This is a genomic window from Trueperella sp. LYQ141 (genome assembly GCF_046599555.1).
Taxonomy (GTDB): domain Bacteria; phylum Actinomycetota; class Actinomycetes; order Actinomycetales; family Actinomycetaceae; genus Trueperella.
This window is the reverse complement of record NZ_JBKIWQ010000007.1, coordinates 1-57,671: the sequence shown is the minus strand read 5'-3', so window position 1 is coordinate 57,671 and position 57,671 is coordinate 1. Positions and strand designations below refer to the sequence as shown.

General features: G+C 54.0%; 43 protein-coding genes and 1 tRNA gene (1 of these 44 running past the window's edge). 22 read left to right on the top strand and 22 right to left on the bottom strand.

All coding sequences use genetic code 11. The features are described 5' to 3' along the window. Positions 1-626, top strand: the 3' portion of a protein-coding gene (locus ACLHIJ_RS06565; protein WP_411296911.1) for an App1 family protein. It extends 493 nt beyond the left edge of the window; the window shows 626 of its 1,119 coding nt (coding positions 494-1,119); its start codon lies beyond the left edge, outside the window; its stop codon occupies positions 624-626. A 491-nt stretch (positions 627-1,117) separates the two neighbouring features. Here the strand turns inward: ACLHIJ_RS06565 and ACLHIJ_RS06560 are convergent, their stop codons facing one another. The 3 genes from ACLHIJ_RS06560 to ACLHIJ_RS06550 form a co-directional block, all read right to left on the bottom strand. Then, positions 1,118-2,092 (bottom strand): ADP-ribosylglycohydrolase family protein, encoded by a 975-nt coding sequence (locus tag ACLHIJ_RS06560; protein ID WP_411296912.1) that lies wholly within the window; start codon positions 2,090-2,092, stop codon positions 1,118-1,120. Positions 2,093-2,323: 231 nt separating this feature from the next. Further along, positions 2,324-2,641 (bottom strand): hypothetical protein, encoded by a 318-nt coding sequence (locus ACLHIJ_RS06555; RefSeq protein WP_411296913.1) that lies wholly within the window; start codon positions 2,639-2,641, stop codon positions 2,324-2,326. A gap of 405 nt (positions 2,642-3,046) precedes the next feature. Further along, entirely contained in the window at positions 3,047-4,159 is a 1,113-nt protein-coding gene (locus tag ACLHIJ_RS06550; RefSeq protein ID WP_411298753.1) for an endonuclease/exonuclease/phosphatase family protein, read from the bottom strand. A 311-nt stretch (positions 4,160-4,470) separates the two neighbouring features. Between ACLHIJ_RS06550 and ACLHIJ_RS06545 the strand changes: the two genes are divergently transcribed. Continuing rightward, positions 4,471-10,419: a S8 family serine peptidase gene (locus tag ACLHIJ_RS06545; protein WP_411296915.1), complete on the top strand. Its 5,949-nt coding sequence runs from the start codon at positions 4,471-4,473 to the stop codon at positions 10,417-10,419. 334 nt (positions 10,420-10,753) lie between these two features. Here the strand turns inward: ACLHIJ_RS06545 and nrdG are convergent, their stop codons facing one another. Together nrdG and nrdD are read right to left on the bottom strand one after the other, a co-directional pair. Continuing rightward, positions 10,754-11,386, bottom strand: coding sequence for an anaerobic ribonucleoside-triphosphate reductase activating protein (gene nrdG, locus ACLHIJ_RS06540; protein WP_411298752.1), 633 nt, complete (start codon positions 11,384-11,386; stop codon positions 10,754-10,756). Positions 11,387-11,527: 141 nt separating this feature from the next. Continuing rightward, positions 11,528-13,696 (bottom strand): anaerobic ribonucleoside-triphosphate reductase, encoded by a 2,169-nt coding sequence (gene nrdD / locus ACLHIJ_RS06535; protein WP_411297442.1) that lies wholly within the window; start codon positions 13,694-13,696, stop codon positions 11,528-11,530. 804 nt (positions 13,697-14,500) lie between these two features. Between nrdD and ACLHIJ_RS06530 the strand changes: the two genes are divergently transcribed. Next, positions 14,501-14,854 carry a rhodanese-like domain-containing protein gene (locus ACLHIJ_RS06530; protein ID WP_411298750.1) on the top strand — a complete coding sequence of 118 codons (354 nt, stop codon included), beginning with the start codon at positions 14,501-14,503 and terminating at the stop codon, positions 14,852-14,854. A 196-nt stretch (positions 14,855-15,050) separates the two neighbouring features. Beyond that, positions 15,051-19,391, top strand: a complete 4,341-nt coding sequence (gene hrpA / locus ACLHIJ_RS06525) for an ATP-dependent RNA helicase HrpA (protein ID WP_411298749.1) — start codon at positions 15,051-15,053, stop codon at positions 19,389-19,391. 471 nt (positions 19,392-19,862) lie between these two features. Here hrpA and ACLHIJ_RS06520 read toward each other — a convergent pair whose 3' ends face one another. Next, positions 19,863-20,669: a hypothetical protein gene (locus ACLHIJ_RS06520; protein ID WP_411298748.1), complete on the bottom strand. Its 807-nt coding sequence runs from the start codon at positions 20,667-20,669 to the stop codon at positions 19,863-19,865. Continuing rightward, positions 20,666-21,367, bottom strand: coding sequence for a hypothetical protein (locus ACLHIJ_RS06515; RefSeq protein WP_411297446.1), 702 nt, complete (start codon positions 21,365-21,367; stop codon positions 20,666-20,668). Before ACLHIJ_RS06515 ends, ACLHIJ_RS06520 begins: the two co-directional genes overlap by 4 nt. Before the next feature lie 165 nt (positions 21,368-21,532). Here ACLHIJ_RS06515 and ACLHIJ_RS06510 point away from each other — a divergent pair, with 165 nt between their 5' ends. The 4 genes from ACLHIJ_RS06510 to ACLHIJ_RS06495 all read left to right on the top strand — a co-directional run bounded on the left by ACLHIJ_RS06510 (position 21,533) and on the right by ACLHIJ_RS06495 (position 26,737). Then, on the top strand, positions 21,533-22,558 hold the full coding sequence (locus ACLHIJ_RS06510; protein ID WP_411298747.1) for a carbohydrate ABC transporter permease: 1,026 nt from the start codon (positions 21,533-21,535) through the stop codon (positions 22,556-22,558). Between the two features lie 2 nt (positions 22,559-22,560). Next, positions 22,561-23,472: a carbohydrate ABC transporter permease gene (locus ACLHIJ_RS06505; RefSeq protein ID WP_411297448.1), complete on the top strand. Its 912-nt coding sequence runs from the start codon at positions 22,561-22,563 to the stop codon at positions 23,470-23,472. A gap of 158 nt (positions 23,473-23,630) precedes the next feature. Further along, positions 23,631-24,965, top strand: coding sequence for an ABC transporter substrate-binding protein (locus ACLHIJ_RS06500; RefSeq protein WP_411297449.1), 1,335 nt, complete (start codon positions 23,631-23,633; stop codon positions 24,963-24,965). Between the two features lie 812 nt (positions 24,966-25,777). Next, positions 25,778-26,737: a hypothetical protein gene (locus ACLHIJ_RS06495; protein WP_411298746.1), complete on the top strand. Its 960-nt coding sequence runs from the start codon at positions 25,778-25,780 to the stop codon at positions 26,735-26,737. Between the two features lie 318 nt (positions 26,738-27,055). Here ACLHIJ_RS06495 and ACLHIJ_RS06490 read toward each other — a convergent pair whose 3' ends face one another. The 3 genes from ACLHIJ_RS06490 to ACLHIJ_RS06480 are packed head-to-tail and all read right to left on the bottom strand — an operon-like array spanning position 27,056 to position 28,855. After that, positions 27,056-27,643, bottom strand: a complete 588-nt coding sequence (locus ACLHIJ_RS06490; protein WP_411297451.1) for a low molecular weight protein-tyrosine-phosphatase — start codon at positions 27,641-27,643, stop codon at positions 27,056-27,058. A 4-nt stretch (positions 27,644-27,647) separates the two neighbouring features. Then, on the bottom strand, positions 27,648-28,613 hold the full coding sequence (nrdF, locus tag ACLHIJ_RS06485; protein WP_411297452.1) for a class 1b ribonucleoside-diphosphate reductase subunit beta: 966 nt from the start codon (positions 28,611-28,613) through the stop codon (positions 27,648-27,650). Between the two features lie 56 nt (positions 28,614-28,669). Further along, a complete protein-coding gene (locus tag ACLHIJ_RS06480) occupies positions 28,670-28,855 on the bottom strand; it encodes a hypothetical protein (protein WP_411298745.1) in 186 nt (61 codons plus the stop codon). On the opposite strand from ACLHIJ_RS06480, the gene ACLHIJ_RS06475 reads away from it, so the two are divergent. After that, the gene (locus tag ACLHIJ_RS06475; RefSeq protein ID WP_411298744.1) at positions 28,841-30,343 is read left to right on the top strand and encodes a heparan-alpha-glucosaminide N-acetyltransferase domain-containing protein; all 1,503 of its coding nucleotides are present in this window, start codon (positions 28,841-28,843) and stop codon (positions 30,341-30,343) included. The two genes, ACLHIJ_RS06480 and ACLHIJ_RS06475, sit on opposite strands and share 15 nt — an antisense overlap. A 179-nt stretch (positions 30,344-30,522) precedes the next feature. Here ACLHIJ_RS06475 and ACLHIJ_RS06470 read toward each other — a convergent pair whose 3' ends face one another. The 4 genes from ACLHIJ_RS06470 to nrdH all read right to left on the bottom strand — a co-directional run bounded on the left by ACLHIJ_RS06470 (position 30,523) and on the right by nrdH (position 34,184). Next, positions 30,523-31,218, bottom strand: coding sequence for a DUF308 domain-containing protein (locus ACLHIJ_RS06470; protein WP_411297455.1), 696 nt, complete (start codon positions 31,216-31,218; stop codon positions 30,523-30,525). A gap of 78 nt (positions 31,219-31,296) precedes the next feature. Beyond that, on the bottom strand, positions 31,297-33,444 hold the full coding sequence (gene nrdE / locus ACLHIJ_RS06465) for a class 1b ribonucleoside-diphosphate reductase subunit alpha (RefSeq protein WP_411298742.1): 2,148 nt from the start codon (positions 33,442-33,444) through the stop codon (positions 31,297-31,299). Then, entirely contained in the window at positions 33,429-33,830 is a 402-nt protein-coding gene (nrdI, locus tag ACLHIJ_RS06460; protein ID WP_411297466.1) for a class Ib ribonucleoside-diphosphate reductase assembly flavoprotein NrdI, read from the bottom strand. Before nrdI ends, nrdE begins: the two co-directional genes overlap by 16 nt. Before the next feature lie 105 nt (positions 33,831-33,935). Then, a complete protein-coding gene (gene nrdH, locus ACLHIJ_RS06455; RefSeq protein WP_411298741.1) occupies positions 33,936-34,184 on the bottom strand; it encodes a glutaredoxin-like protein NrdH in 249 nt (82 codons plus the stop codon). Between the two features lie 1,155 nt (positions 34,185-35,339). On the opposite strand from nrdH, the gene ACLHIJ_RS06450 reads away from it, so the two are divergent. From ACLHIJ_RS06450 to mtnN, 3 genes are all read left to right on the top strand, one after another. Next, positions 35,340-35,780 (top strand): Fur family transcriptional regulator, encoded by a 441-nt coding sequence (locus tag ACLHIJ_RS06450; protein WP_411298740.1) that lies wholly within the window; start codon positions 35,340-35,342, stop codon positions 35,778-35,780. Between the two features lie 107 nt (positions 35,781-35,887). Beyond that, positions 35,888-36,349 carry an S-ribosylhomocysteine lyase gene (locus ACLHIJ_RS06445; protein WP_411297459.1) on the top strand — a complete coding sequence of 154 codons (462 nt, stop codon included), beginning with the start codon at positions 35,888-35,890 and terminating at the stop codon, positions 36,347-36,349. Continuing rightward, complete coding sequence (gene mtnN / locus ACLHIJ_RS06440) at positions 36,346-37,698, top strand: 5'-methylthioadenosine/S-adenosylhomocysteine nucleosidase (RefSeq protein ID WP_411298738.1); 1,353 nt, start codon at positions 36,346-36,348, stop codon at positions 37,696-37,698. Before ACLHIJ_RS06445 ends, mtnN begins: the two co-directional genes overlap by 4 nt. A 649-nt stretch (positions 37,699-38,347) precedes the next feature. Here mtnN and ACLHIJ_RS06435 read toward each other — a convergent pair. Continuing rightward, positions 38,348-40,462, bottom strand: a complete 2,115-nt coding sequence (locus tag ACLHIJ_RS06435) for a S9 family peptidase (RefSeq protein ID WP_411297461.1) — start codon at positions 40,460-40,462, stop codon at positions 38,348-38,350. Between the two features lie 71 nt (positions 40,463-40,533). Between ACLHIJ_RS06435 and ACLHIJ_RS06430 the strand changes: the two genes are divergently transcribed. Continuing rightward, positions 40,534-41,250 (top strand): DsbA family protein, encoded by a 717-nt coding sequence (locus ACLHIJ_RS06430; RefSeq protein WP_411297462.1) that lies wholly within the window; start codon positions 40,534-40,536, stop codon positions 41,248-41,250. A 344-nt stretch (positions 41,251-41,594) separates the two neighbouring features. Here ACLHIJ_RS06430 and ACLHIJ_RS06425 read toward each other — a convergent pair whose 3' ends face one another. Next, entirely contained in the window at positions 41,595-42,065 is a 471-nt protein-coding gene (locus ACLHIJ_RS06425) for a ribonuclease H (protein WP_411297463.1), read from the bottom strand. Positions 42,066-42,172: 107 nt separating this feature from the next. Between ACLHIJ_RS06425 and ACLHIJ_RS06420 the strand changes: the two genes are divergently transcribed. Continuing rightward, on the top strand, positions 42,173-43,078 hold the full coding sequence (locus ACLHIJ_RS06420; RefSeq protein WP_411297464.1) for a macro domain-containing protein: 906 nt from the start codon (positions 42,173-42,175) through the stop codon (positions 43,076-43,078). 24 nt (positions 43,079-43,102) lie between these two features. Here the strand turns inward: ACLHIJ_RS06420 and ACLHIJ_RS06415 are convergent, their stop codons facing one another. Both ACLHIJ_RS06415 and ACLHIJ_RS06410 read right to left on the bottom strand, forming a co-directional pair. Next, positions 43,103-43,375 carry an NgoBV family restriction endonuclease gene (locus ACLHIJ_RS06415; protein WP_411297465.1) on the bottom strand — a complete coding sequence of 91 codons (273 nt, stop codon included), beginning with the start codon at positions 43,373-43,375 and terminating at the stop codon, positions 43,103-43,105. 747 nt (positions 43,376-44,122) lie between these two features. Further along, positions 44,123-44,209: transfer RNA gene (locus ACLHIJ_RS06410), tRNA-Leu, on the bottom strand. Positions 44,210-44,384: 175 nt separating this feature from the next. On the opposite strand from ACLHIJ_RS06410, the gene ACLHIJ_RS06405 reads away from it, so the two are divergent. The 6 genes from ACLHIJ_RS06405 (at position 44,385) to pknB (ending at position 51,986) form a co-directional block, all read left to right on the top strand. Beyond that, positions 44,385-45,083, top strand: coding sequence for an FhaA domain-containing protein (locus ACLHIJ_RS06405; RefSeq protein ID WP_411297571.1), 699 nt, complete (start codon positions 44,385-44,387; stop codon positions 45,081-45,083). Continuing rightward, positions 45,080-45,571: an FHA domain-containing protein gene (locus tag ACLHIJ_RS06400; RefSeq protein ID WP_411297572.1), complete on the top strand. Its 492-nt coding sequence runs from the start codon at positions 45,080-45,082 to the stop codon at positions 45,569-45,571. The genes ACLHIJ_RS06405 and ACLHIJ_RS06400 overlap by 4 nt, the downstream gene beginning before the upstream one ends. Further along, positions 45,568-47,031 carry a protein phosphatase 2C domain-containing protein gene (locus ACLHIJ_RS06395; RefSeq protein WP_411297573.1) on the top strand — a complete coding sequence of 488 codons (1,464 nt, stop codon included), beginning with the start codon at positions 45,568-45,570 and terminating at the stop codon, positions 47,029-47,031. Before ACLHIJ_RS06400 ends, ACLHIJ_RS06395 begins: the two co-directional genes overlap by 4 nt. Next, positions 47,028-48,488: an FtsW/RodA/SpoVE family cell cycle protein gene (locus tag ACLHIJ_RS06390; RefSeq protein WP_411297574.1), complete on the top strand. Its 1,461-nt coding sequence runs from the start codon at positions 47,028-47,030 to the stop codon at positions 48,486-48,488. Before ACLHIJ_RS06395 ends, ACLHIJ_RS06390 begins: the two co-directional genes overlap by 4 nt. Next, a complete protein-coding gene (locus ACLHIJ_RS06385; RefSeq protein WP_411297575.1) occupies positions 48,485-49,924 on the top strand; it encodes a peptidoglycan D,D-transpeptidase FtsI family protein in 1,440 nt (479 codons plus the stop codon). Before ACLHIJ_RS06390 ends, ACLHIJ_RS06385 begins: the two co-directional genes overlap by 4 nt. Before the next feature lie 211 nt (positions 49,925-50,135). Continuing rightward, positions 50,136-51,986, top strand: coding sequence for a Stk1 family PASTA domain-containing Ser/Thr kinase (gene pknB, locus ACLHIJ_RS06380; RefSeq protein ID WP_411297576.1), 1,851 nt, complete (start codon positions 50,136-50,138; stop codon positions 51,984-51,986). Positions 51,987-52,364: 378 nt separating this feature from the next. Here the strand turns inward: pknB and ACLHIJ_RS06375 are convergent, their stop codons facing one another. Beyond that, entirely contained in the window at positions 52,365-52,523 is a 159-nt protein-coding gene (locus ACLHIJ_RS06375) for a hypothetical protein (RefSeq protein WP_411297577.1), read from the bottom strand. Beyond that, positions 52,524-53,438, bottom strand: coding sequence for a class E sortase (locus ACLHIJ_RS06370; protein ID WP_411298736.1), 915 nt, complete (start codon positions 53,436-53,438; stop codon positions 52,524-52,526). Between the two features lie 213 nt (positions 53,439-53,651). Between ACLHIJ_RS06370 and ACLHIJ_RS06365 the strand changes: the two genes are divergently transcribed. Further along, on the top strand, positions 53,652-53,927 hold the full coding sequence (locus ACLHIJ_RS06365) for a cell division protein CrgA (RefSeq protein ID WP_411297579.1): 276 nt from the start codon (positions 53,652-53,654) through the stop codon (positions 53,925-53,927). A 614-nt stretch (positions 53,928-54,541) separates the two neighbouring features. Here the strand turns inward: ACLHIJ_RS06365 and ACLHIJ_RS06360 are convergent. Together ACLHIJ_RS06360 and ACLHIJ_RS06355 are read right to left on the bottom strand one after the other, a co-directional pair. After that, positions 54,542-55,264, bottom strand: a complete 723-nt coding sequence (locus ACLHIJ_RS06360) for a rhomboid family intramembrane serine protease (RefSeq protein WP_411297580.1) — start codon at positions 55,262-55,264, stop codon at positions 54,542-54,544. Positions 55,265-55,317: 53 nt separating this feature from the next. Further along, positions 55,318-55,839, bottom strand: coding sequence for a peptidylprolyl isomerase (locus ACLHIJ_RS06355; protein ID WP_411297581.1), 522 nt, complete (start codon positions 55,837-55,839; stop codon positions 55,318-55,320). Between the two features lie 165 nt (positions 55,840-56,004). Between ACLHIJ_RS06355 and ACLHIJ_RS06350 the strand changes: the two genes are divergently transcribed. Further along, positions 56,005-56,916 (top strand): hypothetical protein, encoded by a 912-nt coding sequence (locus tag ACLHIJ_RS06350; protein ID WP_411298734.1) that lies wholly within the window; start codon positions 56,005-56,007, stop codon positions 56,914-56,916. The last annotated feature ends 755 nt before the right edge of the window (positions 56,917-57,671 follow it).

Sequence of the window (57,671 nt, the reverse complement as noted above, 5' to 3'; positions counted from 1 at the left end):
CTCACACCGGCCTTGTCTCCGATGTGGATGATACGATCGTCGTTACCTGGCTTCCCCGCGCCATGCTCGCGGCCTGGAATTCTTTTGTGTTGCACACCAATACGCGCCAGCCCGTACCTGGAATGGCAGAATTTTATGGAGATTTGCTCGCTCCTACGCCAGATGCTCCCGTGTTTTATCTATCAACGGGCGCCTGGAACACCTACTCAACCATGTTGCACTTTATTCAACGCAATGCCCTCCCTATCGGGCCAATGTTGATGACGGATTGGGGGCCGACCCCCACCAGCTTGTTCCGTTCCGGTCAAGAACACAAAAAGACGCAGCTACGGAACTTACTGATTATGTTCCCCGATATTAAGTGGTATCTCGTCGGGGATGACGGCCAGCACGATCCTCTTATTTATGACGATTTAGCTCGCGAATATCCGCATCGGGTGCGCGGAATTGCCTTGCGAACACTCAACCCGGTCGAACAGGTCCTTTCGCATGGGACGATGGACGCCACCTCCAGCTTCCGGCAAGATCGAGATATTGAGCAAGGCGGAGTGCCGATTATTCGCGGCGCCACAGGTTTTGATCTGCGCACCCAGATCGACCATATCCGCAGTTCATACGCCGATTAGATCCTGCTGATAGCTAGATCCTGCTGGCGCACTGCGTGCCTCGCTATTGATTGGTAATAACTGATGACCTATTAAGCCAATGATTTGTTACGCCGCGATACGGCTTCTATTGATGCCAATTCGCCGGCTCTTACCCTCTCCGGCAAACACCAATAACTCGTATTCGCCACTCTAACCTGCGATTGTTAGCACTATTGAGCAGAATTAACCGGCTCCCCATCAAGGAAATCTCGCAATCTTACGAGGTTCTCCTCGTTCGGATCATATATACGCGCCGCCACAATCGACCCATCCGTATTTTTATGGAAAGTGGATAATAAAGCGCTAGCCGCCCAGCAGACACCTGCTATCCTGCTGCATTTGCGCGCTCCCCGTCGCACATCTCCCTTGGGAAATTCTCTCCTTTGGAAATCCCCTGGGAATAACATGAATCAGCACGTGAGCAAGCAGAGATTTTCTCTGATTATCTCCACCTGCCTGGCATCGGGTATTTAGAATCCGCGCGGCTTAGATTTGCGCACAATCCGCTCTGCCATATTCGCCAGATCTGCTCCCGTCATCCCAGGCCAGCCGTGTACGTCTGCTTTCCACTGCTCCGGGATTGCTTTTTCTCCCCAACGAGCACCCAAGAGCGCCCCCGCAATAGCCGCAATCGTATCGGTATCCCCTCCGAGCTTAACCGCAGTGCGAATTCCGCTATATACCGCCGCCTCTCCGAGGTATTCCCGAGTGGAGTGAACGGCATACCAGGCACATTGTAAAGCTGAAACGGTATATCCATTCGTATGCGGATCCACTAAGCCGTGTTCCGCATCGGCGATAGCTGTACGCCACAGTGACCGCGACTCATGCAAGAGAAGATCCAATCCCGCCTGAATATCCAACACCTCATCGGTGATGGCGAGTCGGATCGCTTCGCTCCACAATATGCAGGACTCGGCTACAAGGCGATCAGCATGAGTCAATTCAGCCATGAGGCGGGCAGCGTGAGCGGTCTGCTCGCGATCCCACAGGAAACACAGCCCGACGGGTGCCGTGCGCATCAAGGCACCGTTGCCAGCGGCCCGCTGCGTTCGCTCAAGATATTCGCGGGCCGCCGTAGTGAGGCGATCCGAGACGTCTCCCGTCATTCGCGTCGCCGCTGAAATAACCGCGCGCGTTTGCGTGCCAATATCCGTCGCCCCGTTGCGCATCCAGTCAATAAAATTCTGCCCCACTGCGTCACAGGCCGCCGCCGACGTCAAGCGAAGTCCTGAATCAGCAACCCGTGCGATACAGACCATCATCTGCGTATCGTCTGACCATTCGCCTGGCTCATACGGGCCTAAACCACCGCCAATCATCTGAGGATCGCGCGGGGCATCGTCGAATTCATAGGGAACACCTAGCGCATCGCCGCAGGCACTGGCTAACAAAGCGCCGCGAGCGCGATCTACTACGCCTTCTGTCACTTCCGTATCACACATCGTGCTCCTCCTTGAGCTTCCTAGCTAAACGTATCCTGCTTGTACCCGTGCGAGCGCCGAATTCCTGCCATGTAATGCGCCCTGCTTGACTGTCTTGCCAGGCAGTTCTTCGTTTCAGCCATACTGATAAGGAGATTCATCCTGACGGGGCAAGCAGGTAGTGACGCATAAGCAAAACCTAGCTATCTTGCCGAGACGGCGAGATAGCTAGGGCACGCTATCCCACGAGAGCTAACGCAGATCTGGGCGGGCCTCCACTGGCACAGCCTCGACGCGAATCTCATCAACATCCGGCACTGCCGTACCGCGATCACGCACAGCCCCTTTGACGGAATCCTTTGCCTCGTGGAACTTTGATTTTGCCGCGTCTTGAGCGTTGTGCAGCGTCTGTGACGCCTGGGAACGGACCTTATCCCGCCCCTTTTGTGCCGGCTTGGAGTTCCACACCTTCTTCGAGATTTTCTTGATCTGCTCGTAGCGCTCACGCCCTGCGCGTGAACCGAGTACGTATCCCACGCCAAATGTTGCCAAGGTTCTGAACATTGCCATCGTTATCTCCTTTTGCGGGCAGATAGTCATTCTCTCAGCGATACTCGCCTGCCGAACCTGCCGCGTGTAGCCGACCTCAACAGGTACGCCAGACGCCGGAATCGCTAAGACCTGGGGCTAGTCTACCGACAGACGCAAGATATATGCGCCGTGTTTCACAGAATGCGCGCTCCGCTGAATCCCTATGTATTCAACGGTTAGGCGTGCGTACCCGCGCTGGCGCACTTTCCAATAATGGCCATACCGGCCTATCACATTCCTAGTTATCGCGTTCGCGCCTATCGCATGCCCAGTTAGGGCGAATCCAGCGATCTATATGGTGTTCACCTATCCACACCTGTCTTGAATGGCATATATAAACTCGCTATCTATACCTAATGCGCCGCCACCGCTATACCTGGCGCCTTACTGCGAGCGCGGTTCTAAGCGAACAATAATGCCACGATGATCGGATTCGCCGACTCCTATCAGGGTGGCTGCCACTCCCTGATAGGAGTCGTCATGTAACACGCGATCAATCGGCGCCCCCAATAGTGGAGGCAAGGTGCTCGGCCATGTCCCCAAACCCGCCGAACCGGCTTCCGCCATCGCGTCAAAGCAGTTCGCGCCAACCGCCAATTCATGATCTTTCGTCGAGTTAAAATCTCCGGCGATGATATATGGTCCAGGTTGATCGCATAGTGCATAGACCTGACGAATATGCGAGCGCCAAATATCAATTGTCGCTGGCGAGGGGGCAAAGGTGTGTACCGCATAAATCGTCGGCCCAGAACCATTTACTGGCACAATGCGAACCGCAGATTCTTGTGGCAAGCCCGAATCGACGTGGGTGTATTGCCCGAGCGCCGCAGAAACTAAGACAACCGTGGAGCGAAAATCTGGCTGATATTGATCGGTAGCGGTATCAAATTGTTGGAATTCCATTCCCGCCTCAGCCAGGGCAGCATTAATCTCTTTGCCACGTTTCGTTGAGGTTTCGGGCAAGACGAGGAGATCTACCCCATTTTCTTTGACGACCTCACGCAGCGCAGTGACGTCGATACGACCGCCTTGCGTATTGTAGGACAGCACAGTTATTGCCCCAGTTCCCTGACCGCTCGCTGTTATTCCGGTATCTAGGGGAAGCTGGCCAGGATTGGCGATACCGCGCGCCCCGATCAACACCCCGTGGGCGAGTGCGCAACCTCCCAAGATGACTGCTAGCCCCACAGCAATCCGCCCTTTTCGGCATACAGCCCACCGGATAGCTGCCAAAATTGCACACAATAATCCAAGAACACCGAAAACAATGACAAGCCATCCACGCAGTGCGATGATGTTTGCCCAGGGAGCGAGCACGACGATATGTGCCGTCAGAACGCACACGTCAGGACGTATGGTTACCGCCATCAGCGCGATAACACATACCGCTAGTATGCCCCACACATATTTCATCCCTCGCCGTTGTGAATATCGGCCGTTAGATCTGGTTGTGGGATTTATTGGATTTTCCTCGCCCTCGTGCGCCCGTCGGAGCATACTCACCACCTCTCTTGACTATCGCCGTCATTATCTCAAGCACATTCTGCCGTTCATTCTCTGCGGTTGACTCTACGAGATCTACCCGTCGATCCCTGATACCAACCTGCATTACTGCCAGTATCTGGCGGTTAAAAAGAGGGAGAACAATCACAATCGTGCGCCCAAATTGCGGCTTTGTTTATTATTTCCGATTTCGCACAGGGAATACCCTGCTTTTTGCCGCGTTTTACATCTCAGAAAATGAACGTTTCTTTCGTCAACCTGCCGATTCTGGCATTCTTACACCACTCTGGATAAATGGAGGAGCAATGAAAACGTTTAGAAGAGCACTCGTTGCGGGCGCGACAGGAGCACTCGTCCTGTCCGCTGGGATTTTGCCCGCCGCAGCAGAGCCCGTGCCGTTTTCCGATACGGCCGGTACTCCCGCAAAGCCGGGCGCAACAATTAGCGCCAGCGATGCGTTAACCCCGCACAACGAAAAAGTCGTTGTTATTTTGAAAGATCAGCCGACCACTCTGTCCGAATCGGCAGAGTCTTCTCGACTGAGCACCCAACAACAGCTTATTGACCAGTGGAAGAGCGAATACGGCTTGGTCGTTGACCGTCAGTTCGCATACCTCGTCAATGGCTTCTCCGCGACGATCCCCTCGGATAAGCTGCTCGCTTTCAGCCAGCTACCGGAGGTCGAATCCGTCCGTAAAGAACGGCTTTACTATCCCACTCAGACCTCCGCACGCGAGATGGAAGGCGTATCAAGTGCTTTCCACAAGTACGGCGTTGATGGTACGGGAACCGTAGTTGCCATTATTGATTCCGGTGTTGACATCACGCACCAGGATCTGCGACTCGATAACGGAGTCTGTGAAAAATCCAAGCTCAAGCCCGATGCCACCCACTCCATGACCTGTAAAGTTCCCTACGGCTACAACTACGCCGACGATAACTGGGAAATTCACGACACCACCGGCAGTGACCACGGTCAGCACGTCGCCGGTATCGTGGCAGCAAATGGCGCAGAAGGTCCGGAAACCCCGGATACGGCAAAGACGGGTCGCATCGATGGCGTTGCCCCGAATGCCCAGCTACTGGCCATGAAGGTCTTCTCCAACTCGGGTGAACGCGGCGCTTCCGATGCCGATATCGTTGCCGCTATTGAAGATTCGGTCAAACTCGGCGCCGATATTATGAACCTTTCACTCGGTTCGCCAAACGGTCACGCCAACGAATCTGACGGTGTTGCCCGCGCCATTGCTGCCGCACGCGACAATGGTGTTTTGGCTGTGATTTCAGCCGGTAACTCCGGTTTGAACTTCTCCCCCACGGGCGGAATCGATGACATGTTCGGGCAGCTCGACGACGGCACGCTCGGCGCCCCCTCAATCCAGGCAGACTCTTTCTCGGTTGCCTCGATTGATAATTCCCACCGCATCGTCCCCGTCGGTTACTGGAATGACAATGGAAGCCAGAAGGATATGCCGTATGCCTTGGCAACCGGCGAAGCTGACGGCAAGGAATGGCCGCTCTTCGACGCCGGCCTATCCCGCCCCGAGGATTACCCGGCTGGCACCGATCTGACCGGCAAGTTTGCCCTGATTGAACGCGGTGAGATTTCCTTCGCGGATAAGTACGCCAACGCGGTGAAGAACAAGGCCGCTGGTGTCATCGTCTTCAACTCGGAAGCTGGCGGCGATACCTTCCTGTCAATGGGTGGCCTCGATAAGTACACCTTCTTATCAGCCTCGGTTTACCGCTCCCACGGTTTAGCAATGCGGGAAGCCCTGAAGGCCGGCCACACCGTCACGGTGAAGCTGACCAAAGATCAGCAGGTCATCGTCAACGCTGAAGGCCTGCAGGCTTCGGACTTCACCTCATGGGGCCCCTCGCCGACGCTTGATTTCAAGCCAAATATCGCCGGTGTTGGCGGCTCGGTGTACTCGACGATCAACAACAACAAGTACACCACTATGTCCGGTACCTCTATGGCGGCACCGAATGTTTCCGGTCTGTCTGCGCTGGTCGTTGAGAAGTACAAGGATCAGTTCCAGGGGCTCTCCGGTCGGGCACTAACCGATCGCATCGAGATCGCCCTGCAGAACACGGCAATGATCCCGAAGAGTAAAGAAGGGGTCCCGCTTGCTCCACGCCAAGTTGGCGCTGGTTTGGCCAATATTGATCTCGCATTGAGCAATAGCGTCTTTGCTACGGTGAACGGCTCTGGCGATGTCTCCTTGCGCGAAGTCAAGGGGCCGGTGAACTTCACCGTTCAGCTAGAGAACACTGGCACTGCTCCGGTGACGTACAACATCCCCAAGCAAGAGGTCCTCAACGAATCCAACACCAAGGATGCCAAGACGACCACGTCAATCTCCAGCGAAACGCTGACCGCTTCGGCGTCCACCGTGACGGTTGAGCCGGGTGCAAAGGCGAACGTGACCTTCACGCTGACGCCGAACACCTCCACCAACCACTTCATTGAGGGCTGGGCACGCTTCGAATCCGCAACGAAAGACGCGCCAAATATCGCCGTTCCTTATCTGGGCTTCGTTGGCGATTGGAACGCCGAACGGATCATCCTCGAAGAAGGCAAGGTCTGGGCAAAGGACGTCAACGAGTCTGAATCCACTCTGGTCACCACCGTTTTGAGCATGACCGTTCCGGTTAAGGGTCTAGCCGCATTGAGCGGAAAGCCCGACGCGGAATTCTGGCTCTCCCCCAATGGCGATGGCGACGCTGACGTTGTGGCTCCAGCTCTGGTATTCATGCGCAATGCCAGCGAAGTCAAGTACGACGTATTGCACGCCGACGGCACTCCGGTACGCACCATTGGATACGAACAAGGTTTGAGCCGCGTCACCGCTGGCGACGCAATCCAGGCCGGCAAAGAAGGCAATATTGCCCACGTTGCGGAATCCCATGTATTCGATGGTTTAGAGTGGAACGCCGCTCAAGGTAAGTTCACTCCGGTTGCTGATGGTCGTTATATCTACCGCGTCTCCGCTCGCCTCGGTGAGGGATTCGATTGGCAGACCTACGACTTCTCCTTTGGCGTGGACGGAACCCCGCCGCAGATCGTCTTTGAGTCATACGAAAACAATGTCCTGACGGTCAAGATTGTCGAAGAAGGCTCTGGTCTGGCTGCCGCTCCGGATGTGGTTGACGCCGCCGGTAAGGCAATGGAATACACCGATCTGGGTAATAACCGCTACGCCATCAAGGTCAGCTCGCCGACGGATTCCGTCACGGTATCCGCTTTGGATCGTGGCTTCGCCCTGGGGGTTGGATCATACGTTTTCGCTAAGGACGCGATCATCGTTTCCTCTCGCGAGTTCTACAACGACGGTCTGGTTGGCCCATCCACCAATGGCGTTTCCGATGGCAAGCTGCGTATTCAGGGATTCGTCTCTGATTCCGTGAAAGAACTGACGGTCGCTGGTCAGCCAGTTGAAATTACTGCTGGTCGCTTCACCGCTTTCGTTCCGCTTACCGAAGGCCCGAACACCATTGAGCTGGTCGGCAAGAATGCTGAAGGAAAAGAAGTTGCTCACGACACCCTCAAGGTCACGTATGATTCCAAGCCACCGACGCTTGAGATCACTAACCTGACCGCTAAGGGCGGCGTCGCACTAGAAGGTGGCAAGGTCACCGTCCGCGGCAAGGTTGCTGACGAACGTCAAGGGGCAAAGCTGACGGTTAAGGTCAACGATCAGGACGTCACAGTAAATCCTGACGGCACATTCGAATACTCCTTCGCTCCTAAGGACGATCAGGTAGCCGTCCCCGTCGTTGCTGGTGATGGCGTCAATACGACGACTAAGTCCGTCGCCATTGACGATCGCGCTCCGGCAGATCCCAAGACGGCAATCCCGAATATCACCAATGCAAAGTGCTCGAACGGGTACTCCACCTGTCTCGTTCCGGGTGGCTCTCCAGATTACGCAGACGGAGTGTTCACCATGCGCGGCGAAGGTGCGGTTGGCGTTAAGAAGATCATCTTCACTCAGCGCCCACGGGTTGAAAACGGCGGCTTCGTTGCCGGTGATCCGATTGAGGTTACTCCGGATGCTGACGGAAAGATCACCGTCAAACTTCCGGCCAAGACGGGCATCAACCCATTCAAGGTTGAGGTAATTGGCACGGATGATAAGCCGATGTACACCGGCGTTCTGCGCCTGTTTGTCGATGCTGCTGTGCCGAGTATCCAGTTCGATAGCCCGAAGCTGATCGGTGGAACACTGTTCACCAACAAGCCAGACGTCCCCTTCACTGGTAAGGCCTCCGATGACGGCTGGGGTTACACGTTGAAGATCAACGATTCGACCCTAATCGAACTGTTCAACTACACCGGCCACGGGCCAGTATCTAACGAGCGTGCGTTCAACCAGGTTGTCAAGGTTGCCGATGGCAATATCTTGGAAATCCTGCTCACCGACACCCTCGGCAATGCCCTGTTGGCATTCGTTCCGGTGGTGCTGGATGAGGCAGCTCCGCAGATCACCCACTCCGTCGCTGAAGGCGCTGTCGTTCGCGATAAGGCTCCTGTTGTGACGAAGGCAAGCGATCCTAACTTGGCCTCCTTGAACGTCCGGTTGACCGGCAAGGACGGCGAAGTGCTCAACGAGACTCAGCAGACCAAGCTGGTCACGAAGGAAACCCCGGTTGAGGACGCGCTGAAGAACATCAGCGGCGGCAAGGTTCCCGAGAAGGCTGACGTTTCTGGAACGGTCACCAAGCCGGAAGAAACTGAGCTGACCCACACGATCGACACCTCGAAGTTGAAGGGTCAGTACACCCTGACGGCAACGAGCACCGATCTGGCTGGCAACGTCACCACCTCGGCGGTCACCTTCACGGTTAACGCTGATCCGGTTATCACCGCACCAGATCCGATGTCCTTCGAGATGTTCCGTGAGGAACTGGCCGATCAGGATGGCTTGCGCGCCAAGATCCTCGAACAGGTCAAGGTAGAGGACGACGATCCGATCGCTAAGGATTCGGCAAAGCCGGCCGCTGGCGAAACCACCGTGAAGCTCGCTGAGGGCACTGTGTTGGTTCCGGGGGCAAATACGGTGACGATCATCGCCACCCAGGCTGACGGATCCACCGTGGAGAAGAAGATCACGGTCAATATCGCGATCAAGAACGTCACCTTAACGGATAAGGGCGTATCAATCACTGGTCCGTTCCGCTCCGATGACGCTCTGACGGTGACCACCGAAAACAATGGCACCATCGTCAAGCTGTCGAATAAGGATCCCTACGCAACTGAGCGTGGCACGATCTCTATTCCGGCGGCTGAGGGCACGAAGGTTTACCTGGTAACACCAGATGGAAACCGTGTCTTGGTCAATGCCACCTGGGCAGATGGAAAGCTCACTTTCGAGGGCTACTCGCGCTCGACCTACGAGCTGGTTGCAGCTACTAAGCCGGATCCGGGGCCGAACCCGAATCCTGGAACGGATACCTGCACGCCTATTGCTCGCCCAGCTACCCCAGCCACCCCAACCGCTCTGTTGGGTGAAGCAACGGGTGATCGCACTGCCGATCTGTGGTCCGTCGATAACGCTGGTCGCCTCCACTTCTACGTGGGTAAGGCCGATGGTCAGTTGGCATACCGCGGTGTTGTCGGATGTGACATGTCGCAGGTGACGGCGTTGACGCCAATTTCCGACGTCAACGGTGATAACCGCGCCGACGTGCTCGTCCGGTACAAGGATGGTTCGTTGAACTACTACTACTCGGCAGGCGACGGCTTCTTGACCTATGGCAAGAAAGCTGGAAAGAACTGGAACGAGGTTGACAACATCACCTACGTTGGCCGCCTCGGTTCCGACGGCGCACAGTACGTGATCGCCCGCCATGTTGCCACTGGCGATCTGTACCGTTACCTCTTGTCACAAGACGGTCTGTTGAACGGTGTCAAGATCGGTCACGGCTGGTCAGGAATGCGGCAGATCCTCGGTGCCGGTCAACTTGTTGGCGATGGAAATGCTGACGTGATCGGTATTGGTGCTGATGGCGTCTTGTACGCATACAGCGGCACGGATGCACTGACGTTGAAGAATGCTGGCACAGTGGGTCACGGATGGGGAACCTTCCAGATCGCGTTCGTGCCGGGCGACGTCACAGGTGACGGTCTGATGGATCTGTACGGTATCCGAGAAGACGGAAACCTGTTCTTCTACAGCAACGTCGGATCGCAGTACGGCCCTGCCAAGCAGGTTGGTCATAACTGGTCGCCTATGGTTGCCGTTGGCTAATGAGTGACTGCTGGCTAATCGCCTAAGGTGCGCTAACTAGCGCAACAATGATTGTGGCGGCTGGAGCGTAATGTTCCAGCCGCCACAGTCGTTTCCGTGACGTTGCCTGATATATCTTCCCGAGGTATCTGCCCGCCCCGAGGACCCCTATCGCGGGGCGTAGCTATCCCTCTTCACAATTCACCTGCGTTGCCCCCCCCTGGCTAGCGCCGGCTGGGTGGGCGCGCTGACCAAGTATAGCGCGCCCACCCAGCCTCACCTGCCCCTCGCTATTCACCATAAGCTCAGTCCCGTGCCGCCACATTCTGCTCGCATCGGGGATCGCGCTGCTCGCTCACCTATCGGTAAGGTCAGTACGTTCCACAATATCCCCTCCCGCTCGCGTTGCGCGTAGGTCTATTATGCGTTGATTGGTTGACCCTCGGAACGGTAAATCTCGCTGATAGAGGCGCTGTATGAAAGGCCCATCAACGAGGACGTCACACATCTGCAAAAGCTGCTGTTTATCCTCGGTTTCCTGGCATAACTGCTCGTAGGTGTAGCCAGACCAAATCCATATTGTTTTCTCCAGCCCGTACCGCGCCCGACATTCCCTAACAAGTGGAAGAAGGATCGGCGTGGCCAAAAAGGGTTCACCACCAAGGAGCGATAAACCGTGAACGTATGGCTGCGCGAGGTCAGCAAGAATCTGACTATGCACCTGTTGGCTAAACGGCTCACCGTAGCGAAAGCTCTGCGCCGCCTGGTTGTAGCATCCTGGGCAGGCAAAAGGGCAACCGGAAACGTACAGCGCACAGCGCACGCCTTCCCCGTCAACGAAACTAAATGGCTTGTAGTCAGCAATATATCCAGCACATAAGCGCCGCCCGTCCCACTGTTGGGGCATTGGGAGGCGAATCCCGTCGGCATTGCGCACAACCGGATCACTCACCACGTTCCCTCTTTTCTTCGCCGGATCGTCTGCCATTACCCAGGTCGTCGCGACTTTTCATTCTCCAGTATTTCTGCTGATTCGCCGCTACTGCCTGCAGGTTTCGTTCCGTTTACAGGCATTGCCTCGACCCGCCGCTAAACATGCATTACCATCAGTTGCCCAACCAGCTATCCGTCAGTTCGCCGTCAAACATCCCAGATCGTTGACGTGTTTAACACGCGCGGAGATCTCCTGATGCCGACCATGAACCATTGGGCGTTTGACAGGATTGCCGAGATACCCGCATGTACGCTTGACGACGTCACAGCGTTCCGGATCACTATTGCCACACTCTGGGCAGGTGAAACCGGCGGCCGTCGGGAGAAATTCTCCGTCAAATCCGCACTCATAACAGCGATCAATCGGCGTATTCGTCCCTAAATATGCCACTTTGTCATAGGCGTAATCCCACACGGCTTCCAGCGCCGCCGGATTACACGTCAGCTTAGGATATTCGCAATAGTGGATGAATCCGCCCTTGGCATACCGCGGATAGACTGCCTCGAAATCAATCTTTTCAAAGGGCGTGATCTGCTTGCGCACATCGTAATGGTAGGAATTCGTGTAGTAATCCTTATCCGTCACGTCTGCAATAGCGCCAAATTTTTCCTTATCCATACGCGCGAAACGATCCGTCAAGGATTCAGAGGGAGTGGAATACACCGAAAACCAGTACGGGCTATCCGCACGCCACTGCCTCGCATATTCATCTAGCCGGCGCACGATCTCCACGGTAAAGGCTTTCGCCTGCGGATTATTCTCCCACGTCGGCCCATAGAACATCGTCGCCGCTTCATATAAACCGATATATCCGATGGAGGCCGTAGCGCGTTGCCCGCGGAAAAACTCTGCGACGCTCTGCGATCCTTCAGGTGCGCGCTTGCCGAACGCACCATGTAAGTACAGGATCGGGGCGTTGGCGGGGATTGCTTCTTCGCACCGACGAATCCGGTAGCACAGGGCGTCGTGAACAATTGCCATCCGCTGCGCAAAAAGATCCCAAAACTGTGCCATATCGCCGCGCGCTTCGATCGCTATGCGCGGGATATTGAGCGTGACAACTCCCAGGTTCAATCGCCCGGCATTCACCAGCTCGCCACTTTGCGGGTCACGCCATTTCGGCAAGAATGAGCGGCATCCCATCGGCACCTTGTAATCTCCTTCGATGTCAACCAAGGTGTCATAATTCAAAACGTCAGGATACATACGCTTGGTTGAACATTCTAAAGCGAGCTGTTTGATGTCGTAGTTCGGGGAATCCGGTTCGAGATTGACCCCTCGGCGCAAACCAAAAACAAGTTTCGGGAAGATGGCCGTATGGCGGTCTTTCCCAATACCGGCAATGCGCACATTCAAAATTGCCTTCTGGATCTCTCGTTCAAAAACCGACGTTCCCAGACCGAATCCCAAGGTCACGAACGGGGTCTGCCCATTTGAGGAATACAGCGTATTAATCTCGTACTCCAAGGACTGCATCGCGTCATAAATATCCTTGCGCGTTTTCGTCATGGCGTATTCCTCGCGACGATCGGCCGCCACCCACTCCTGCGCATCTTTCATATGTTTTGCGTAGTTGAGTTCCGCGTAGGGGGCAAGGACTTCGTCGGTGCGATCAACTGAGCATCCGCCATATTGCGAGGAGGCCACATTCGCGATGATCTGGGCGACTTGGGCGGTCGCAGTATTGATGGACTTCGGGGATTCGACGCGGGCGTTTCCAATCTGGAATCCCTCTTTCAACATGCCGGCGATGTCGATAATGCAGCAGTTCGTCATGGGCTGGAAAGGCTGATAATCCAGGTCGTGAACGTGAATATCGCCTTTGATGTGGGCGTTGGCGACGTGAGATGGCAAGAGGTACTTCAAGGCATAGGCTTTTGCCACAGAACCGGCGGTGAGATCCCGCTGCGTATTGAATACGGTTGCATCCTTGTTGGCATTTTCATTTACGACGGTTTCGTCGCGGTGAAGCAATTTACCAACGGAATGTTGAATATCCATGGCTTGTTCGCGGGCAATATCGCGGTCGTGGCGGTACTCAATATAGGCGCGCGCCACCTCAGGATATGGCGAGGTCATTAGATAGTTTTCCACGGCTGCCTGTATGCGCGGGATGTCGAGGGTGTCAGAACCCAAAGATTGTGTTATTGCCGTGGTTGCTCGGCTGAGGAATTCGTGGTCCTCAATTCCTTGAGCGTTGAGGGCGGCTTCCATCGCGCGATATATCTTTGCTGGATCGAAAGCGACTATCCGCCCGTCGCGTTTACGGACGAGTGTGGTACTACGGACTGTCTGCACGGACATGAAGAACCTCCTCGTATCGGATCTGGGTGTCAACGCGAAAAAGGCGCGGTCTGCTCCGCGCATTATTTTCTGTGACCACTCCAGATAACACTAAATGTTGTGCCTAAATTTTTTGTGGATACCAGATATAGTATTCCGTCACATCGAGGATGTGGTGGACCGCGCCCAAGCGTGTTCCGCCACCAAACCGTATTTATCCCCCTCAACACATCCGCATTACAAGCCCGTGCGCCACCTCATCACGCGTGCCCCCCCCTGACAGGCAGCCCGTCTCACCCACGAAAATCACCAAATGGCAAAGCGCTGAATACCCGTCGTTAAACACCGTGCTGCCGAGTATCGCATTGCCGAACACTCATTTTCGCAGCTCACACTCCAGCCAATAACCGCGCTGAACACAACTTGCGACCACGTACTACCACGCCACCTGTAATCGCTACCTGTAATCGCCAACCGCCCAGCCAAAAACTAGCTACTCAACCACGTGACTACCGCGCCACATTAAAACCAGCAGAAGCCAAATAGCTCCCCTGCCACCACCCACCCACTGAGAACAGCTCGCCGCCCCTCCTAGCGATACACCAAACTCAGCTAGACGGAACCCATCTAGCCATAAGCACATAAGAGGAATCCCCTCCCAGCATGAAACCCACGGCACACCACACGAACACACAAGGCTCATGAAAAACAGCTATCCTCATAAACACAGCTCACCGTCTGCCATGAGCACGGCAGACCTTCGGCGTCATGACCACGCCACAACCTTCACCCCATCAGGCTCACCACCCAACACGAGGAGCACCCATGCCAGATCTAAACACACACAACGGCGATTCACTCCCCCTGCGAATCACCCACACTCAAGCCCTTGCCCTTGCCAATGCCGGAGCACAACTCCTTGACGTGCGCGAATCCGAGGAACGCCTCAACGGGCATGCCGCCCACGACACCCACATTCCGTTGGGAAATCTCAACGCACACACCGCCGCAACTCTCAACACCGAACATCCCGTGATCGCCTACTGCGCCTCCGGGCGGCGCTCCCAATACGCCGCAGCCATCCTGCGCGAATTAGGATTTTCGGCGTATTCCCTCGATGGTGGATTCGCAAGCTGGGCCCAAGCTGGCGGGCAATGCCTAGACCCAGCCGCCCAATAACCACAAGCCGTATAACTTACCCGCTGATAGCTCGATAACTGTTTCTCAGGCAGCTATTGAGCAATCTGGGCAGCGAGTTTACGTATAGCTGATAACCACTGTTGCCCTGTGCCTCGCCGCGCCACCAGAGCACCCAGCGATCCCGCAAACAGCCTCGCCTCCTAGTCTGCCCACAGTTCATGGCACAATAGGGGCGATGGCAGAATCCTCTCATAACTCACAGCATTCCTCCTCGTCTCGGGCACATAACCGACGACGAGCTGCTCGGCGATCCCAACGCCCGGCTACCACGCTGCCTGCGGCATCCGCGCAGGCAAACTCCCCCACATCCGATGCCCCCACACCCACGCCATCAGAATCTTCCCCCACCATTTCCTCCACCACTTCCCCAGCTACCTCCACGGAAAAGCCACCTGTTACCGCTGCATCGCGAGCGCAATCTCAACGCTCCACCTCTCGCTCCCGCGCCTATTCGCGCCCGCGCCGCCTCACCAACGAACACATCGCTGCCCGCCGCGCCGCCGTCCCCTCCCCTATTACCTATCCAGCAGAATTACCTGTCAGCGCCCGCCGCGCAGACATTGCCGAGGCCATCAAAAACAACCAAGTCGTCATCATCGCCGGCGAAACCGGATCAGGAAAAACCACCCAACTCCCAAAAATCTGCCTAGAGCTCGGTCGAGGCATCACCGGCATGATCGGGCACACCCAACCACGCCGTATCGCCGCCCGTTCCGTTGCCGAACGCATCTGCGCAGAACTCGGCGTCACCCTCGGGGAAAGCATTGGCTATCACGTTCGCTTCACCCAAGACGTCAGCCCCACGACACTCGTCAAACTCATGACCGACGGGATTTTGCTCGCTGAAACCCAATCCGATCCACTACTGCGCGCCTATGACACCATCATCATTGACGAAGCCCACGAACGCTCCCTCAATATCGACTTCCTACTCGGATATTTAGCGCGGCTCCTCCCCCAACGCCCCGACCTGAAACTCATCATCACCTCAGCAACCATTGACGCTGAACGCTTCGCCGAACACTTTGGCCAACACTGTGCAGGCGGAAAACCAGGGCAGCGCGCACCCATCATTGAAGTCTCCGGGCGCACCTATCCAGTTGAGATTCGCTATCGCCCCTTACACGACCCAGATAGCGAAGAAGAACCCCGCGATCAAATCAGCGGCATTATTGCCGCCGCCGACGAACTCATGGCAGAAGGTCCCGGAGATATTCTCGTCTTTCTCTCCGGCGAAGGCGAAATCCACGACACCGACCAAGCCTTCTGCGAAGAACTAGGCCCGCGATACCTCACTGCCGGAACGCACTCACGCGACCCACAGGCCGTCGAAATCCTCCCACTGTTCGCACGGCTCTCCGGCGCAGAACAACGTCGAATTTTTGCCCCACATTCACATCGGCGAATCGTTTTGGCGACGAACATCGCCGAAACCTCCCTGACCGTGCCGGGAATTCGTTATGTTATCGACGCAGGAACCGCCAGAATTTCGCGCTATTCCCAGAAAACAAAGGTCCAACGGCTACCCATCGAACCCATCTCGCAAGCCAGCGCCAATCAACGTTCCGGACGCTGCGGGCGAGTTGCTGACGGGATCGCCATTCGGCTCTACTCTGAGGCCGACTACCAATCCCGCCCAGAATTCACCGAACCAGAAATCCTGCGAACCTCGCTGGCCTCAGTGATCCTCCAAATGCTCTCCATGCGTCTGGGATCAGTGAGCGAATTCCCCTTTATCGACCCGCCACAACTGCGCGCAGTGCGATCCGGCCTGCAACTACTAGAAGAAATCGGGGCGATTCGTGGCGAACACCGCCTGACCCGCATCGGGCGCACTCTCGCCCAACTCCCCATTGATCCGCGCCTGGGGCGTATGCTCCTCGCCGCCGTCGATAATGGATGCGCCAGCGAAGTTCTGGTGCTCGTAGCCGCGATGAGCGTCCAAGATGTGCGGGAACGCCCAGCAGAATTTCGTGCCCAAGCCGATCAACTCCATGCGCGTTTCACCGAAGGCAGCTCAGATTTTTTGGCGTATTTGAACCTATGGCGATATCTGCGCACCCAGCAACGCGATCTATCCGGTTCAGCTTTCCGACGGATGTGCCGTGCCGAATACATTAACTGGCTGCGCTTTAGGGAATGGCAAGACGTCGTTGACCAGCTTCGCCAACTCGCCCATCCACTCGGCATGAAACTGCGCCCGATCACCCTGCCAAGCCGCACCCAGATCACGCGCGCAGCACACGAACTCATCGACACCTCACACAACCGAGACGTCACCCATGCCGTTCACCAACTCGGGCAATCCCGGGATACCCCCGCTGCTGACGCCATCCATCAATCCCTCCTCGTCGGATTGCTCTCCAATCTAGGATCCTGGGATGACCGCGTGAAAGATTACGCGGGCGCGCGCGGCACACATTTCGTTATCTGGCCGGGCTCTGGGCTACACCGCTCACGTCCCGCCTGGGTGATGGCCGCTGAACTCGTGGAAACCTCCCGACTCTTCGCCCGAACCGTCGCCCGCATTGAACCAAAATGGATTGAGCAGGTGGCCGCCCATCTCATCAAACACCAATACTCTGAACCATTTTGGTCAACGAGATCTGGGGCGGCAATGGTTCACGAGAAAGCCACCATCTATGGGCTACCGATCGTGGCAGATCGCCACCGACTCCTATCCTCCGTCGGTACCGATGAAGCACGCCACCTCGCCCGCGATATGTTTATTCGGCACGGTCTGGTCGAAGGGCTGTGGCGCACCCACCACACATTCGCTGCCGATAACCTGCGAGCTTTAGAAAAAGCCCGCGATGTTGAGCAGCGGCTACGGCGTACCGGCCTTGTTGCCGACGAGCTTGCACAATTCACTTTTTTCGATGAGCGCCTGCCAGAACATATCGTCTCGGGTCAGCATTTTGATTCCTGGTGGAAAAAAGAACAGCGGCACTCCCCGGACCTGCTGACATTCACCCAAGAGTTCCTCTTAGGGAACACCTCCGTATCCGAAGAGGAGTTCCCAACCCACTGGGTATGCGGTGAATTCCGTCTGCCTATCGAATACACCTTCTCTCCCGGATCACATTCTGACGGGTTGACGATTGATGTTCCCGTAACGATTTTGCCGCAATTGCGCGATGACGGCTTTGACTGGCTCGTCCCTGGCATGCGTGAGGATCTCATCATCGCCACCATCCGGGCCTTACCGAAGAATATACGCCGACATCTGGTTCCGGCCCCCGATGTTGCCCGCGAACTAGCCCGCCGCCTTACCGCTCGACCACATACCGGCGAGCCAGCCCCCTGCGACTTCCAACATGCCATCACCCAGGCGGTACGCGAATTGCGCCATATTGATATTGATCCACAGGTGTGGAACGACGTCATCATCCCACCGCATTTGTGTATCCAATTCCGTATCCGTTCCGAACGCGGAGCGGTGCTCGACGAAGGCCCCTCGCTATCCTATCTGCAGCGCGCATTAGCCCCGCGCACCCGATCTGCTGTGGAAACCGTGGTGCGCGGCGCAGTTGCACAGGCCCTTGAAGAACAGCGCCAAGTCTCCTCGTCGGGCTCCTCAGATGCTTCAAAGGGGCTAGCAGCACTTCCCCGTATCCCGATGGACGAATTACACCAATGGCCACAGGCCGACTCCTTGCCGCTTACGGTGGAAAGTCGTGACTCCTCCGGTGCGCCCGTGCGCGGCTATCCTGCCTTAGTAGATAATGGTGCTACCGCTAATAGCGTCAGTATTCGGGTCCTGACGGATCCTGCCCGCCAAACTCGCGACCATCGCCTCGGAATAATCCGGCTATTAGCCGCGGATCTGGCTTTACCTGACGCCCGAGTCAGCACGCGGTGGAACGGCACGCAATCCCTGCTTTTGGCAAGTACCCCCTATCCCACCACGGCTGAGCTGATCGCCGATATCCAGTTTGCCGCCTGCCGCAATATTGCCGATAAGTGGGGGCGGGAAAATCATCAGGGCATCGGAACTATCCGCGAGCGCAGCCAGTTTGAGGCATTGCGCAGTTACGTGCGGCTTCGCCTGGAAGATGAGATCTACCGTATCGTCAATATTGTTGCGAAAATTATGAGCGCCCTCAGCCAGACGGATAGTGCCCTACGGGCTCATTCCAGCACATCGATGCTCAACACGGTAACGGACGAGCGCGACCATCTGGCACAGTTGCTCTATCCAGGATTTATCTCGGGCACCCCAGAAGAATATCTGGCACATCTGCCCCGCTATATCCATGCTGCACAGCTTCGGCTCGCAAAAGCTGCCACTCAGCCTGATACCGATGACGAACTGGCCGATCATATTGACGAGATAACTGAGTTCGTTAACGAGCAATGCGCCCAGGCCCGCGAGGAATCCTATGACGCCCAACGCGAGCGCACGTGCCAGCAGGCGCAATGGATGATTGAGGAGTTGCGCGTATCCTTATTTGCCCAGCAGCTCGGCACTGCAATGAAAGTCTCGCCGCAACGGATCCGTAAGCTTTTTCGATAATATCGCGGCGATTGCACGCCAGCGGCACCTATTAGCGCTAGTGGGTAATGACGGAATCCGCTGTATGCGTGGCGGTCTGTAATATCAGGCTTTCAGGCTATATCTAGTGTTTTACCTGTAAATGGATAATAACCCTAGTGCCTATCGTAGATCCTGGCGGATATGTAATTACTGCGATTAGCCTAAGAACCCGATTATTCCCCCGAGGATTACTCCGGCGACCCAATTGAATATTGCCTCAGATGCGCAAACTACCACATACGTGTTACCTACTGCTCTACGCGATCGCTAACCGATCTAATTCACTACGCAGCGCCCTGCCCACTATGCACCGAAGCAAAACTCACAGCCCGTCTCGTTTTCATCGTCGCACCTATTGAGCCGATAGTTATTTCTCACCAGAGGCAGCCTCCCCCCTCTCAGGCTGCCATCTATCGCCCTACAGCCAGATGCATATTTCCTCATGTTTCCTTATTGTGCCGGCGGTGGTTCGGAAAGTAATTCGCCAACATCAATCCAGGCAGCACCGGCAGCCCATCCATCAATCGGCGCAATCCCCACCTGAGTCACTGTTTTTCCAGCCGGAACCTCGAACACAATATTGACGGGAACATTGTGCCAAAACACTGGATCACTGGTATCTAGAATCGGCTCCCAGATAATCCAATGTGCCCGAATAACATCTCCTCCATCGGTCACAGCAAAGGCGTTGAAAATTGTTGGCGGTAAGAAAGGGGCGAGATCCGCAGAATTGAGCATATCAATCCGAGCGGCCAGACGGAGATACCGCGCATCGCGATCAAGATATTGATAAGCCGGATCGTCACTCAAAGTACGCGCCGGAATATCGACGTAAAACGCCTTATCCATCGTCACCTGGAACGGCATTACTGGATCGCCCGCCGCATTCTTATCTAGGTTATCTACCGAAGAATCCGGCGTCGGGAATGTTATCGGAAAACCTAATGAGAAAGTCTTTCCCTCACGGTTAACTACCGGCACCGTCGCCTGCTTATCTCCTGATTTCGGTGAATTTTCGACCGACGGATCCGCCCCATTCGCTGCCGGATCATTTCCTGATCCAGATACTGCCGGTGAGGGCGAAGAAGAGGCAGAACTTGCTGCAGGATTATGAGCCGACGGCGAATCCGCACGCAGTTGCGGGCCACGCAAAAGCAACACTGCAATTACAACCACGATCCCAATGGCTGCTAATGCCCCACAGACAGCCAAAAGGGATCGGCGCCATCGCGTTGCCAGCGGGAGATTTTCTCTCATAATGACATCGCTCGCATTATCACAAGCATCAGGATGGTCATCCCAAACAGCCCGCCCCACCATTGCGCCGCAGCCCACCAGGGAGCGCGCTCAAGAGCACCTCGACGCATCGGCAAGGTCGGAGCACGGTTAGAGAGCAGACGCGGGTGGCGAAGGAGTTTCTCCCGTAGGGCTACCTGTTCTGGCGTCACCCGATCAATATTGGAGAGCTCTCCCATGCCTGGATGATCTTGTTGCAGCGCAATCAACGTGCCCACTCCAGGATCTTCTACCTCGCGCCCGGACTGCGTTTCCCGCAGCAAAATAACCGAACGGAAAGGGTCGCCGCCATCTACTGGAAGCACAACCACTGGAACTAATAACCCTCGATTTGCACCTTTGCGCACATAACGCGCATAGGGGCTCTCATCCGTGGCAAGCGTGCGGGCAATGACGGGAATAGGCTGCCCTTCGCCGTGCCCCGTCGGTATCTTCCACACCACAACAACCGCGATCACCAGCAGCATAAAGGGGAGAAAGGATATGCCAATCGCGGTAATAGATAAGCGCGAAGCAAATAGGAGGAATCCAAATAGCACGCCCAAGAACGCGCCAATTGCCATCGCGGTGACTATCCGCCGAGCATGGTCAATCGGGCGATTAGCTGGGATTGTTCCCGCTTCGCCAATTCGTGCCACTAGATCCGTCTGCGATGCCATTGAGAATCCTCACTGTATCTATAACCGTTATCTTCCCTGGAATATCACCATTTTATCGACATACGACTGCGCATTAATAGCCCGCATGCCCCACCTTGGCAGCACATTTCATGATGGCATGAGCCACAGCGATGGCGTAACCTACAAGGCAAGGGAGGTAACGCTATGGCAGACACCTCCGTGGAGATCACGGAATACGCGCAATACGATGCGAAGAACCGACGCGGGAAAGATCGCGCAGGCGCAGTTACGAATACGCCGACTGGCACGCCCACCGGCGCACGAAAGCTGACGTCTTCTCGCACTCGCTCCCGCTCAGCACGGCAACGATCCCAAATTCGCACCGCCTACACCATGCTCATCCCCTCATTTATCGGGGTTGGCCTGTTTCTAATGGTGCCCATCATCCTCGTTCTCCTCATCTCACTAACACGCTGGAACCTCATCTCTGATCCAGTGTTCGTCGGGGTTGAGAATTACCGCTCCATGTTTGAATCGCCAGGTTTTTGGAACTCTGTTCGCGTCACCTGCCTGTTCTCCCTCATCGCCATACCTGGAGCTATCATCATCGGATTGCTCATTGCACTGGGATTAAACCGGCGACTCCCCGGATCAACGATTTTGCAGGTCATGTACGTCATCCCCTGGGTGGCTGCCCCGCTCGCCCTGGGCATCGTCTGGAACTGGATGCTTGCCCCTTCCGGTTTCATTAATGAAATCCTCGGCACACACAGCGCCTGGTTAGCTTCAGAACGGACGGCACTGCCGGTAGTCGCTTTCGTGTACGTCTGGCAGAACGTCGGATATATTTCTCTATTTTTCCTGGCCGCCCTGCAATCTATCCCTCGTGACCTTTACGAAGCTGCGCAACTTGACGGCGCCGGCAAGCTACGCACGCTCTACTCTATTACGCTGCCGCTGATCCGCCCCACGACGTTCTTTGTCATGGTCACCTCGTTTATCTCTTCTTTCCAAGTATTTGACTTAGTTTACGGATTGACCGAAGGGCATCCTGGGTATCCTGGTTCAACAACCGACGTCATTGCCGCTCGAATCTACAGCGCGGCTTTCACCTCCCCGAAAATCGGAGAAGCCTCCGCTATGGCAGTGTTCCTCACCATCATTATTGTTATCGTGACGGTCCTCCAGCAGCGGTATTTCTCATCGCGCATGACCTATGAGATGAGCTAGCCATGAGTAATATGTCGAACACGTCCTCACATGCGCCCGCACCCTCAGCTCACCGTTCACCGCAATATGGGCGCGCGCCCCGAATGCGGCGCAAGAATTCGGTGTGGTCAATCGTCTTGACTTACGCCCTCCTTATCGGCGGAGCGCTTATCACTGTTATGCCGCTCATCTTTTCCATTTTGACGTCATTTCGTACCGAGGGCGATCTGATTACCCGCGGCGCTTTCTCTCTGCCTAGTACGTTCACCACGGAAAACTATCTCGCGTTATTTAGCGATCATGATTTCATCGTGCCACTTGCCGTCACCTTTCAAGTGGTTCTCGTGATGGTTATTGGGCAGTTCTTCTCCTCTATTTTGGCCGCTTATGCCTTTGCTCGTTTAGATTTTCCTGGACGCAATGTGCTGTTTTGGTCGTATCTAGCGACCATGATGATCCCTGCAGTGGTCACTATGATCCCACTGTTTTCCATGCTCTCCCAGTGGGGATGGCGCAATACTTTTGCCGGTATCGTTGTGCCGTTTATGCTGGGATCGCCCTATGCGATCTTCTTGTTGCGGCAAAATTTCAAGGCTGTTCCGCAGGAAATCCTTGACGCTGCTGAACTGGATGGCGCTGGCTTCTGGCGGCAGCTTCGCTCCATTGTGTTGCCAATGAATCGCCCGATCCTCGTCACCTTGCTACTCATTACGATCGTCACGCAGTGGAATAACTTTATGTGGCCGAAGATCATCGCCCCCAATAAGGAGTGGAACGTCTTGACGGTTGCCACGGCGAGCCTGCAATCGGAGCATTCGCGCAATTGGACGCTTGTCATGGCGGCCACTACGTTATCCATCCTCCCGTTGCTGGTGTTGTTTATTGTTTTCAATAAGCAGATCGTGCGCGCTATTGGAATCAGTAGCCTCAAGTAACGAAAATATGGCGAAAAATAGCCATTTTCTACCGAGAATTATCTCAATGTGAAATATTCATCTATCCCTGAGAGCCGCATATCGCTGATAGGCTAATTCTATGGCGGGCACATCCGCCCTCACATAATGACGAAATCGGTATTTCCAGGGGGAAACTCATGAAGCGTTCACTGGCCTACGCTGCTGCTGGTCTAGCTACCGTCGGCATGGTCTTGGGCGCCTGCTCACCGGGCAGCAAGGACGACACGTCCAATAACAACGCGTCCGGCGGATCGCAGACGACCGTCACCTTCCGACTCTGGGACGAAACCGCCGTTCCAGCCTACAAAGAATCCTTTGCTGAATTTGAAAAAGCACATCCCGATATTCATGTCGAGATTCAACAAGTACCCTGGGGTGATTATTGGACTCAGCTCCCACTCGACATCTCCTCAGGCGATATGGCCGACATCTTCTGGGTAAATTCCTCAAACTTTGCCCTCTATGCCGATAACGGCAATCTCATCAACATCACTGAAGAACTTGGCACGGACCACGACGAATGGCAACAATCCGTCGTTGACCTATACACCCGTAACAAATCCCTATGGGGAGTGCCGCAGATCTGGGATTCCATCGCCCTGTTCTATAACGTCGATAAAGTCAATGCTGCCGGAGTGGACGTCAATAATTTGACCTGGCAGGTCGGCGCCGGATCAGGAGATACCCTACTGGAGGCTGCGAAGAAACTGACGATTGACGCCAACGGCAATAACGCCACCTCACCTCAGTTCGATGCCAATTCCATTAAGACCTACGGATTCAACGCCCAGGCAGATATGCAGGCAATCTACCTGCCATTCCTCTTTGAAAACGGCGGTCAATTCCAAGACGATTCCGATAAGTTCACCTTTGCTTCTCCAGCTGGGGTGCAATCCTTTGAGTATCTCGTCTCGCTGATTAACACCTACCATGTTGCGCCGCCAGCCGCGGAAACGAATACAAATGGCGACGTCACCCGCGACATGTTTATCCGTGGCGATCTAGCCCTCTTCCAATCTGGCCCGTATTCACTTAAGACGATTGCCGAAAACACCAAGACGAAGTGGGCATTAGCTCCTATGGTTGCTGGCCCGAAGGGTCGCCATTCCACCACTCATGGCGTGGTCGCCGTCGGTAATGCACAGACCAAGAATCACGACGCAACTGTTGAAGTGCTCAAGTGGCTTGGCTCTGTTGAAGGTCAAGCGCCCCTGGGCAAGATGGGAATTTCTTTCCCCGGAGCTGTGGGTGCACAAGATTATTTCGTCAACTACTGGGCTAAGCAAGGCGTGGACGTGAAAGTCTTTATCGACGCGGCTAATGGTGGCAATGCGGTATCCCCGCATGGTCCAGACGTCAATGCGGGCACGCAGGCTTATACCAAGCGGCTGCTTGACGTATTCCTTGGCAGCGTTCCGGTAGCTCAAGGGCTATCTGAAGCTCAAGACCTAGGGAATGCGGCGATGAAGTAACCCTTATGCTGTGGCTTGATGGCAACGGATGGTAGCTATGGGAATCACCTCTCGCAGTTAATCTCCAACCCGTGCGCGAAAGCCCAGGTGAAACGAGCTGAAATTAGCTGTAAACCGCAGAGATCACCTCTTCGCTATAGCGCGGTCAGCAGCGGGCAATCACCGATCTATCAACAGGTAGCGAGCGATCAGAATCAGCTCTCAATACTGTTCACATAGGGATCCGCAATTAGCTTAGCCATCCGCAGCCATACTAAACCTCACGCGGGGCGAGTCCACTGGACTCGCCCCGCTTTCTTTGCCCTCGTATTTCCCCGCATCATCTCACGTCAGGTTTCTCTATATCTTCCCTAGATTGGCGCTCCCCTCCCGCATTACTAATGCACAGTAAAACGCCACCCGTTCACCCCAGAAAACACAAGACATACTCCGCGAATGTTCGCCCATGAAACTGGTAACAGACCGGCTTATACCCCTTAGCCAGTGGATCGTCTTAATACCCCCCCCTTGATAGCCCTATCGCCCCGCTTCGCTATGCTCCATCAAAATGTCACAGCCGAAAGTCAATGCCACAACCAAAGAGCCCAAGGGCACATCCGGCTCTAAAAAGATCGTCCTTTTCTTGCAATATGCAACGCAGATCAAGGCGCGCCACACAACCTAAGATCTAAAATGCGCCACAGCATCGCCGCACTCGCGCACAATTCCCAGTTAATTCACAGCTACAATCCCCTGCGCTCGCAGCAGATGTTCAGATTCACCTGGTTATCTAGGTGTTGGTAGAGCATACCGATACAGCAGGAGGGGATATCATGGCGCGCACCCGTCGTATTTTCGCCATGCTATGTATCGCCTCAAGCATGAGCGGATGTTCATATCTGGCCGCAAACGAACACCATCACGCTCCACACGCTGCCGCTATCGCTGATTCTTCACCATCTGCCTCTGCCATCACTTCAGATGAACCCTCCTCTGCTCATAATGGCGAATCCCCACAATCCTCTGATTCATCTTCGTTAACCGATCTCACTATCACTACCGAAAGCTCGCGCTCTACCACCTCAACGACGCCGGCGCCCACACCGGAGCAAAACACCGGCGGATACACCAGCTCGGCGTCAACATCCAACCCGTTAACCGGCAACCCCACCGAGGTTAACGCGCGAACATTGGCGTACTGCCAGGCCCTCGCCCTGCGCAATATCACCGGCTATATCCAAGAAGACACCCTCGACGGTCAACTCGTCTCCCGCTCTCGCGTCAACACACATCCCCTCAGCGCCGAAATAGAATCCTTCGACGCCGCCGGTAAACGAGTGAACCACAGCGTGCTCAACCAGAACACAATTTTTGTCCAACACGGCACTAGCTGGGTGCAGGCAAGCGTGGATTCTCCGGATAAAAACCTGGCCTACCAAGCCACCATTCCGGCGCGATTTGAAACCTTACTCAATCCATCCGTCCGAGCCTCCGGCACAGATCCCGCGTTGACCTATCGCGTCACGGGAAAGAAAACCGTCAACGGTCAGACGATTTTCACCTTGACGCTTTCCCGCAGCAATGACGATGACATCCCGGATTCTGACGTCCATCTCGTTATCCGATCCGACTGTTTAGTTCTGCGCGCCGAATCCTCATACAATATCGACGGCGTGGATCATACCCGCGTCTCAACTACGCGAGATATTGATATCCCGCAGTACATTGAGATGCCCTCACAAGCAGCAGATACACAAAACAGCGCAGCGAGTTCTCCGAGCCTATCCCGCTAGCTTTCCAGCCGATCACCTGCCAAATCGTCATCTTGCCGGATCTGCTTGGTTGCCAGAAATGTAGAAAACCGCCCTGGCAGAGAATCGACCTGGCATACCGAGCTTCTACCAAAACACGTGGGCTACCCCAGACGTTGCTACGCGAAATATCGCTAAGGCACGTCTGCTACTAACTCTCGAAGTGCGCAAACCTCTTCGCTCTGCATGCGATCAGCCCGCGTCGCCATACAGCTTTCCCGCCTGATCGCCAATAATCCTCCGCCAGAAAGCGAGCAATACGTTTATGGAGGAGATTTCATTGCCCGCATCGCATCGCCGCTAGGAGCGATCCGGCATACTCGCAATAAACTCCACAATCCCTTGTGCTCCACGTTCTATCACCCCATAGGTGTGATAGAAGTCGGTCACGCCGCCGTACCACGGATCTGGCACATCATAATGCCCATCAGAGGAATAAAAATTCGAATAACGCTTCGCTGAGCGCGCCTCGCGATCCTCCGCCAGCACACCACCCGGACCATACGCCCCATAAGGAGCAATCGCGCAGGTCCCGTCAAATTCGCGCCATAGGTGAATCTTGCCAAGATCCTGATTGATCTCAGTCAGCCGCGAGCGCAGCGAGCGGGCATGGCCAACCGTCAGAGCGAGAATCAGATCTGCTTGCCGCAGTTCCTCATCCGAGACGCGGTGCGCGTAATGATCCGCGGGCACCTCATGCCCACGCTCCCGCAGCACCTGCCGTGCCCGCGGATCAATCGGATTGCCGCTTTCCTCTGCCGACACCCCGGCAGAGGAAACCTCAACATCTGTTATCCCCGCGGCAGCGAGCTGATCGCGCACCACAATCTCCCCCATCGGCGAGCGGCAGATATTGCCGGTACACACCACGAGCACCCGATAGGTCATGAGATTAGAAATCCCAGTCTTCGTCTGTGGTTGCCTCAGCCGTACCGATCACGTACGACGAACCAGAGCCGGAGAAGAAATCGTGATTCTCGTCTGCTCCGGGCGAGAGCGCCGCCAAGATAGCCGGATTCACCGCGGTATCACTCGGCGGGAACAAGGCCTCATAACCCAAGTTCATCAAGGCTTTATTGGCGTTGTAGCGCAAAAACATCTTGACGTCTTCCGTCAGCCCCATCGGATCATACAAGGACGCCGTGTATTCTTCTTCGTTCTCGTAAAGATCTTCGAGCAAAGTGAACGTGTAATCCTTCAGTTCTTCCCGACGCTCCGGTGAAGCCTGACGCAGGGCAACCTGATACTTGTACCCGATGTAGTATCCGTGGACGGCCTCATCGCGGATGATTAACCGAATGAGATCCGCCGTATTCGTCAGTTTCGCGTGGGCCGACCAATACATCGGCGCATAAAAACCGGAATAGAACAGGAATGATTCCAGCATGGTTGACGCAACCTTGCGCTTTTCCGGATCGTCGCCATGATAGTAGCTGAGAATAATTTCCGCTTTCTTCTGCAAATACTCATTCTCTTCCGACCAGCGGAACGTCTCTTCAATCTCGTCAGAGGAGATCAAGGTCGAGAAAATCGACGAATAGGACTTAGCATGTACAGACTCCATAAACGCAATATTGGTCAACACTGCTTCTTCGTGTGGCGTCACCGCGTCCGGAATAAGAGAAACCGCGCCTACCGTCCCCTGAACCGTATCCAACAGCGTCAATCCGGTAAATACGCGAGTGGTCATCTCTTGCTCATGCGGTTTGAGCGTATTCCACGACTGAATATCATTCGACAGCGGAATTTTCTCCGGTAGCCAGAAATTAGCTGTCAGACGATCCCATACCTCTAAATCTTTATCGTCTTCAATTTTGTTCCAGTTGATCGCTTCTACCGCACGATTCTGACGAGCCATCGCTACCCCTTATCTCGGACGTGTATTACGCACATCGACCACTACCATCGCCACATTCAAAAGTGACCCGTGCCCATCATCTCACGACTGACCCGCACCCCGCACCATTGATCCACCCACGTCACATCACCATCGCCACAACACGCGCATAACTCCACACGTAATAGCCGCCACCCTCCCCCGCGAGTATGGCGCATCGCGTCGCCGTCCATAATAATGTGTACCTCATGACCGCAACGCACGACGCTATCCAGCCGCTTTCCCGCCGTTACCGTGGCCGAATTGACGGCTTGGATCTGGCCCGAGGCCTGGCAATTCTCGGTATGATATGGGTCCATGCTGGCCCGATGATTGATGGGGCATATTGGCCGACGCTACTGGCAGAGATTCCCTTTGGCCGCTCCTCAGCCCTTTTTGCCTTATTGGCTGGCGTGTCGTTGTCGATTATGACGGGACGCAATGTGCCCTACACCGGCGAGCGTCTACAGCACGCACAACTGCGTATCGTAGGGCGCTCCTTAATGTTGCTCGTCATCGCCGGAATTTTAGATCTGTTCCAAACGCCAATCTTGCTGATCTTAGGCTACTACGCCCTGTGGTTCCTGATTGCTTTGCCCTTCACACGCTGGTCAGCAGGAAAACTCTTTATTGCCGCCGCTCTCCTAGCCGCTGTCGGTCCGACGCTACACGTCTATCTCAACGTCATACTCACCCGCAACGACATGTTGGGCAGTGGCGGTACCAACGGAATCATACTTGACGTTCTCATCACGGGCCTATATGCCGGTGTTGGATTCATGGTGTACGTCCTCGCCGGCATGGGGATCGGCCGTCTCAACATCACGCATCGGTTGGTGCAATGCCTATTAGTCATCATTGGAACTATCTGCGCCACTGTCGGTTATGGCATTTCGTGGCTGGCTACCCGCTATCTCGAACCCGCTATTGATTTTGATACGCTCAATCTTTCCTCCCTCAATAGCTCTGGCAGCCTGGGGAGTTTGGCAAGCGGAAGTGGCGCAAGTTCTGCTATGCCAGATCTTGGCTCTGGGGTTTATCCACCGTCTTTTCCGCCTCACAACGCCAATATCCTGCAGCGGATAGCTTACGATTTTCAATCCATCATCCACTACGCATCAGATATTTTCCGACCTGGCCCGCTCTCACCTGCACCAGATATTCCTGTTGACCCGACGGGAGATTCCTCATGGAAAAAGCCGCTATGGGATGGCAGTGCTGATAGCTTAAATCTGCCGGATCCCACCTGGGCCGATTATCTGCACGGTAGCCCACACTCCAATACGATCACTGAGGTTATCGGCAATCTCGGGGTGACAATGGCTGTGCTCGGGCTATGCTTACTGATCGGCTTCCTAGCTCGTTCAGTGCTGTTACCTGTTCGAGCCCTTGGTTCTATGTCACTGACGGCGTATTCCCTACACGTCCTTCTCATCGGTTTTCTTCCCGCAGAAATGATGGGATTCAGCGCTGCAGAATTCCTCGTCGTTGGCGGGCTGGTTCTAGGATTCGCTCTCGCCTGGAAACTCTTTGGGATAGCGCGCGGGCCGCTGGAATGGCTGATGTGGAGGTTCTCCCTGTGGTTTGCTCGGCCTGCGCTAAAGCATGAGGAAACTGGACCCACCCCAGCTCAGGATGCGCACCCAGTTCGAGATCCTTCCCCCATTCACATTCAGGAGCAATTCTCGACTCCGGTTCCGTCTGTGCGGTAGCTGTAACAGGAGCAGGAGCAGGAACTCTCTTCGCCAACGCGCTAACGGCTAATCCCCGCTCCCCAGCGGTACCGCCCGCACTTTTCACCCGCAGCCGTGACGAGCAACGGGCAAGCCTTAAAACGGCTAACTCCTACTGTCCAACAAAAGTGTCGAACTCATACCCAACAAACGTAGAGTTACCGCTCGTTCCCCGCCTCTGACACATCTGCGCCAGTACCATCCTCGATGCCTGGCACATGCTGCGAAGGATCATTTTCTCCTGCCCATTTGCGACGGCTACGTTCATCACCGATGACATTTTCCCGTCGGCCCAATAATCCAAGAGCGGCAATCCCGAACAGCAGATACGTCACGCCCTCTGCAAATAGACCCACCCCAATACCTAACTGGGTGCTGAACCACGACCATTCTGGGCGCATGAATAAAGCAGCCGCCGCAGCGATCGTCACGGCCGTCGCGAGAACAGAAATAATCAGCATCGCCCCGTTATGGCGCAAGAGGCGCGGCCAAAGCGTCATATTAGATAGCGAATCCAAAATGAGTAGCCCGGCGGCAACGAGAATCAGCGCGTCAATCGCGAACTGCAGACGCACAATCAGGAAAATTCCAATAATGAGCAGGACTGCGGCGATGACAAAACCGGCGTTGGAGCTACCTGATTCCGCGTCGTTTCTCGCCCGTAATGTGGAGATCGCCAGCATACCGGCACGCAACAAGACAATCGCGCCCAAGGCAATGAAAATCGTGTCGAGCGTTGACTCCGGACGGGCAATGACGAATACCCCCAGAACGATCATGACAATGGCAAGCGGTAACGCCATCCAATGCCACGTCCAGTTCTCCTTCTTCCGCTGTAGCTGTTCGCCTGGCATGTGCTGTCCTCTCCGTCGATACCTGAACAGATTACTCTGAGGAATACTATGCCACGGGTACCGACGCAGAGCTAGAGCTTACAACATGCAAGAAACACAGCCGGCAACTTCAGTGCCTTCCAAGGCCGCCTGACGGATACGCATGTAGTACAGCGTCTTAATCCCTTTGCGCCACGCGTAAATGTAATTGCGGTTTACATCGCGCGTGGTAACCGTATCGGGATAGAACAGCGTCAGGGATAGCCCTTGGTCGATGTGCTGAGTTGCAACGGCGTAGGTGTCGATAATCTTTTCCGGCCCGATTTCGTAGGCGTCCTGGTAATATTCCAAGTTTTCGTTGGTCATATAGGCCGCCGGATAGTACACACGCCCCAGCTTGCCTTCCTTACGAATCTCAATCTTCGACACGATTGGATGAATTGAGGACGTGGAATGATTGATATATGAGATGGAACCCGTCGGCGGAATGGCTTGCAAATTCTGGTTATACATGCCGTACTTTTGCACATCATCCTTGAGCGCCCGCCAATCGTCCTGGGTGGGGATATGAATATTGGCAAACAACTCCCGCACCCGATCATATTGCGGGACCCATTCCTCGTTAATGTACTTATCAAAATACGCACCCGAGGCATAGGCCGACTTTTCAAAGCCCTCAAACTTCTTGCCACGTTCCTGTGCCAATTGCATTGAGGCACGAATCGCATGATACGTCACGGTATAGAAGTACATATTGACGAAGTCCAAGGCCTCTGGCGAACCGTAGAAAATCCGCTCCCGCCCCAGGAAACCATGCAAGTTCATCTGACCAAGACCAATCGAATGAGACATATCATTGCCCCGCTTGACCGAGGGCACAGACTCAATCGATGTCTGATCGGATACTGCCGTCAGCGCGCGAATGGCCATGTTGATCGTCGCTCCGAAATCCGGTGAATCCATCGCTTTCGCGATATTCATTGAACCGAGGTTGCACGAAATATCCTTACCCACATGCGCATACGACAAATCCGCATTGAGCTGTGAGGCTTCAGAAACCTGCAAGATTTCCGAGCACAAATTCGACATGGTAATCCGGCCCTCAATCGGATTAGCGCGATTAACCGTATCTTCAAAAATGATGTAGGGGTAACCAGACTCAAACTGGATCTCAGCTAAGGTCTGGAAGAAATGACGAGCATTGATCTTCGACTTGCGAATACGCTTATCGTCAACCATTTCGTAGTACTTCTCAGAAATGGAGATCTCAGTAAACGGAACGCCGTAGACCCGCTCAATATCGTAAGGGGAGAACAGGTACATATCCGCGTTCTGCTTCGCCAACTCAAAAGTAATATCCGGGATGATAACCCCTAAAGAGAGCGTCTTGATGCGGATCTTCTCGTCGGCATTCTCACGCTTAGTATCCAAGAAACGCATAATATCTGGATGATGGGCGTGCAAATACACCGCTCCAGCTCCTTGGCGAGCGCCGAGCTGATTGGCATAGGAGAAGGAATCCTCCAGAAGTTTCATCACCGGATTAACGCCAGAGGACTGGTTTTGAATCTTTTTAATCGGTGCGCCCTGTTCGCGCAGATTCGACAGATTCAACGCCACGCCCCCGCCGCGTTTCGACAGTTGCAACGAGGAATTAATGGCTCGGGAAATCGACTCCATATTGTCCTCAATACGAAGCAAGAAGCAGGAGACGAGCTCCCCGCGCGCCATCTTGCCCGCATTAAGGAAAGTCGGGGTTGCCGGCTGGAAACGCCCAGAAATGATCTCATGCATCAACGACATGGCCAGCTTCTCATCGCCAGCCGCGAGCGTCAGAGCAACCATGCACACCCGATCCTCATACCGCTCAAGGTAGCGAGTGCCATCAAAGGTTTTTAGCGTGTAGGAGGTGTAGTACTTGAATGCGCCCAGGAACGTAGGGAAACGGAACTTATGCGCATAGCAGGCCTTGAACAGCTTTTTAATGAAAGAAAAGGAATACTGATCCAAGATCGCTTTCTCGTAGTAGCCCTCAGAAACCAGATAATCCATCTTTTCTTCGAGATCATGGAAATAGACGGTGTTCTTGTTGACGTGCTGCAGGAAATATTGACGAGCTGCTAGCCGATCTGCGTCAAACTGAATCTTCCCCTCGTCGTCATAGAGGTTCAGTTGTGCGTTGAGCGCGTGGTAATCCAGCGCTGGATCCATGAACTCTTCGCCAGTATCCGTCAAAGTTGTTTCCAAAACTGTTCCAATCCATCACGAACTGTGGTCACGTCAGCCGGCGTCCCGAGCAGTTCAAATTTATACATGTGGGGGACGTGTGTTTTCGCGGCAATAATATCGCCAGCGCGGCAATAGCCTTCACCAAAATTGGTGTTCCCCCCAGAAATCACACCGCGAATCAGTGAGCGATTGTGCTCATCATTGAGGAATTTAATAACTTGCTTGGGGACTGCCCCACGGATCGTTCCGCCGCCATACGTGGGGACGATCAGCACATACGGCTCATTTACGCGCAGCGGCTCGTCGTTTGCATGCAAGGGGATGCGCTCATTGGGGAAACCTAATTTCTCAACGAACCGCTTAGTGTTGTTCGTCGTTGAGGAGAAGTACACGACGTGGACCATCGTATTCTCGCTTTCCCGATTGTTTTTGCGCTGCCCTGCTGTGTTGGTTCGGTTGGGCGTATCGGGGCGGCGCTGTGCCGCCCCGAACCCGCCGACTTTCCGTTCTTAGGCCGAAACCTCGACGGTCTGCTCTACCGTGATGGCTTTAATCATGTCTGGGCGGTATCCAGCCCAGTGATCGCCATTAGCAAAGACGACGGGAGCCTGCTGATAACCCAGCGCCTTGACAGTTGCCAGGGCTTCAGCATCCTCCACCAAATCGACTTCGGTGAACGAAATGCCTCGCTTGACCAATGCGCGCTTCGTAGCGTTGCACTGGACGCAGTTGGGCTTTGTGTACAGCGTTACTGCCATCGCAATACTCCTCGAAACTTCCTGCCCTATTGGGCTTCACGGGATACGCCAATAAACACTACACCTAGTGCCACATCAATCTAGCACCACTAGATAGTGTGTTTTTGGCGTGTCTGCCACACTTGGCAATCATCCCCTCTTTTCACATGTGGAAAGCCTGTGTACGAGCTGCTAGGCAGCGCGAGACTACCCACATATCACCCACGAAGTCCTCCACATGTTGTGCTGTTCCATTCGATATTGTGCCGTTCCACTCGGCCATAGTGTGGGTGTGACCACATGGCGATACCTCGTCAGCTCCTCGGCAATGATCACACCAACACCACTTCGCTTCGGATTGACCACATATCAATGCATTGATCTACATAGCAACGCTTCGCCTGCCAATGTATCTACCTACCGACACATCGCCGCACTGCCCACACATAGCTGTGCTGTTATGCCGCTTGACGTCGGTATCCACTTCTGCGTGGTTAATAGCCACTATGGCGCGAGTGCCACACCCTCATTACTGCACTCATTGCGCATAGATGCCGCATATCTGTTACCGCATGTGTACTGCAAAGAGACACACTTACGCGATATACATCATCGGGCAATGTACCGCCTTGCTTAACATGCACTACCTATTTACGGCTTTTTCCGCGGCAATATGCCGATATTGCACGCTCAAATACGGACTGCCACCTCCTATATGTGTACCAATATTGCCTAGTGTGTATCTGGATAACAACAACTGCTCGCCAGATATCTCCATTATCCTCAGCGCTACATTAAAGATTTCTTTCCACAGATAACAGATCTTGTGGAAAACTTTTTCCACTTACCCACAACTGTCAACATCTTTTTCCACAATCGTGGACAATGTCCGTTACAGCCCCACCGCGAGGCAATATTTTCTCGGCGCGTCGCATCGACCCTATCGGCGCGTCGCCTCCGGCGTGTTTTTCCACTCCTCACGACTCGCGCCACCGTCTTACCACCTACACTTCCTCCCCACCTACCTTCTCCATCTGCTTCTCTATCCACCTAACGCCTCCCTATCCACTACATCTTTGTATCCATCCCACAAAACACCCCACCTCTCGCCCTAAAACGAAATATGCCTTATATACATCCTTGATATTCGTTATGTTTCACGGAAAAATGGCAGTTATGGACGAAGAGATGTATGCCGATCAACTCCGCGATGCAGGATTGCGGGTCACCCAACCCCGACTCACTGTGCTCAAAGTAGTGGAAGAAACCCCGCATTTGAGTGCCGATGAAGTCCGTCAGGGTGTTGTTAAACGACTCGGCTCCGTCTCCACCCAAGCAATTTACGACGTCCTACACGCATTAACCGATAAGGGGCTACTTCGGGAGATTGAACCTGCCGGATCTGTTCCACGCTACGAACTATTCCGCGCAGATAATCACCACCATCTCATCTGCCGCTCCTGTAAAAAGGTTATTGATATTCCCTGCGTCATCGGCAGCGCACCCTGCCTCGAACCGTTTTCCACACATGGTTTCGATATTGACGAAGCCGAAGTCACATTCTGGGGGATCTGCCCACAATGCATCCGTTCAGAATCCCCCACATCACAACAATGAAAATTGGTCGATGCCGACACTGCACCCACGCCAGTGCCGTGAGCGATCTGACGTACCAGCCATAAGAAAACGTCCGTCCTCATCACATCATCCCGGAGGTAACGAACATGCCCACAATGAATGTCGAGTCGTTCAATCTAGACCACACAGCAGTACGCGCCCCTTTCGTTCGTATTGCAGACGTCAAACGGCTGGCGCATGGCGACGTCCTAACGAAATACGATGTGCGTTTCTGCCAACCTAATAGCGAGCATCTTTCCATGCCTGCCGTTCACTCCATCGAACATTCATTCGCGGAATACTGCCGAAATCACGCTGAGGACATCGTGGATTTCTCTCCGATGGGCTGCCAAACAGGTTTCTATCTCATTCGTGCTAGCGAACCCGATCTCACCGGCACTATTGACCTCATAGAAAAGACCTTCGCAGATATTCTGTACGCCTCATCCGTTCCAGCCGCTAATGCCGTCCAATGTGGCTGGGGTGATAATCATTCACTCAATGCCGCACAAGAAGCCGTGCAAAATATGCTGGCACAGCGTGCAAGCTGGGAGGACGTTTACGCATGAGTAGAGTCAACGCCATCGTCATCACAGCCATGGCAGAAGAGATGCAACCTTTTGATGACTTACTCACCGATTACGAGCACATCAGCATTTCCAGCCCGTTCGGAACCGCCGTTATCCGCCGCAACACGCATACCTCCCTCTTATTCCTTGTTTCCGGCGTAGGCATGACGGCAGCCGCCAGCATGTTGAGCTGGGCACTGACAAAATATGATCCTCGTGCCGTAATTTCCGTCGGAAGTGCCGGATCCCTTAGTCGCGATATCCGGATTGGTCAGATCGTCGCCGGCACACAGTACGTCCACGGCACCGCAGACGCGAGCGCTTTCGGCTATGCTCTCGGGCAAATCCCTGGGCAGCCTGCACGCCAATCGGCACATCCTATGCTGGTAGATGCAGCTCAAACACTTGAGAACACTAGCGATCACTGCGTCCATCTCGGCCTGATGATGTCCTCGGATTCCTTCGTCACGGAAAAAAATATGCCGCATATTCGCGCGACTTTTCCCGACGCCTTGAGCGCCGACATGGAATCTCATGCCTTAGCACAAACCGCAGCTGCTTTTGGCATCCCTTTCATTTCTCTGCGTGCCATTTCTGACGTAATCGGCCGTGATTCTGCTGATGAACAGGCGCAAACATTCAAAACAGAGCTGCCTCCCGTCTCTCTCACCGCGGCCCAAGCAGCGCTACAGCTTCTCCATCTGGCTTCTGTACTAGATATTGAGCGTTCTGGGTATGGTCCGACGCCGCATTTTTCTCAAACAACGTTGCAATACGCGCTGTATCTCGCGATCGCCAAGGTCAATCAGCTCGATATAACCGACGTGCATATCCCAGAAAACCTCATGCCGGAACTGGCAGACCATCTACACGCCCTGCCGGTGGCACAGCAGGAGAAGTGGTGTGCCTTGATTGCGGCGGGTCAAGAATATGCCCGAAACAATCCCCGTTTGTCATTAACCGCCAAAGAATACGACTTATGCCGTAGCGATTTGGTACGTCAATTCCCGCAGACGGATACAACATTCCTCTGGCCACCCACCTCCCAGACCGTCATTAAACGATTCAACGGGTATTGGAATGACGCTCTCGTTTCAATTGGGCTGACGCCTCGGCGTGGACGTGCGCGTGGCGGCTTAAAGTTCAGTGTTGAGGATTATCTCTTTGCGCTTCGCCGGTTCTTAATTGAGTGCGAGCGCAACCATCGCCAGCCGTCATTTGCGGGATATTCGCTGTGGCTTAAAGAGGACGCAAAAAATGAGGGGCTTCCCTCTGGCGCAGCCATCCGTCAACGCTTCGGATCATGGAAAGAAGCGCTCAACGCAGCGAGAACTACCCCCCCCCGATAAACTGGAACGACGAGGTTCGCCTCAGCGTATGCACCGGCGAGCTTTACGGATCACTTTAGGCATCACTGCGCGTCGGGCCTGTAATATGCGGCGTTCGCGCCGCATGGAAAGATCCAGTTGACGGCTTCTTTGCACCGACGAATAGCCACAATTTTCCCTACTTCAGTGCTGTATTTGCCGGGAAGATAAGCGGCGCTATCCCTAATAAACGTGCCGGCAGTATCGCAGATTGCCCGCCTGGATACTGCCTGCCTTCCCGTATTGCACAGTAATAGGTCGCATGTAAGGTACAGATCACGTAAGAAACTAGCCAAATAGTAAGTAGTAGCGAGCACGAGACAGCAGATAGCTAACAGTGCGCCCCGTGCTATCAGCGCGCAGTAGCAGCTAGTAGCCAGGATTGCTTAGCTAACAAGTAGCCACTAATAATCAGCGCTTAACAGATAACAGGAAATAGGTACTGACTGCTGTGCTGTATCGGATGTCCTTAATATGCGATACAGAAGCTAAGAGCTGCCAGTTGCCAGGTGAAGTAGGTGCAGCAGGAGAAAGTTATTTTATAGTGCCGGTGGCCCGCAAAGCCCCCTACGCACCACGTTTTGAAGCGACGTGGATTAGGGCTTTGCGGGCCACCGAGACGACCTTCCTATTAGGCGACGCCTAGCTCACGTAGGATGAATGCCATGATTCGCGCCCGATCCTTCCACCCTTCGTAGCGCCCTGACCCTCCAGCGTGACCAGCCACAACCGTCGTATGTTGCACGATGAGCCCCGAGTCTGGCGCAACCGTATGACGCAATTCTTGAACCCATTTCGTCGGTTCTAGGTACGACACGCGAATATCGTTGAGCGAGGTCGTTGCCAAAATCGCAGGATAGCGCTGTGCAGAGATGTTTTCGTAGGGCGAGTACGAGGCCATATAGTCATAGACATCAGCAGATTCGATCGGATTTCCCCACTCTTCCCACTCACCAATCGTCAAGGGCAACTCTGGCTTAAGGATTGTGGTTAAGGCATCCACAAAGGGAACATCCGCATTAATCACACGGAATAAGTGCGGTGCAATATTCACAACGGCACCCATTAACAATCCACCAGCGGATCCGCCACGAGCAGCAAGCCGATCTTTATCCACTAATCCACAGTTGATAAGGTGCTCTCCACACGCAACAAAATCTGTGAATGTATTTTTCTTGTTGAGTAATCGACCGTCCTCGTACCACTGACGCCCCAGATCGCCACCACCGCGAATATGAGCAATAGCGAACACCATCTTGCGTTCCAGATAGGCAATATTGCAGACGCTGAACATCGGATCGAAAGAAACCTCATACGAGCCGTACCCTGTCAAAAATCCAGGATTCTTTCCGTCAGGCTGCACGTCTTTATGATGGGCAATCGTCAGCGGAATAGCTGTACCGTCAGGCGCCGTCGCCCACTGCCGATATTCAACATAATCTTCCGCGTTGTAGCCAGGCACCGGCTGCGTCTTTAAGGTCTGTAGCTCATGCGTATCCAGATTCCACGACATCCAGGTACGCGGAGTAACGATAGACTCACAGACCACATCAATCTCACGAGTATCCCACTGTGGATTATCTGCCAGCTCAACGCTCATCGTCTCAGCCGTAGGAATCCGGTACGGATCACGCCCAGGCTCAATCACCCGCAGCTCCACCGAAACATTCGATCGAACCGCCAAAACCAAGAAATCTTGGAACGCGCTCACGCCAAGAATACGCTCTCCCTCCTGGGCACTGACCAAGCTCGTCCACTCAGCTACTGTGGATTGCGCAATAGGCGCCGACGAAAGTTCAAAGCCAGTATGGTTGGCGTTGTGAACAATAAAAAGTTTATCCGCACCGACGCTCAGGTCGTATAACACACCCGCCTGCCGTTCACATACTCGGATATGCTGATGTGGATCGGCAGTGGAAAACAAATGCACCTCAGAAGAATCTGTGGATTCCACATTGAGCACTAGCCACTGATGATTGCGTGAGATTGAAAAATACAAGCCGAATGAAGGATTCTTTTCCTCATAAAGCAGCTCATCCGTCTCAGGCTTTTGCCCCACGCGATGTAACCACAACTGGTAGGGGCGCCACGCATCATCACAGCGAGTATAGAAAACAGCGGCAGAATCTGCCGTCCACCCCACACACCAGCCGATGTTATCCAAAGCATCATCAATGACAAGATCGCGATCAATATCGTGGATACGTAAGCGATACAGCTCGCTACCACTCGTATCAATCGCTAAGGCATAGCGCTCACCATCTGGGGAAACGGCACCGCCGCCCGTAGCGAAAAATTCCTCATGCGCACCAAGCTGATTGCCGTCATACACGCAGGTTTCCCCATAGGTATCCGTCGCCGGACGCTGCACCTGATACTTATCCGTGCGCTGCCCAGCTCCCGTCACCGGAACTCGGAACAATCCCGAATACGGACGCCCTTCCCAGGTGCGCCGCCAATACCAATAATCCCCCTGCCGAACCGGAACGGAGACGTCCGTTTCCTGAGTATGAGCGGCATACTCCCGAACAAGCTCCTCACGCAAGGGCACCTGATCGGCCGTACACCGATCAAACCACTCGTTTTCTGCGTCAATATGGCAGCGCACTGCCGGATTGGAATCATCCCGCATCCACTCGTAATAATCCACAAAACGCCGCCCGTGGAACACCCGTTCTTGAGCAATCCGTTCTGCTTTCGGGGCGCCAGCATTGCGATTCGCCATCTTGTCATCACATTCACTCATAGCACTACCTTAACCGCCGCCACACTTTTCTTCACTCCCGCGCCCACTACCACCTGGCATAAGCTACGGTCATGGAACATGACATTGTTGTTCACCTCTGGGTAGACATCGCCTGCCCCTGGTGCTGGATTGCCAAGAAGCGTCTAGAACGCGGCATTGCGTTATCTGAGCAGCGCGTCGCGGTGGAATATCACGCCTACCAGATTGATCCGAATTCTCCTCAGGAACCGACGCTCAGCTACCTAGAAAGCCTATGCCAGTTGACCGGCACAACACCCGAAAAGCTCCTTCCTCAGCTTGATATTCTCGTCGATGCTGGTCACAACGAAGGGATTGACATCCGATGGGAGCAGGTCGTCAACGTCAATACCTCGCTGGCTCATCAACTGGTCTATGCCGCAAAAGCCCGGGGCACAACGCCAGAGCAGGCGGCACTCCTTGGCGCGCAAAGCGTTGAGCTGCTATTCCAGGCACGATTTACACACGGAACAGACCTCACCCAGATTTCTCATCTCAGCGATATTGCCGCGCACCTTGGCTTATCTGCCGAGGAGATTCATACTGAATTAGCGAACAATACCTACGCCAATATGGTTCATCGAGATATGCGTGAGGCTCAACTCCTCGGCATCACCGAAGTTCCTTTCAGTATTATCGGCGGGAAATTCGGCGTCTGCGGCGCACAGCCACCGGAGGTTTTTGCTAAAACGATCCGGCACGCACTCGACGAAATGACGGTGGCTACCGCCCAGGAGATCCCTCTTGAGAAGGGAAATACTCCCTCTTAACCGGCAGTTTTACTCGGCAGATCCGCTAGGCAGCTCTACATGTCATTGTTGCTCTGACGCTCACTCTTGCACCCGTTAATCCCACAACGCCTGGATACCTGCTGAATAGTGATCGATTCACCACAGCAAAAGGTGGGCACGAGCCGAGAAACCGCCCTCTATCCCCTGATTCAGTTACCCATCACCCACACACAAAAAATAAAATAATCATGATTGCGCAAGTTGCTGCCGAAATTTCCTGAAGTTTTCGGTAGACGCAGCGATACCGCGGTATCCACGCTGGCGGGAGAACTATACAAGCCTCATATCCCACCCGCGTTATGCCATTTGTATGCACTTCCTAATTAGGAATTAAACCGACGAGATTGCTCTACTGCGAGCGCGTCGGCACGTTCATTTGCCGCATCGCCATTGTGCCCGCGAACCCATTCAACCTTCGTCTGCCCAATGCGCGACTCATATAGCTCCAATAACCGCGCAATGAGCTCCTGATTAAGCACCGGCTTACCGTCAGCTTTTCGCCATCCTCGCCGCCGCCAACCGACAGCCCATTTCGTCATGGAATTAACCACGTATGAGGAATCGCTACGCACCACCAGATTGACCTGCGGGCCAGCATATTCCAGGGCAGAAATCATGGCCGTAAGCTCCATGATGTTATTTGTGGTCTGCGCCGCTCCGCCGCTCATTGTTTTGCCGGAATAATGCTCCACCCAGGCCCAACCGCCAGGGCCGGGATTACCCGAACATGCCCCATCAGTGGTGATAACACAATCAAAACCAGGGTACGCCTGCCCAATTACTGTCTGCTTCATGGTGGTAAGACTACGGCACAGTCTAGCTGACCACGAAAATGGATCGGTCTCGGCGTTTAGCATCCAACTCTAGTAGGCTGGTCAGTAGCTGTATCAGGGAGGAAGTTATGCTTAAGCTGTCCGATTATCAGGACGCCATTGATCTATTGGAACCTTTTCCAGAGCCAAAGAATGATAAGCGGGCCAACTACGATCTTCTGATGACCGCGCTCGGCGGTCTGCCTAATAAGCATTACACGGGCACTTCCTCGTTAGCCCATCTCTCCACCGACGATCAGCTCTTCCGCTGGTTACAGGCCGAATTAGCATTGCGCGAACCTGGTCCGATCAATCCGGTGGTTTCGCGGGCGATCAATACCTTGCTCTATCGGCAGGTTGGTTTCCACGGGCGAGTGGAAGCCGATCATCTGCGTCGAGTTAGCGATCTTCTTCCGGAAACCGACTTCGTTTCCTCGGCAGAAACGGTGCTATTCCGGGGCGACGTCCGTCAGCTTGTTGTTGACGTCCTCGTCAATACTGCGTTGCCCTCGCTGACGGGATGCACGATCCCCCTACATGGATGCCTTGACTCGGTATTACACGCTCAGGCTGGCCCGTGGATGCGTAACGATTGCGCGAAAATTATGGAATTACAGGGGCTTGAGGAAGAGCCACGGGGTAATGCGAAAGTAACCCGCGGCTACCGGCTACCAGCAAAGTATGTTATCCACACGGTTGGTCCTGACGTCCAAGACGGCAAAATTGAGGATAAAGATCGCGAGATTCTTTATAACTGCTATTGGAATGCTATGGATCTGGCCGGGCAAATTCCTGGCGTGCGTTCCATTGCGTTCCCGGCAATCTCCACTGGTTTCAATGCTTTCCCTATTGAGGAGGCCGCTCGGATTGCCCTGGAATCCGTCACTGCTTGGATGAACCACCACGATCAGGCGATGGATCTCATCTTGTTCTCCGTCCATTCCGAAGAAGACGCCGAGAAGTACGCATCTGTGCTCAATACCTGGATCGATTAGCGCCTCTATGTTTAGAGCGCAGACTTAACAGTAACTAGACGCAGGTAGCGCAGGTATCTCCCAAATGTGTTTTAAGAAGATTTTCTCTACCGTGAAGCCTTGCGAAAAGCCGTCATTAGTAGGGGTGTATCCGAGAACAAAATAAGTGGCATCAATTTTTGACGGATTTTCATACGTTCTTGCAATAAAACTATGAAAGTTAGCTAGGTCAAACGCTGGTGAGTTAGATAATGGCTTATTTAGATAACCGACGACAAGCCGCCGCGCGTTCGCTATCGGAGTAGTAAGTAGCAGCACAATCTATCCAATTACCTCCGTTATTTGATGCTCGTCGCCTAGGTATCACAGAGTGCGGCGGCGGGCGCTAAACACCACAACTTTGACTTTTCTATGGGTATGCACATGTGCACGTATCCACATGTGCGTATGTGGATACATAACCGAGACAGTGCACAACTGAGATCACATATACACAAGACATAGTGCGGATGATCTCAACAACCTACATGCCTGCATATATGCAGGGTGTATAAAACAAAAGCGTGGATGGGATTATCCCCAGGAGTTTGGTAAGAGCTGGCGCAGTGTAGTTCGTGGCTTGTTCCTGCCTTGGATGGCATTTCCTATTGAGGTGTTCATATTCCTCGGTTGTTGGTCGGTGTTCGGGGTTCGGGGTATAGGGCACATTCTGTTACTCAAAAGGGTTAATCCCAAGGGTGGGTTATCGGAGAGATCGAGAGATTGAGAGATTGTGCGAGTGGCGTTTAATCCCAAGTTGTGGGTTATAGGACAAATTGTGTTGCTCCTGGGTTAGTCCCAAGTCTTATGGCACGGGTTGGGGTGGAGGTCATGAGTTGGAGGTGGCGGTACAGATATGGGGTTATAGGACAAAATGTGTTGCTTGTGGGTTAGTCCCAGGTGTTGTGGTATGGGGTGGTGTGGTGGAGTTCGTTCCAGCAGATTCCCTCGCCCACAGAGTATTCCAAAACAAAAAATGAGGGCATATACCCTCATCCATAAGCCCTATCTTTACCTGATAGGAGGTGGTGCTCGAGGGGGGAGTTGAACCCCCACTCCCGAAAGGGAACACGGACCTGAACCGTGCGCGTCTGCCTATTCCGCCACTCGAGCCAGTTCGATAGCACGAACCAGTTTACACAGCAGACCCACTCGTGTCATATTCACGTCATACGCTATGGTGCGAATCGCATTTTCCCACACCATCGTTCCCAGGTACTCTGTATTCCCTCCGCAATACAGAGTACCCTAGGAGCAGATTCGACTTCGAGACACTGAAAGGATAGACATGGGCGCTTTCGATAAAATTGAACGCGGCGTCGAAAATGCCTTTGAGAACGTGTTTTCCCGCGCCTTCCGTTCCGATCTCAAACCCGTCGAATTAGCCTCGGGAATCAAGAAATCAATGGACGATCGGGCAGCAGCGGTTAGCCGTGATCGCGTTGTCGTCCCTAACGAATTCGAGATTTCCTTATCAGAATCCGATTTCGACAAGCTCACCGACTGGGGCGAAGCAGAAATTCGCGCAGAACTGACGGACATCGCCACCGAACACGCCCGCGAACAGCAATACGCCTTCCTTGGGCCGGTATCCATCACCTTCACCAAAAATGCGGAGCTGACCCGCGGGAAACTCGTTGTGCGAGGTCGTTCGCGGCGAGGCGCGGCTGCACCGGCAACAACCGGTTACGCTTCCCCAGAAAACCCCATCATTGATATTGACGGCGAGCGCTACATCCTCACGGGAACCGTCACCGTCATTGGGCGCGGATCAAACGCGGATATCACCGTTGACGATCCAGGAGTATCCCGTCAGCACCTCGAACTGCGCATTACCCCAGGCGGAGTGATCGCCACCGATTTGAACACGACGAACGGTTCATACGTCGAAGGTCATCGCATCACCGCCGCCACTTTGCTTGATGGCAACACCATCACGATAGGGCGTACCCGTATTTTATTCTGGACCACTCCGGAGTCCTCATGAGCCCACTTACTCTCACGCTACTGCGCTTCGGTTTTCTTGCGCTGCTATGGATTTTCGTTCTTTTGATCGTCATCACTATCAAGAACGACGTATTTGGCACAGCAATCCGCGACCGCGCCGCGCGTCGACCTGCACGCTCCTCGCAACGGCACAACACTCCGGCCGCGCAGCCACCTCGCCCTGCCCCCAACGCGCAACCCCACTGGCAGCTTGTGGTCAGCGCCGGTGATCTGACTGGCACCACAATCCCTTTGGGCAATTCTGCACTAACCGTCGGCCGATCTCCGGATTCTGCTCTGGTATTAGATGACGGCTTTGCTTCTGCCCGCCACGCCCGTTTCTACACCGACGGCGCCGACTGGTATATCGAGGATCTCAACTCAACTAACGGCACGTGGGTCAACAACACCCGGATCTACCAGCCTACGCGGCTTGCACCGGGAGTTCCGATCATCATTGGTAAAACGACGATGGAGCTACGCCGGTGACACTCTCGCTTCGCTATGCCGCACTATCTGACGTCGGTCTGGTTCGCTCTACGAACCAGGATGCTGGGTATGCCTCTAATAACCTCCTCGTTCTCGCCGACGGCATGGGCGGGGCTGCAGGTGGCGATATTGCCTCCTCGGTAGTCGTCGGCCATTTGGCGAGAATTGATGACATTCACCAGGCAGAAGATCTCCTCTCTCTCCTGCACACCACACTCGAAGAGGCCCATAGCGAACTTATTGAACGTGCTGAAGAACAAACTGAACTAGCTGGTTTAGGGACGACGTGCATTGCCATCTTGCGTTCCTCGAATAAATTAGCGATGGCACATATTGGGGATTCTCGGGCATACCTGCTACGGGAAAACGCCCTCATGCAAATCACCAAGGATCATACCCTCGTCCAATATCTCCTCGATCACGGAGAAATCACTGCCGAAGAAGCTGCAAATCACCCCAAACGAAACGTGATTATGCGCAATATCGGCGACACTCCAGAACCACTCGACATCGATGCCTCCTTGCGCGTCGCCATCCCTGGGGATCGCTGGCTACTGTGTTCCGACGGGCTGTTCGGCGTTGTTTCCGACGAACGAATCGCCCAGACGCTTATCGACTATCCTGACGTCGATGCATGTACCCAGGAGCTTATTGATCTCGCACTAGCTGGGGGCGCTCCAGATAACGTCACAGTTATTGTTGCCGACATCGTTGATGACGATACCGAAGAACCTCACGCTGATCGTGGTCCACTCATTGTTGGATCGGCCGCCATTGACGCCGCCAAACCAACCCGTGGCGGGCAATCTGCTGCCGCACAGGCCGCCGCATTGCGCCGATCGCACGCCGACGCGGCACCGGATAATGAGATTCAGGACGACGACGCCCCCGCACCCACCCCGCTTCGTCGAATCTGGGCGCGCCTCGGGGTGACTATCGTTATTCTTCTCGTCCTCCTCGGCGCGGGATTTGGCTCATATTCCTGGTCACAACGGCAGTATTACGTCAGTACCTCAGAGGGGTATCTTGCTATTTTCCAAGGCGTTCCTAATGATCTTGGGCCAATTAAGCTCTCCCATCTGCATACCAAGACCACCATTCGCCTGACGGATCTTGCCCCCGTGGCACAAAGCCGTCTTGATTCGCCGATTACCCGCGGATCGCTGGAAGAAGCCGAAAAAGTAATCGCAGATCTCGCCGCCCATGAACGAGATAGTAGTAAAGATCCCGCAGGAACGAACCCCGCACCGTCAAATACCCCGTCTCCGTCGGTATATCCTCCGACAGAGAATCGCCCAGGTACCACCCCTACCGGCGGTACGGCACCCAGTGGGAATACCCCCAGCGCACCAAGCGGGCTCCCCACCTCACGCGACGACGCCACGCCTCGTATCTCGCAAACGCCGCGCACTCAGCCAACAGTCCCCCCAGTCACCCAAGAAAAGGATCACGACCGATGAGCGTGGTCACGCAACAGCGCGCACGCACCGGGCGACTGCGAGAAATTGGGCTTCTCGTCATCGCCCTAGTTATCTGTGCTATCGCCTGGATCTTGGTGTATCACGCGGAAACAGAACATGCAACGAGCCCTGTTCCACCACGTTTTGCCCTCATCATGGCTCTGGTGGTCATAGCGGTCTGTATAGCCCATATCTTTATCCGACGTTGGGCGCCCTGGGCTGATCCAACCTTCTTTCCCATTGCGGTCGCATTAACCGGCCTCGGATTGGTCATGATCCACCGTATCGACTTTGCCCTAGTGGCTCGCGGAGGGGCGCCAGAGCTGACGGGGCAAGCACGGCTGGCAGTACTCGGATTGATCCTCATGGTGGCCACAGTTGGTATCCTTCGCGACCACCGTCGATTGCGCCGAGTCACCTACCTATCGCTGATCGGTGGCACATTTCTACTGCTCATGCCCATGATTCCGGGGCTGGGGCGAACGATTAATGGCGCACGAATCTGGATTCACTTCGCTGGATTTTCCTATCAGCCTGCCGAGATGGCAAAAATTCTGTTTGCAATCTTCTTTGCCGGTTACCTCGTCGTGCAGCGAGACAACCTGGCATTAGCGGGTAAGAAATTCTTTAGGATTCAGTTGCCGCGCGCTCGGCATTTTGCCCCGCTCCTCGTCGCCTGGATTGCCTGTATGGGAATCCTGATGATGGAACGCGACTTCGGCACTGCGATCCTGTTCTTTGCCTTGTTTATCGCCCTGCTCTACATCGCTACCGAACGTATCTCATGGATTATCTTCGGCGGGCTGTTAACCATCGTCGGGGTGTATGCGATTGTGCAGATTATGCCGCACATCCAGGCGCGTTTTGAAATTTGGCAGCACCCCCTGGATCCTGATATTTACAACTCTGCGTTCGGCTCTTATCAGCTCGTCCAAGGCTGGTTTGGAATGGCCTCCGGCGGCATGGTAGGCACTGGTTTTGGGCAAGGCTATCCCACAAACTCTTTCGCTGCGAACTCTGATTTCATCATCGCCTCTTTCGGGGAAGAAATCGGACTGATTGGCCTGCTCGCCATTTTGGCAATCTTCTTACTCTTCGTCTCGCGCGCCTTTAAGGTTGCCATCGATCTGCGTGATGGTTTTGGAAAACTTCTTGCTTCTGGATTGGGCTTCGTCATCGCTGTGCAATGCTTCGTCGTTGTTGGCGGAGTAACCGGCGTTATTCCATTAACTGGTTTAGCAATGCCGTTCCTGGCTTTAGGGGGATCTGCCTTGCTGACCAACTGGATTATCGTGGGATTACTCTTGCGTATGTCTGACGCGGCCCGCCGTCCGTACACTCCTACAGCTCCGCCGGTATCAAGTGGCGACTCAGGTGATCTCACCCTGACCGATCCTGCCACAGCTCCCTCACCCGAAGAAGCAGACCGGCAACCAACGGTGGTGGTATCCCGATGAATCCCCCCTTACGTAAACTCACTGCCATCGTCATCGTCATGTTTCTCACCCTCATGGCGGCGGCGACGTCACTCCAATTCTTCCGAGCAGACTCGCTCAATGCTGACGCGCGCAACGTTCGCACTCTCTACAAGCAGTACGGGATAGATCGCGGTCCGATTATCGTCGCCGGAGAAGCCATTACCGGCTCCACTGCCGTTGATTCGCCTTACCGTTACCAGCGCACCTACTCCCACGGAGAGCTATATGCGCCCATTACCGGCTATTTTTCCGTCGTGTATAACTCAATGACCGGAATGGAACGCGCTGAAAACGGGGTGCTATCCGGAAGCTCAGACGAACTTTTCGGCCAACGCCTCAACGAACTGATCTCTGGTAAAGAGCCACAAGGCGGCGGTGTTTCTCTCACAATTAATCCCCGAGCTCAACAAGCTGCCTGGGATGCGCTCGGCAACCAACGAGGTGCAGTCGTTGCTATTGAACCAGAAACCGGAAAAATTTTAGCTTTAGTTTCCAAACCCACTTTTGATCCGAATATCATCGCCTCGCATGATGTTGCCACTGCACAACAAGGCTGGAATAGCTACGAATCAGATCCCGCCCATCCGCTAGAAAATCGAGCTATCGGTGGCGATCTCTTTGCCCCTGGTTCAGTGTTTAAGCTCATCACGGCTTCGGCAATGTTGGAATCCGGGATTACCGCCGATACTTTGATCGACGCCCCCACGACCTACACCCCTCCGCAAACCGATCACAAGATCTTCAATCCTGGGCAGCGCCCCTGCGGAGATGGTTCCGGAAAAGTTCCACTACGGCAGGCGTTCTTACAATCCTGCAATACCGCATTTGCTATTGGTGGGCAACGTCTCGGGCAAGATGCCATGACGAAAATGGCAGAAGCCTACGGATTCCACACCAATTTCGAGATTCCATTGGAAACGCGAGGAGCGGTCTTTCCCAAGAATTCCTCCGAAGCAGCCTTGGCGATGGCCTCTTTCGGGCAGCAAGATGTGCGCGTCTCGCCTCTGCAAATGGCAATGGTTGCGGCAGCAATCGCAAATAACGGGGTACTTATGACCCCTTATCTCGTCGATCAAACCCTATCTGCCGATCTGGCCGTGTTATCCCAAACTGAACCACATGAATTTAGCCGTCCAATATCAGCAAAAACGGCCAGTGATATGCGCTCAATGATGATTGATGTGGTTAACCGTGGTACTGGAACACATGCTGCGTTAGGAAATGTTCAAGTTGCCGGTAAGACGGGAACAGCGGAGATTTCCCCCGAGGTAGAACCACACGCCTGGTTCGCGGGCTTCGATGCCACCGATCACCCGCGCGTGGCTGTTGCCGCATTTGTGGAAAATGGCGGCGATGGTGGCGAGGTGGCCGGCCCAGTAGCTCGCGCGGTTATTGAAGCGGTGGTGAGCCAATGAGTGGAAACCCCGCACACAGATCAGCACGTGTCATCGAATTAGCCCGTGCTATCAGGGCATATCCCCACGCATATCCGCACCAGGGCACCGCGGATCTTAACCCGTCGGCAAACTGTAACCGGATTGTAACGTTAATAGTTAGAGCTTTTCATCAGAACTGCGGCAATATGTTTAACGATGCACCCAGCATCCTAAGAGAAGGAAGAGTGGCATGGCTGAAGTACCACGCATCCTAGGAGATCGCTACGAGGTCGGTGATCTCATCGGTCGCGGCGGTATGGCACAAGTCCATCTGGGATACGATACTCGTCTATCGCGAACAGTGGCTGTGAAGGTATTGCGAACGGATCACGCAAGCGACCCGACGTTTGTTGCGCGTTTCCGGCGGGAAGCGCAGTCTGCTGCTGCTTTGAATCACCCGTCTATCGTTGCGGTCTATGATACCGGCGAAGAAACGATGACCTCAGATTCTGGGCGCACCCTATCGTTGCCGTATATCGTCATGGAATACGTTAAGGGCCGGACGGTATCTCAGCTCCTATCAAACGGGGACGCACTACCAATCGGAGAAGCCGTTCAGATCGTCGTCGGCGTGTTATCTGCTTTGGAATACTCGCATCGCGAGGGGATCGTTCACCGAGATATAAAACCTGGCAACATCATGTTGACCCCGGATGGCAAGGTCAAAGTGATGGATTTCGGGATTGCCCGAGCTATCGCCGACTCAGCCGCCACCATGACGCAGACGAACTCCGTCGTCGGTACTGCTCAGTATCTTTCACCCGAACAAGCCCGCGGTGAAGTGGTAGATGCGCGCTCAGATTTGTATTCCACCGGATGCCTGCTCTACGAACTACTAACCGGGCAGCCGCCATTCCGTGGAGATTCCGCTGTGGCAGTGGCGTATCAGCACGTCTCCCAAACTCCGGTTCCACCCGCCAATATCGCGCCCGATATTCCTGAGGATATTGCCCGCGTAGTGATGAAATCTCTGGCAAAACGCCGCGAGGATCGCTACCAAAGCGCGGGAGATATGCGAGCTGAGCTTCTTGCTGCTTACCGTGGTGAAAGCGTCTCTGCGCCGGCGGTAGGGTCGTGGCAAACGCAGGTTATTTCCGGTCCAACTCACGTCACCCCCGCTATTCCGGCAACATCCGTGACGGCAACTGCTGTTCCTCCGGCTTCCCCTGCCCTCGCGCAGCCCGCACCCGCGCCCGCGTCGGTAAAAACGGAAAGTAAAGAAGAGCCGCGCCGAAATGGCATGTACATCTTCTTGGGCATATTGTTCTTCGTGTTGGCCACGATAGGAATCATCTATGCCTACGTTTCTACTCACCACGAGCCTCCAAAGTCAGAGCCAACGGCGACGCAAATTACCGTGCCGGATATGCAAAACATGGATCAGACGCAAGTCCGGCAGACGCTGGAAAAAGCGGGACTATCTCTCGATATTGGCGATCCTGTCGAGCATGACACCATTCCCGTCGGCATTTTCGTCTCGTCAAACCCGCAGATCGGCTCCACGGTTAACGCTGGAAGCACCGTCATCGTCCATTTCTCTTCGGGTGTAGGAAAAGTAAAAGTTCCCGACGTCTCCAACGGCAACTACAACCAAGATCAAGCGAAGAAAGCTCTAGAAGACGCTGGGTTGAAAGTCGGGCGTGTGGATACGCAAGATATTCCCGGAAAGGCAAAAGACACTGTCACCTCAACAGATCCGCGTGCAGGTATTGAAGTAAGTAAGGGATCGACGGTAAATCTGGTAGTTGCTTCTGGTGAAATCATGTTGGTGGATCTGCGTGGCTTTGCCGTAAAGGACGCCGAAGCTGTGTTGCGCGATGAGCTACATATTCCAACGATTTCGATTACCGAACGGGAAACCTCGGATTATGCCCCTGGTGTCGTCTTAGAAATGACTCCTGGTCCCGGAAAAGTTCCCTATGATCAGCGCGTTGATCTCGTTGTTGCCAAAGCTCCGACACAGCCGCCAACAGATGCCTCGACGACAACGCCGAGTCCAAAGCCGACTGATAAAGATAAAGATAAAAACAAGAACGGCTGACGAGCGAACCCATAACGCTACAAACCCGCATAATGCCGTGGTTGTAGCTAGGGGTTTGCTCGGTGAATGAATTGATCTGATGGGCTGAGGACTGGGTAGCGGTAAGCAAGGTACAGGAGTATTCACTGGATGCCCTGCCACGGGTATCACATCGTCATCCAAGGCAGTCACAATCAATGCCGCCCTGCATAAGCGAAAAGACCGCAGGAATCAAGGAATTTTTTGTTACTCTCCTTCGCTATCTGGGAGAGATAACGCGAATCCAGGTGATCCCTGCGGTCTATCCGCGCCGATAATACATCCTGCTTCTCGGCGCTATACACAAGAAAGCGCTACATTGATTATCAGCACACGTTAACTGTGATAACTAGTGTTTTGCTAGTTTCCAATCGTATTGTCAACAAGTTTCGTGTTTTCCATTACCCAGGGAAAAACAAACTCGAAGAGCACATAAACCACTGCGAGGATCAAAATAAGTGCTTCAATTGCTTTGAGCCATCGCGGCCCCGGCAAAATCCGCCATAATGCTGCATACATCTACATCTCCTTCTTCGTCGCGGAGCTATCAGCAAAAAGATCTGTTAGAAAATATTTCTCGCCCAGCGCCGGCATAGAACTTGGCTGATCGAAAGAGGGCGACGAAACCCCTGCGGCACCGGAACCAGATGCGGCCGGATCGGCCAGCGGCTGCGGGATACCATCGCTTCGCTTCGTCCAATACTCGAATTCTGCATGAACAATCCAGCGTTCATTAGAAATAAACGGCGGATGGCACGTGGTAATAGTCAGTAGGCGTCGCGTCGGTTCTCCTGGGGCTGAGCCCCCGTTTTGTTGGGCGGCTAGGGCTTGGAATGGATCTGGAGCGATAGTCCAGGTCGCATCGGGAGCTACGATTTCGTGCCCAACGACACGATAAACCAAATACGCATCGGGAATCTCCACCACAATAGGATCGCCGTCTTCTAATTGGTCAACGTGCAACATGGGAGCGCCGTAGGTTTGCCGGTGCGCCGCCGTGGAGAAATTACCTATCTGGCCTGGCAGTGCCGTCTCTACATAGTGCCCGAACGAGCCTTTATCCAAAATCTCTTCCAAGGCTGTGCCTTGCTGAATCGTGTAGGCATAGGTCAGACCAAAAGCTGGAATACGCATGACTCCGATCGTCTCCCCCTCAGCGAGAGGTTTCGTCCAGTCTGGTGGTGGCCCTGGCTGTGGCTGAGCAATCTTGGTGGTATCAACTTGACCGAATTGCTCTTGGATCTTTTCCACTGCAGCGCGTTGTTCGCGATTCGCTTCAATATCTGTCCACCACACTTGCCAGACGATAAAAAGCGTCAGTACTAAACCGATAGTGATGCACAACTCGCCGATAATCCCAATGATATTGATAAACAGGGATGGCTTTCGCCGGTCGCCATGACGGGTTGACAGGGTCGAATCGGCATGTGTCATACTTCATCCTTTGCTTAGGGATAGCCCAATATGGCCTCGATAAAATCTTACCGAAAACCGCGTGGACACCTCTCCATGAGGGACTTTGCAGTCGATACGTGCGTTAGCTTATCGCACCTGCAGGAATTGGTGGGAAAATCTGCCAGCAGCTAATTCCTGTTTTGGCTTTCTGTTGTATAGGCTTAAGACATCATTATCAGTAAAGGATGAAAGATGCCCGAGTCGAAGAAACGTAAGAAGGTCGAGCAGCGGCGTATTGCCCGCCAGCAGGCGCAGATGCGTCAGGATCAGAAAGCCCCCAAGGCGTCCCCACGCTGGTGGGTTCCCGTTATGGTGGGTTTGGCCCTGATTGGTCTGCTTATCATCGTCATTACCTACGTTAGTTCCGGACGCTATCCCATTCCTGGCTTAGAGAACGGCAATGTCAATCTCTTTATCGGTATTGGTTTCATGCTTGTCGGTTTCTTGATGACGATGGGATGGAAGTAGCTTTCTCGAGAGGAAGCATATTTCCGCAGTATAAGGCGGGTAGGGCAATCCATGCTCCTACCCGTTTGCTGTTCTTATCGTTCTTTTTTGATATTTCCTGCTGTTGTTCCTTGTTTATTTCTTGTTATTTCTTGACGCCCGGGAATAGACCTACTCACACGCTTCGTCCTATACCTCCTGCTGCACCTGCGGGATTTCCAGTTCGGCTCAGAAATGGGGAACGGGCCACTACCGCAGATTAAGCCTGACGTTTATCGCCTTAGTAACGACAAACGTTGTTAGCACGTACTGGAACGTCATATTCGGTTCTGCGGCAATCTCCTGCTTCACGTTGTTATCTGAACTGCATTGTTAGCACATGTTTTTCTAGAAGAATCCGCAAAATCACAACACATCTCAGCGGAAATAACATCCGTGTAATTTATCCCCAGGCATATCCACACCAGTGGAATAACATGCATGTAATTTTCCACAGTAGTGGATGAGTACGTGAATAACTATTGTTCTCGTCGCACAGTTCGTTCCACATCCCGATAATCTTTTCCCCAGATATCTTTCCTGGCACAGAACGTAAGATGTGGAAATCGACGAGATAGAGAAACGTTTGTGGCTAGCTAGATACGGTCTGAATACATGTACATGGGATACAGCAGTGCCGCTATAAATAAACACGCCGTCAGAACATTAACGGCAACTAAATAGCGAGGATTCTTTCGCATCACAGACGCAATACCTGCGTAGCGACGGCAGACTTTCGCTACCATAAACCACAACTCAATAATGAGAGCACCTGTAATCAAACCGCCAAGATGGGACTGCCACGATACCTGCGGCCATAACAAGCTGAATGCAATATTGATCGCGAGAACAATATAAAAGCTTTTCATGGGCACATGCCCAGCTTGAGCAACGACGATTAACGCACCAAATAAACCAAAGATCGCACCAGATGCGCCAACAATCACGTACTCCTGATTCATCAGGTAACCGATAAATGTCGCCACGACGTTTCCCGCAATTGCACTGAGGAAATATATCGTCAGGAAACGTCCCGCTCCGAACATCGGCTCGGTAATCCGCCCAATAATCCACAAGGACAGCATGTTAATCACGAGATGCCAAAATCCACTGTGGAGAAACGCTGAACTAATAAAGCGATACGGCTCGTAGTGAGCTATATACGGGTGATACGCCAAATCAATATACACCTGTGGCCAGAAATACTGCGCAATCATGACGCATACGCACGCCACAATCAGTGCGATGGTAACTGGTGGATAATCGGTAAACAGTCGGCGGGAGGATGACCCTCCCGCCGGTGAATCTATATCAGACATATAGCATCATATTGGGAATAGAATGGCTCATATAGCCGCAATAGCCCCAATGTTTAGTCGGTAACAGTAACAGAATTGATGACGATCGGCTCAACAGGACGATCCATCGGGCCAGTCTCTGCCGTAGCGATCTTATCCACAACAGCCTGAGAATCCACATCGGTAACGCGACCAAAAATCGTATGCTTACCCTGCAACCAGGTGGTAGGGGCTACCGTAATGAAGAACTGCGATCCGTTCGTTCCTCGGCCACCACGCTTACCTGCATTAGCCATAGCGAGCATATACGGCTCGGTGAAGTTCAATTCCGGAGCAATCTCATCATCAAAGACGTATCCCGGACCGCCCGTACCCGTACCCAAAGGATCGCCACCCTGGATCATGAATCCAGCGATAACGCGATGGAAGATGACACCGTCATACAGAGGCCGCGACGTCCGTTCATTCGTCTTAGGATCAAGCCACTCCCGTTTTCCGGTTGCCAGCTCAGTAAAGTTGGCTACCGTTTCCGGTGCCTCGTCGGAATACAAATCAACTGTGATATCACCATAGGTGGTGTGCAATGTTGCTTTCATGGCCCTATCTTCGCACATACTGAGAAAATATTGAGACTTTCCACAGCGTCATACGTGCTAACGGCGAAATTTATTAGATAATACGTGGCAAGGCTCTGCAATATTGTTCCACACGTGGAAAAATGGGTGTTGAGACGGATGGAACCATCCGTGAGTTTTGGAGGTATGTCAATGTCGTTTCTGTGCTGTAAGAGGAAGAGCAAGAAAGACAAGCTCATGCAAGAGGCTTCGTCTTTTGCCGATCAGGCACGCAATGCTGGTCTAAAGGTTTCAGATCGGGCGCTACAAGCTGGTAAAGCAGCTCGCACATGGGCAGCTCCACACGCTGAAATGGCGGCCGAACGTATCGTCCCGCTCGCGCAGGACGCCTACGGCAAGGCAAATAATGCTGCTCATGAAGCCTACGATCGTGCCCGTCCATACCTGAAGGACGCAGCCGATCGGGCCCGCCCCTACGTCAAGGATGCAGCCGCACGCGCGGAAGATACCGTTGGTCGTATTCGGGAAGATTACTATCCACGGGCCAAGCGAGCATTCCATGCTGCTATCGAAGAAGCCCGCAATAGCTCTGGTGATCTATCGAGCCGCACGCGCAGCATTGTCGAAGCATCTCGAAAAGAATTTGAGAAACCGACGAAGAAGCGCGGTCGCAAGCTCCTTGGCTTCGTTCTTGTTGCCGGTGCCGGTGCCGCTATTGCCTACGCCGCCTGGTCGCGTTCTAAGCCGGTGCAGGACCCGTGGGCGGAGTCCTACTGGGAAGATGTCGCCACCGCCGATGAACAGGGCGAGGAATCCCCTGTTGAGGCCGTCAAGGAAGCGGCGGATGAGGCTACTGACGCTGGAGAAGCCCGTTTGAACGAGCTAAAGGCAAAGGCACAGGATCTCGCTAAGGACGTCAAGGATACCGCGAAGGACGCCGTTAAAGACGTCAAGGATGGAGCAGAAGATCTTGCCGATAAAGCTAAAGATAAGGCTGGCGACGCCGCCGATAAGGCCAAAGACCTTGCCAATGAAGCCGTCTCGAAAGAGAAGGAAGCTGCTGAAGCGGCCGGTTTAACAACTGACGAGAAGAAGTAACTCGTCCGATAGTCGCTGCTAGGCCCACACCATTCGGTGTGGGCCTACTATCATTAACCACTACTTACGTTTACGCACCGATAAATACCACTCCGCATACACGCCTTCACGTCCAATAAAAGCAGCTTCGATTTTCAGTGAGTTTAGGGATAGATGGTGCTGCCCATGAATTAGCACTTGGATGTGCCTGCGTAGAGCAGACATCACCCTTGGTAGTTGTGGAATCGAGGATTCTATTCGAAGCCTTCGCTATTTGACAAGGTTGTTCACGGCTTCAGTGACGGAGTGCGATAGTCGAGTGTATGCCAGGGCAGGCTCGGGTTATAGAGCAGATTGTGTAAGTGGGGGTTAGTCCCAGCGGTTTGGTAGGGGCTGGTGTGGTGAAGTTGTTTTCTCGGGCAAAGCGTATTTTGTCTCTGTCGTGCCATGCTCCAGCTTCAGTTGTGGCTTTGGCTCTAATCCTCTTATATACCCTAGTTGTCGGGTGATGGAGCGTTCGGCTACGTCGTAGATCTGTTTGGCTGCATAGTGGATTAGCTGCACCGTTGTGGTTGCTGGTGTAGCACGTTCCTTGCCCGTTGGGGCGTCTGCTTTTTCTGCCAGCAAGCGGGCGAACGGCTTAACCGGAGGGTTATAGGACAAAATGTGTTGCTTGTGGGTTAGTCCCAGGTGTTGTGGTATGGGGTGGTGTGGTGGAGTTCGTTCCAGCAGATTGCGTCGCCCCAGGTGGGTATGGTGGTGTTGGCTTGTTGGTG

Bases quoted from the DNA above. Each gene is read 5' to 3' on its own strand.
- ACLHIJ_RS06560 (WP_411296912.1), bottom strand. From the start codon at position 2,092: ATGTGTGATACGGAAGTGACAGAAGGCGTAGTAGATCGCGCTCGCGGC.
- ACLHIJ_RS06555 (WP_411296913.1), bottom strand. From the start codon at position 2,641: ATGGCAATGTTCAGAACCTTGGCAACATTTGGCGTGGGATACGTACTC.
- ACLHIJ_RS06550 (WP_411298753.1), bottom strand. From the start codon at position 4,159: ATGCTCCGACGGGCGCACGAGGGCGAGGAAAATCCAATAAATCCCACA.
- ACLHIJ_RS06545 (WP_411296915.1), top strand. From the start codon at position 4,471: ATGAAAACGTTTAGAAGAGCACTCGTTGCGGGCGCGACAGGAGCACTC.
- nrdG (WP_411298752.1), bottom strand. From the start codon at position 11,386: ATGGCAGACGATCCGGCGAAGAAAAGAGGGAACGTGGTGAGTGATCCG.
- nrdD (WP_411297442.1), bottom strand. From the start codon at position 13,696: ATGTCCGTGCAGACAGTCCGTAGTACCACACTCGTCCGTAAACGCGAC.
- ACLHIJ_RS06530 (WP_411298750.1), top strand. From the start codon at position 14,501: ATGCCAGATCTAAACACACACAACGGCGATTCACTCCCCCTGCGAATC.
- hrpA (WP_411298749.1), top strand. From the start codon at position 15,051: ATGGCAGAATCCTCTCATAACTCACAGCATTCCTCCTCGTCTCGGGCA.
- ACLHIJ_RS06520 (WP_411298748.1), bottom strand. From the start codon at position 20,669: ATGAGAGAAAATCTCCCGCTGGCAACGCGATGGCGCCGATCCCTTTTG.
- ACLHIJ_RS06515 (WP_411297446.1), bottom strand. From the start codon at position 21,367: ATGGCATCGCAGACGGATCTAGTGGCACGAATTGGCGAAGCGGGAACA.
- ACLHIJ_RS06510 (WP_411298747.1), top strand. From the start codon at position 21,533: ATGGCAGACACCTCCGTGGAGATCACGGAATACGCGCAATACGATGCG.
- ACLHIJ_RS06505 (WP_411297448.1), top strand. From the start codon at position 22,561: ATGAGTAATATGTCGAACACGTCCTCACATGCGCCCGCACCCTCAGCT.
- ACLHIJ_RS06500 (WP_411297449.1), top strand. From the start codon at position 23,631: ATGAAGCGTTCACTGGCCTACGCTGCTGCTGGTCTAGCTACCGTCGGC.
- ACLHIJ_RS06495 (WP_411298746.1), top strand. From the start codon at position 25,778: ATGGCGCGCACCCGTCGTATTTTCGCCATGCTATGTATCGCCTCAAGC.
- ACLHIJ_RS06490 (WP_411297451.1), bottom strand. From the start codon at position 27,643: ATGACCTATCGGGTGCTCGTGGTGTGTACCGGCAATATCTGCCGCTCG.
- nrdF (WP_411297452.1), bottom strand. From the start codon at position 28,613: ATGGCTCGTCAGAATCGTGCGGTAGAAGCGATCAACTGGAACAAAATT.
- ACLHIJ_RS06475 (WP_411298744.1), top strand. From the start codon at position 28,841: ATGACCGCAACGCACGACGCTATCCAGCCGCTTTCCCGCCGTTACCGT.
- ACLHIJ_RS06470 (WP_411297455.1), bottom strand. From the start codon at position 31,218: ATGCCAGGCGAACAGCTACAGCGGAAGAAGGAGAACTGGACGTGGCAT.
- nrdI (WP_411297466.1), bottom strand. From the start codon at position 33,830: ATGGTCCACGTCGTGTACTTCTCCTCAACGACGAACAACACTAAGCGG.
- nrdH (WP_411298741.1), bottom strand. From the start codon at position 34,184: ATGGCAGTAACGCTGTACACAAAGCCCAACTGCGTCCAGTGCAACGCT.
- ACLHIJ_RS06450 (WP_411298740.1), top strand. From the start codon at position 35,340: ATGGACGAAGAGATGTATGCCGATCAACTCCGCGATGCAGGATTGCGG.
- ACLHIJ_RS06445 (WP_411297459.1), top strand. From the start codon at position 35,888: ATGCCCACAATGAATGTCGAGTCGTTCAATCTAGACCACACAGCAGTA.
- mtnN (WP_411298738.1), top strand. From the start codon at position 36,346: ATGAGTAGAGTCAACGCCATCGTCATCACAGCCATGGCAGAAGAGATG.
- ACLHIJ_RS06435 (WP_411297461.1), bottom strand. From the start codon at position 40,462: ATGAGTGAATGTGATGACAAGATGGCGAATCGCAATGCTGGCGCCCCG.
- ACLHIJ_RS06430 (WP_411297462.1), top strand. From the start codon at position 40,534: ATGGAACATGACATTGTTGTTCACCTCTGGGTAGACATCGCCTGCCCC.
- ACLHIJ_RS06425 (WP_411297463.1), bottom strand. From the start codon at position 42,065: ATGAAGCAGACAGTAATTGGGCAGGCGTACCCTGGTTTTGATTGTGTT.
- ACLHIJ_RS06420 (WP_411297464.1), top strand. From the start codon at position 42,173: ATGCTTAAGCTGTCCGATTATCAGGACGCCATTGATCTATTGGAACCT.
- ACLHIJ_RS06405 (WP_411297571.1), top strand. From the start codon at position 44,385: ATGGGCGCTTTCGATAAAATTGAACGCGGCGTCGAAAATGCCTTTGAG.
- ACLHIJ_RS06400 (WP_411297572.1), top strand. From the start codon at position 45,080: ATGAGCCCACTTACTCTCACGCTACTGCGCTTCGGTTTTCTTGCGCTG.
- ACLHIJ_RS06390 (WP_411297574.1), top strand. From the start codon at position 47,028: ATGAGCGTGGTCACGCAACAGCGCGCACGCACCGGGCGACTGCGAGAA.
- ACLHIJ_RS06385 (WP_411297575.1), top strand. From the start codon at position 48,485: ATGAATCCCCCCTTACGTAAACTCACTGCCATCGTCATCGTCATGTTT.
- pknB (WP_411297576.1), top strand. From the start codon at position 50,136: ATGGCTGAAGTACCACGCATCCTAGGAGATCGCTACGAGGTCGGTGAT.
- ACLHIJ_RS06375 (WP_411297577.1), bottom strand. From the start codon at position 52,523: ATGTATGCAGCATTATGGCGGATTTTGCCGGGGCCGCGATGGCTCAAA.
- ACLHIJ_RS06370 (WP_411298736.1), bottom strand. From the start codon at position 53,438: ATGACACATGCCGATTCGACCCTGTCAACCCGTCATGGCGACCGGCGA.
- ACLHIJ_RS06365 (WP_411297579.1), top strand. From the start codon at position 53,652: ATGCCCGAGTCGAAGAAACGTAAGAAGGTCGAGCAGCGGCGTATTGCC.
- ACLHIJ_RS06360 (WP_411297580.1), bottom strand. From the start codon at position 55,264: ATGTCTGATATAGATTCACCGGCGGGAGGGTCATCCTCCCGCCGACTG.
- ACLHIJ_RS06355 (WP_411297581.1), bottom strand. From the start codon at position 55,839: ATGAAAGCAACATTGCACACCACCTATGGTGATATCACAGTTGATTTG.
- ACLHIJ_RS06350 (WP_411298734.1), top strand. From the start codon at position 56,005: ATGTCAATGTCGTTTCTGTGCTGTAAGAGGAAGAGCAAGAAAGACAAG.